Source organism: Bacillus sp. NPDC094106 (assembly GCF_044764345.1).
In the GTDB taxonomy this organism is placed as follows: Bacteria; Bacillota; Bacilli; order Bacillales; family Bacillaceae_G; genus Bacillus_A.
Genome location: NZ_JBIWHY010000005.1, coordinates 115344 through 168624 on the forward strand (window position 1 = coordinate 115344; position 53281 = coordinate 168624).

At 37.4% G+C, this 53281-nt stretch carries 59 protein-coding genes, 1 pseudogene, 1 riboswitch and 2 other annotated features (1 of these 63 running past the window's edge); of the genes and pseudogenes, 28 read left to right on the forward strand and 32 right to left on the reverse strand.

Annotation, left to right across the window (positions count from 1 at the left end):
- The 4 genes in view from ACIQ7L_RS09065 to narI are tightly spaced (at most 18 nt apart) and all read left to right on the forward strand, a layout consistent with a single transcriptional unit that may run on beyond the window.
- On the forward strand, nucleotides 1–1332 hold the end of the coding sequence (locus tag ACIQ7L_RS09065) for a nitrate reductase subunit alpha (RefSeq protein ID WP_400568376.1). 2352 nt of this gene lie to the left of the window's left edge; only the last 1332 of its 3684 coding nucleotides appear in the window; its start codon lies beyond the left edge, outside the window; it ends in the stop codon at nucleotides 1330–1332.
- The gene (narH, locus tag ACIQ7L_RS09070; protein ID WP_400568378.1) at nucleotides 1322–2797 is read left to right on the forward strand and encodes a nitrate reductase subunit beta; all 1476 of its coding nucleotides are present in this window, start codon (nucleotides 1322–1324) and stop codon (nucleotides 2795–2797) included. The genes ACIQ7L_RS09065 and narH overlap by 11 nt, the downstream gene beginning before the upstream one ends.
- Nucleotides 2798–2815: 18 nt before the next feature.
- Complete coding sequence (gene narJ / locus ACIQ7L_RS09075; protein ID WP_400568380.1) at nucleotides 2816–3346, forward strand: nitrate reductase molybdenum cofactor assembly chaperone; 531 nt, start codon at nucleotides 2816–2818, stop codon at nucleotides 3344–3346.
- 17 nt (nucleotides 3347–3363) lie between these two features.
- The gene (narI, locus tag ACIQ7L_RS09080; RefSeq protein WP_400568382.1) at nucleotides 3364–4053 is read left to right on the forward strand and encodes a respiratory nitrate reductase subunit gamma; all 690 of its coding nucleotides are present in this window, start codon (nucleotides 3364–3366) and stop codon (nucleotides 4051–4053) included.
- 44 nt (nucleotides 4054–4097) lie between these two features.
- On the opposite strand, the gene ACIQ7L_RS09085 is transcribed toward narI, so the two are convergent.
- The 3 genes from ACIQ7L_RS09085 to ACIQ7L_RS09095 form a co-directional block, all read right to left on the reverse strand.
- Entirely contained in the window at nucleotides 4098–4439 is a 342-nt protein-coding gene (locus ACIQ7L_RS09085; RefSeq protein ID WP_400568384.1) for a hypothetical protein, read from the reverse strand.
- 18 nt (nucleotides 4440–4457) lie between these two features.
- Nucleotides 4458–4682, reverse strand: a complete 225-nt coding sequence (locus ACIQ7L_RS09090) for a spore germination protein (protein WP_400568386.1) — start codon at nucleotides 4680–4682, stop codon at nucleotides 4458–4460.
- A 76-nt stretch (nucleotides 4683–4758) separates the two neighbouring features.
- Nucleotides 4759–5064 carry a rhodanese-like domain-containing protein gene (locus ACIQ7L_RS09095; protein ID WP_400568388.1) on the reverse strand — a complete coding sequence of 102 codons (306 nt, stop codon included), beginning with the start codon at nucleotides 5062–5064 and terminating at the stop codon, nucleotides 4759–4761.
- 211 nt (nucleotides 5065–5275) lie between these two features.
- Here ACIQ7L_RS09095 and ACIQ7L_RS09100 point away from each other — a divergent pair, with 211 nt between their 5' ends.
- Entirely contained in the window at nucleotides 5276–5458 is a 183-nt protein-coding gene (locus ACIQ7L_RS09100; protein WP_400568616.1) for a hypothetical protein, read from the forward strand.
- A 31-nt stretch (nucleotides 5459–5489) separates the two neighbouring features.
- On the opposite strand, the gene ACIQ7L_RS09105 is transcribed toward ACIQ7L_RS09100, so the two are convergent.
- Entirely contained in the window at nucleotides 5490–6614 is a 1125-nt protein-coding gene (locus ACIQ7L_RS09105) for a homoserine O-acetyltransferase family protein (RefSeq protein WP_400568390.1), read from the reverse strand.
- A 156-nt stretch (nucleotides 6615–6770) separates the two neighbouring features.
- Between ACIQ7L_RS09105 and ACIQ7L_RS09110 the strand changes: the two genes are divergently transcribed.
- The 5 genes from ACIQ7L_RS09110 (at nucleotide 6771) to ACIQ7L_RS09130 (ending at nucleotide 11738) form a co-directional block, all read left to right on the forward strand.
- Nucleotides 6771–8681, forward strand: coding sequence for a spore germination protein (locus ACIQ7L_RS09110; protein WP_400568392.1), 1911 nt, complete (start codon nucleotides 6771–6773; stop codon nucleotides 8679–8681).
- Between the two features lie 16 nt (nucleotides 8682–8697).
- A complete protein-coding gene (locus ACIQ7L_RS09115) occupies nucleotides 8698–9792 on the forward strand; it encodes a spore germination protein (protein ID WP_400568394.1) in 1095 nt (364 codons plus the stop codon).
- Nucleotides 9768–10847, forward strand: coding sequence for a Ger(x)C family spore germination protein (locus tag ACIQ7L_RS09120; RefSeq protein WP_400568395.1), 1080 nt, complete (start codon nucleotides 9768–9770; stop codon nucleotides 10845–10847). The genes ACIQ7L_RS09115 and ACIQ7L_RS09120 overlap by 25 nt, the downstream gene beginning before the upstream one ends.
- Nucleotides 10848–11025: 178 nt before the next feature.
- On the forward strand, nucleotides 11026–11211 hold the full coding sequence (locus ACIQ7L_RS09125) for a hypothetical protein (protein ID WP_400568397.1): 186 nt from the start codon (nucleotides 11026–11028) through the stop codon (nucleotides 11209–11211).
- Between the two features lie 98 nt (nucleotides 11212–11309).
- Nucleotides 11310–11738, forward strand: a complete 429-nt coding sequence (locus ACIQ7L_RS09130; protein ID WP_097898048.1) for a pyrophosphohydrolase domain-containing protein — start codon at nucleotides 11310–11312, stop codon at nucleotides 11736–11738.
- A 305-nt stretch (nucleotides 11739–12043) separates the two neighbouring features.
- Here the strand turns inward: ACIQ7L_RS09130 and ACIQ7L_RS09135 are convergent, their stop codons facing one another.
- From ACIQ7L_RS09135 to ACIQ7L_RS09145, 3 genes are all read right to left on the reverse strand, one after another.
- A complete protein-coding gene (locus ACIQ7L_RS09135) occupies nucleotides 12044–12907 on the reverse strand; it encodes a hypothetical protein (RefSeq protein ID WP_400568399.1) in 864 nt (287 codons plus the stop codon).
- A gap of 150 nt (nucleotides 12908–13057) precedes the next feature.
- Entirely contained in the window at nucleotides 13058–15466 is a 2409-nt protein-coding gene (gene leuS, locus ACIQ7L_RS09140; protein WP_400568401.1) for a leucine--tRNA ligase, read from the reverse strand.
- A 66-nt stretch (nucleotides 15467–15532) separates the two neighbouring features.
- Nucleotides 15533–15819: a binding site (T-box leader), on the reverse strand.
- Nucleotides 15820–15871: 52 nt separating this feature from the next.
- A complete protein-coding gene (locus ACIQ7L_RS09145) occupies nucleotides 15872–17065 on the reverse strand; it encodes an MDR family MFS transporter (RefSeq protein ID WP_400568403.1) in 1194 nt (397 codons plus the stop codon).
- Nucleotides 17066–17646: 581 nt separating this feature from the next.
- On the opposite strand from ACIQ7L_RS09145, the gene ACIQ7L_RS09150 reads away from it, so the two are divergent.
- Entirely contained in the window at nucleotides 17647–18390 is a 744-nt protein-coding gene (locus ACIQ7L_RS09150; protein WP_400568405.1) for a hypothetical protein, read from the forward strand.
- Between the two features lie 71 nt (nucleotides 18391–18461).
- Here the strand turns inward: ACIQ7L_RS09150 and ACIQ7L_RS09155 are convergent, their stop codons facing one another.
- The 8 genes from ACIQ7L_RS09155 to proB form a co-directional block, all read right to left on the reverse strand.
- The gene (locus ACIQ7L_RS09155) at nucleotides 18462–19334 is read right to left on the reverse strand and encodes an ABC transporter permease (RefSeq protein ID WP_400568406.1); all 873 of its coding nucleotides are present in this window, start codon (nucleotides 19332–19334) and stop codon (nucleotides 18462–18464) included.
- Nucleotides 19306–20271 (reverse strand): ABC transporter ATP-binding protein, encoded by a 966-nt coding sequence (locus ACIQ7L_RS09160; RefSeq protein WP_400568408.1) that lies wholly within the window; start codon nucleotides 20269–20271, stop codon nucleotides 19306–19308. The genes ACIQ7L_RS09155 and ACIQ7L_RS09160 overlap by 29 nt, the downstream gene beginning before the upstream one ends.
- Nucleotides 20272–20336: 65 nt before the next feature.
- Nucleotides 20337–21512: an anti-sigma factor family protein gene (locus ACIQ7L_RS09165; RefSeq protein WP_400568410.1), complete on the reverse strand. Its 1176-nt coding sequence runs from the start codon at nucleotides 21510–21512 to the stop codon at nucleotides 20337–20339.
- A gap of 3 nt (nucleotides 21513–21515) precedes the next feature.
- Entirely contained in the window at nucleotides 21516–22043 is a 528-nt protein-coding gene (locus ACIQ7L_RS09170) for an RNA polymerase sigma factor SigX (RefSeq protein WP_400568618.1), read from the reverse strand.
- A 331-nt stretch (nucleotides 22044–22374) separates the two neighbouring features.
- Complete coding sequence (locus tag ACIQ7L_RS09175) at nucleotides 22375–24228, reverse strand: FtsX-like permease family protein (protein WP_400568412.1); 1854 nt, start codon at nucleotides 24226–24228, stop codon at nucleotides 22375–22377.
- Nucleotides 24229–24244: 16 nt separating this feature from the next.
- Nucleotides 24245–25006: an ABC transporter ATP-binding protein gene (locus ACIQ7L_RS09180; RefSeq protein ID WP_400568414.1), complete on the reverse strand. Its 762-nt coding sequence runs from the start codon at nucleotides 25004–25006 to the stop codon at nucleotides 24245–24247.
- 246 nt (nucleotides 25007–25252) lie between these two features.
- Nucleotides 25253–26500 (reverse strand): glutamate-5-semialdehyde dehydrogenase, encoded by a 1248-nt coding sequence (locus ACIQ7L_RS09185; RefSeq protein ID WP_400568416.1) that lies wholly within the window; start codon nucleotides 26498–26500, stop codon nucleotides 25253–25255.
- 198 nt (nucleotides 26501–26698) lie between these two features.
- On the reverse strand, nucleotides 26699–27802 hold the full coding sequence (proB, locus tag ACIQ7L_RS09190) for a glutamate 5-kinase (RefSeq protein WP_400568418.1): 1104 nt from the start codon (nucleotides 27800–27802) through the stop codon (nucleotides 26699–26701).
- Between the two features lie 170 nt (nucleotides 27803–27972).
- Nucleotides 27973–28183, reverse strand: a binding site (T-box leader).
- Between the two features lie 300 nt (nucleotides 28184–28483).
- Between proB and proC the strand changes: the two genes are divergently transcribed.
- Nucleotides 28484–29293, forward strand: a complete 810-nt coding sequence (gene proC / locus ACIQ7L_RS09195) for a pyrroline-5-carboxylate reductase (protein ID WP_097898060.1) — start codon at nucleotides 28484–28486, stop codon at nucleotides 29291–29293.
- A gap of 306 nt (nucleotides 29294–29599) precedes the next feature.
- Here the strand turns inward: proC and ACIQ7L_RS09200 are convergent, their stop codons facing one another.
- Together ACIQ7L_RS09200 and ACIQ7L_RS09205 are read right to left on the reverse strand one after the other, a co-directional pair.
- Nucleotides 29600–29749 carry a glycogen biosynthesis protein GlgD gene (locus ACIQ7L_RS09200; protein ID WP_400568420.1) on the reverse strand — a complete coding sequence of 50 codons (150 nt, stop codon included), beginning with the start codon at nucleotides 29747–29749 and terminating at the stop codon, nucleotides 29600–29602.
- A gap of 15 nt (nucleotides 29750–29764) precedes the next feature.
- Nucleotides 29765–30028, reverse strand: coding sequence for a YtzC family protein (locus tag ACIQ7L_RS09205; protein WP_400568422.1), 264 nt, complete (start codon nucleotides 30026–30028; stop codon nucleotides 29765–29767).
- Between the two features lie 120 nt (nucleotides 30029–30148).
- On the opposite strand from ACIQ7L_RS09205, the gene mnmL reads away from it, so the two are divergent.
- The 7 genes from mnmL to ACIQ7L_RS09240 all read left to right on the forward strand — a co-directional run bounded on the left by mnmL (nucleotide 30149) and on the right by ACIQ7L_RS09240 (nucleotide 35596).
- The gene (gene mnmL / locus ACIQ7L_RS09210; RefSeq protein WP_400568423.1) at nucleotides 30149–31108 is read left to right on the forward strand and encodes a tRNA modification radical SAM protein MnmL/YtqA; all 960 of its coding nucleotides are present in this window, start codon (nucleotides 30149–30151) and stop codon (nucleotides 31106–31108) included.
- Nucleotides 31105–31677: a tRNA 5-(aminomethyl)-2-thiouridylate-methyltransferase MnmM gene (gene mnmM / locus ACIQ7L_RS09215; RefSeq protein ID WP_400568425.1), complete on the forward strand. Its 573-nt coding sequence runs from the start codon at nucleotides 31105–31107 to the stop codon at nucleotides 31675–31677. Before mnmL ends, mnmM begins: the two co-directional genes overlap by 4 nt.
- Nucleotides 31678–31807: 130 nt before the next feature.
- Nucleotides 31808–32701, forward strand: a complete 894-nt coding sequence (locus ACIQ7L_RS09220; protein WP_400568427.1) for an ABC transporter ATP-binding protein — start codon at nucleotides 31808–31810, stop codon at nucleotides 32699–32701.
- A complete protein-coding gene (locus ACIQ7L_RS09225) occupies nucleotides 32670–33359 on the forward strand; it encodes an ABC transporter permease (RefSeq protein WP_400568429.1) in 690 nt (229 codons plus the stop codon). The genes ACIQ7L_RS09220 and ACIQ7L_RS09225 overlap by 32 nt, the downstream gene beginning before the upstream one ends.
- Before the next feature lie 74 nt (nucleotides 33360–33433).
- Nucleotides 33434–34132 carry an aspartate/glutamate racemase family protein gene (locus tag ACIQ7L_RS09230; RefSeq protein ID WP_400568431.1) on the forward strand — a complete coding sequence of 233 codons (699 nt, stop codon included), beginning with the start codon at nucleotides 33434–33436 and terminating at the stop codon, nucleotides 34130–34132.
- Between the two features lie 194 nt (nucleotides 34133–34326).
- Entirely contained in the window at nucleotides 34327–34464 is a 138-nt protein-coding gene (locus ACIQ7L_RS09235) for a hypothetical protein (protein WP_400568629.1), read from the forward strand.
- A gap of 298 nt (nucleotides 34465–34762) precedes the next feature.
- Entirely contained in the window at nucleotides 34763–35596 is an 834-nt protein-coding gene (locus ACIQ7L_RS09240) for a COG4705 family protein (RefSeq protein ID WP_400568433.1), read from the forward strand.
- Between the two features lie 62 nt (nucleotides 35597–35658).
- On the opposite strand, the gene ACIQ7L_RS09245 is transcribed toward ACIQ7L_RS09240, so the two are convergent.
- Nucleotides 35659–35973 carry a hypothetical protein gene (locus ACIQ7L_RS09245; RefSeq protein ID WP_400568435.1) on the reverse strand — a complete coding sequence of 105 codons (315 nt, stop codon included), beginning with the start codon at nucleotides 35971–35973 and terminating at the stop codon, nucleotides 35659–35661.
- 24 nt (nucleotides 35974–35997) lie between these two features.
- Nucleotides 35998–36207, reverse strand: a complete 210-nt coding sequence (locus ACIQ7L_RS09250) for a hypothetical protein (protein WP_400568437.1) — start codon at nucleotides 36205–36207, stop codon at nucleotides 35998–36000.
- 290 nt (nucleotides 36208–36497) lie between these two features.
- Between ACIQ7L_RS09250 and ACIQ7L_RS09255 the strand changes: the two genes are divergently transcribed.
- Nucleotides 36498–36719: a helix-turn-helix transcriptional regulator gene (locus ACIQ7L_RS09255; protein WP_400568439.1), complete on the forward strand. Its 222-nt coding sequence runs from the start codon at nucleotides 36498–36500 to the stop codon at nucleotides 36717–36719.
- 2 nt (nucleotides 36720–36721) lie between these two features.
- On the forward strand, nucleotides 36722–37012 hold the full coding sequence (locus ACIQ7L_RS09260) for a hypothetical protein (RefSeq protein WP_400568441.1): 291 nt from the start codon (nucleotides 36722–36724) through the stop codon (nucleotides 37010–37012).
- Nucleotides 37013–37104: 92 nt separating this feature from the next.
- On the opposite strand, the gene ACIQ7L_RS09265 is transcribed toward ACIQ7L_RS09260, so the two are convergent.
- From ACIQ7L_RS09265 to ACIQ7L_RS09280, 4 genes are all read right to left on the reverse strand, one after another.
- Entirely contained in the window at nucleotides 37105–37491 is a 387-nt protein-coding gene (locus tag ACIQ7L_RS09265; protein ID WP_400568443.1) for a GyrI-like domain-containing protein, read from the reverse strand.
- Between the two features lie 255 nt (nucleotides 37492–37746).
- Nucleotides 37747–38658: a helix-turn-helix transcriptional regulator gene (locus ACIQ7L_RS09270; RefSeq protein WP_400568445.1), complete on the reverse strand. Its 912-nt coding sequence runs from the start codon at nucleotides 38656–38658 to the stop codon at nucleotides 37747–37749.
- Nucleotides 38659–39061: 403 nt separating this feature from the next.
- Complete coding sequence (locus ACIQ7L_RS09275) at nucleotides 39062–40123, reverse strand: tetraprenyl-beta-curcumene synthase family protein (RefSeq protein ID WP_400568446.1); 1062 nt, start codon at nucleotides 40121–40123, stop codon at nucleotides 39062–39064.
- 59 nt (nucleotides 40124–40182) lie between these two features.
- The gene (locus ACIQ7L_RS09280) at nucleotides 40183–40986 is read right to left on the reverse strand and encodes an alpha/beta hydrolase (RefSeq protein ID WP_400568448.1); all 804 of its coding nucleotides are present in this window, start codon (nucleotides 40984–40986) and stop codon (nucleotides 40183–40185) included.
- 74 nt (nucleotides 40987–41060) lie between these two features.
- On the opposite strand from ACIQ7L_RS09280, the gene ACIQ7L_RS09285 reads away from it, so the two are divergent.
- Both ACIQ7L_RS09285 and ACIQ7L_RS09290 read left to right on the forward strand, forming a co-directional pair.
- Nucleotides 41061–41573, forward strand: a complete 513-nt coding sequence (locus tag ACIQ7L_RS09285; RefSeq protein WP_400568450.1) for a gamma carbonic anhydrase — start codon at nucleotides 41061–41063, stop codon at nucleotides 41571–41573.
- Between the two features lie 139 nt (nucleotides 41574–41712).
- Nucleotides 41713–42255, forward strand: coding sequence for a phosphatase PAP2 family protein (locus ACIQ7L_RS09290; protein ID WP_400568452.1), 543 nt, complete (start codon nucleotides 41713–41715; stop codon nucleotides 42253–42255).
- Nucleotides 42256–43458: 1203 nt separating this feature from the next.
- Here the strand turns inward: ACIQ7L_RS09290 and ACIQ7L_RS09295 are convergent.
- The 3 genes from ACIQ7L_RS09295 to ACIQ7L_RS09305 all read right to left on the reverse strand — a co-directional run bounded on the left by ACIQ7L_RS09295 (nucleotide 43459) and on the right by ACIQ7L_RS09305 (nucleotide 45177).
- Entirely contained in the window at nucleotides 43459–43872 is a 414-nt protein-coding gene (locus ACIQ7L_RS09295) for a YjdF family protein (RefSeq protein ID WP_400568454.1), read from the reverse strand.
- Between the two features lie 199 nt (nucleotides 43873–44071).
- Complete coding sequence (locus tag ACIQ7L_RS09300) at nucleotides 44072–44671, reverse strand: molybdenum cofactor guanylyltransferase (RefSeq protein WP_400568456.1); 600 nt, start codon at nucleotides 44669–44671, stop codon at nucleotides 44072–44074.
- Complete coding sequence (locus ACIQ7L_RS09305; RefSeq protein ID WP_400568458.1) at nucleotides 44668–45177, reverse strand: MogA/MoaB family molybdenum cofactor biosynthesis protein; 510 nt, start codon at nucleotides 45175–45177, stop codon at nucleotides 44668–44670. The genes ACIQ7L_RS09300 and ACIQ7L_RS09305 overlap by 4 nt, the downstream gene beginning before the upstream one ends.
- 359 nt (nucleotides 45178–45536) lie before the next feature.
- Here ACIQ7L_RS09305 and ACIQ7L_RS09310 point away from each other — a divergent pair, with 359 nt between their 5' ends.
- Both ACIQ7L_RS09310 and ACIQ7L_RS09315 read left to right on the forward strand, forming a co-directional pair.
- Nucleotides 45537–45716 carry a hypothetical protein gene (locus tag ACIQ7L_RS09310; RefSeq protein ID WP_400568460.1) on the forward strand — a complete coding sequence of 60 codons (180 nt, stop codon included), beginning with the start codon at nucleotides 45537–45539 and terminating at the stop codon, nucleotides 45714–45716.
- Between the two features lie 6 nt (nucleotides 45717–45722).
- Nucleotides 45723–45914, forward strand: coding sequence for a hypothetical protein (locus ACIQ7L_RS09315; RefSeq protein ID WP_400568462.1), 192 nt, complete (start codon nucleotides 45723–45725; stop codon nucleotides 45912–45914).
- 227 nt (nucleotides 45915–46141) lie between these two features.
- Here the strand turns inward: ACIQ7L_RS09315 and metK are convergent, their stop codons facing one another.
- Complete coding sequence (gene metK / locus ACIQ7L_RS09320; protein ID WP_335360190.1) at nucleotides 46142–47341, reverse strand: methionine adenosyltransferase; 1200 nt, start codon at nucleotides 47339–47341, stop codon at nucleotides 46142–46144.
- Between the two features lie 165 nt (nucleotides 47342–47506).
- Nucleotides 47507–47629, reverse strand: a riboswitch (SAM riboswitch).
- Nucleotides 47630–47855: 226 nt separating this feature from the next.
- Here metK and pckA point away from each other — a divergent pair.
- Nucleotides 47856–49442 (forward strand): phosphoenolpyruvate carboxykinase (ATP), encoded by a 1587-nt coding sequence (pckA, locus tag ACIQ7L_RS09325; RefSeq protein WP_400568464.1) that lies wholly within the window; start codon nucleotides 47856–47858, stop codon nucleotides 49440–49442.
- Between the two features lie 333 nt (nucleotides 49443–49775).
- Here pckA and ACIQ7L_RS09330 read toward each other — a convergent pair whose 3' ends face one another.
- The gene (locus ACIQ7L_RS09330; RefSeq protein ID WP_097899389.1) at nucleotides 49776–50147 is read right to left on the reverse strand and encodes an ATP synthase subunit I; all 372 of its coding nucleotides are present in this window, start codon (nucleotides 50145–50147) and stop codon (nucleotides 49776–49778) included.
- A 255-nt stretch (nucleotides 50148–50402) separates the two neighbouring features.
- Here ACIQ7L_RS09330 and ACIQ7L_RS09335 point away from each other — a divergent pair, with 255 nt between their 5' ends.
- Nucleotides 50403–50624: a hypothetical protein gene (locus ACIQ7L_RS09335; RefSeq protein ID WP_400568466.1), complete on the forward strand. Its 222-nt coding sequence runs from the start codon at nucleotides 50403–50405 to the stop codon at nucleotides 50622–50624.
- A 28-nt stretch (nucleotides 50625–50652) separates the two neighbouring features.
- On the opposite strand, the gene ACIQ7L_RS09340 is transcribed toward ACIQ7L_RS09335, so the two are convergent.
- On the reverse strand, nucleotides 50653–51558 hold the full coding sequence (locus tag ACIQ7L_RS09340; protein WP_400568468.1) for a DMT family transporter: 906 nt from the start codon (nucleotides 51556–51558) through the stop codon (nucleotides 50653–50655).
- 113 nt (nucleotides 51559–51671) lie between these two features.
- Nucleotides 51672–51995 (reverse strand): iron-sulfur cluster biosynthesis family protein, encoded by a 324-nt coding sequence (locus ACIQ7L_RS09345; RefSeq protein WP_400568470.1) that lies wholly within the window; start codon nucleotides 51993–51995, stop codon nucleotides 51672–51674.
- A gap of 127 nt (nucleotides 51996–52122) precedes the next feature.
- Between ACIQ7L_RS09345 and ACIQ7L_RS09350 the strand changes: the two are divergent.
- A pseudogene (locus tag ACIQ7L_RS09350) lies at nucleotides 52123–52425 on the forward strand (Nif3-like dinuclear metal center hexameric protein); the annotation flags it as partial.
- Nucleotides 52426–52611: 186 nt separating this feature from the next.
- Here ACIQ7L_RS09350 and ACIQ7L_RS09355 read toward each other — a convergent pair.
- Together ACIQ7L_RS09355 and ACIQ7L_RS09360 are read right to left on the reverse strand one after the other, a co-directional pair.
- Nucleotides 52612–52806 (reverse strand): Cna B-type domain-containing protein, encoded by a 195-nt coding sequence (locus tag ACIQ7L_RS09355; protein WP_400568620.1) that lies wholly within the window; start codon nucleotides 52804–52806, stop codon nucleotides 52612–52614.
- Between the two features lie 216 nt (nucleotides 52807–53022).
- A partial coding sequence (locus tag ACIQ7L_RS09360; RefSeq protein ID WP_400568472.1) for an LPXTG cell wall anchor domain-containing protein occupies nucleotides 53023–53281 on the reverse strand: 259 nt, incomplete at its 5' end.

Genomic DNA, 53281 nt, shown 5'->3' on the forward strand with positions numbered 1-53281 from the left:
AAACACGACTTAAGTAGTACAGATATGCATCCGTTTGTACATCCATTTAATCCAGCCATCGGTTCACCATGGGAAGCACGCTCTGACTGGGATATTTTCTGTTCCCTTTCTAAAGCAGTCTCTGATTTAGCAACAGAACTTGATCTTGAGCCAATGAAAGAAGTTGTGGCAACACCGCTTCTTCACGATACACCGCAAGAATTAGCACAGCCGCTCGGTCAGATTAAAGATTGGAGCAAAGGCGATTGTGAACCGATCCCTGGAAAAACAATGCCACAAATTCATGTTGTAGAGCGGGATTATAAAACGATTTACGACAAAATGACTGCACTTGGGCCAAATGCCGGAAAACAACCAATTGGTACGAAAGGAATTTCCTGGTCAGCAGAAAAAGAATATGAACAATTAAAGAGTCGATTAGGCGTTGTTCGTACTGATTCTATCGCAAAAGGATGCCCTGACATTACAGAGGCAATCAATGCTGCTGAAGCAGTGTTAACTCTTTCTTCTACAACAAACGGTCATATGGCTGTGAAAGCATGGGAAGCTCTTGAGAAACAAACAGATTTAAAATTGCGTGATTTAGCGGAAGAACGCGAAGAAGAATGCTTTACATTCGAGCAGATTACAGCGCAGCCAAAAACGGTAATTACTTCTCCTGCCTTTACGGGTTCTGAAAAAGGCGGACGCCGTTACTCACCATTTACAACAAATGTTGAGCGTCTCATCCCTTGGAGAACGATAACTGGACGACAATCGTTCTATTTAGATCACGATATGATGAAAGAATTTGGTGAAACAATGGCAACATTTAAGCCAATTCTGCAGCATAAACCGTTCCGTAAATCACGTCCTGAAGTAGAAGGAAAAGAAATTACGCTGAACTATTTAACACCGCATAATAAATGGTCGATTCATAGTATGTACTTCGACTCCTTACCAATGTTAACACTGTTCCGCGGTGGTCCAACTGTTTGGATGAACAAAGATGACGCTGCTGAAGCTGGCGTAGCTGATAACGATTGGATCGAATGTTTCAACCGTAACGGTGTTGTTGTAGCACGCGCTGTTGTAACGCACCGTATACCAAGAGGAATGGCCTTTATGCACCACGCACAGGATCGTCATATTAACGTGCCTGGTACAAATTTAACAAGTAACCGCGGCGGAACACATAATAGTCCGACTCGTATTCATGTCAAACCAACACATATGATTGGAGGATACGGTCAATTAAGCTACGGTTTTAACTACTACGGTCCAACTGGAAATCAACGTGACTTAAATGTCGTGATCCGCAAACTGAAGGAGGTAGATTGGCTTGAAGATTAAAGCGCAAGTCGGAATGGTAATGAACTTAGATAAATGCATTGGCTGCCACACTTGTAGCGTAACATGCAAAAACACCTGGACGAATCGTCCAGGTGCTGAATATATGTATTTCAACAACGTGGAAACAAAACCTGGTATTGGTTATCCAAAACAGTGGGAAGATCAAGAAAAATACAAAGGCGGCTGGGAATTAAAGAACGGTGAAATCCAGCTAAAATCCGGATCCAAAATGAAACGTCTCATGAACATTTTTCATAATCCTGATCAACCTACAATTGATGATTACTTTGAACCTTGGAATTATGATTATGAAACATTAACAAACAGCCCGCAGCGAAAGCATCAGCCTGTCGCTCGCCCAAAATCAGCAATTACAGGAGAGTTTATCGACAAAATCGAGTGGGGACCAAACTGGGAAGATGATTTAGCAGGCGGACATATAACAGGCTTACAAGATCCGAACGTTAAGAAAATGGAAGAAGATATTAAAACAGATTTTGAAAACGTCTTTATGATGTATCTACCTCGCATTTGCGAACATTGTATGAACCCATCTTGCGTCTCTTCTTGTCCATCTGGCGCTATGTATAAACGTGAAGAAGATGGGATTGTTCTTGTCGATCAAAACGCATGCCGCGCTTGGCGATTCTGTGTATCTTCTTGTCCTTATAAAAAAGTGTATTTCAACTGGCAAACAAATAAAGCAGAAAAATGCACAATGTGCTTTCCACGTATTGAAGCTGGCATGCCAACGATTTGTTCTGAAACATGCGTAGGGCGCATTCGCTATATCGGCGTTATGTTATATGACGCTGACAAAGTAAAAGAAGCTGCTTCCGTTCAAGATGAAAAAGATTTATATGAATCTCAGCTTACTGTCTTCTTAGATCCAAACGATCCAGAAGTAGCAGCAGAAGCAAAAAAACAAGGTATTCCGGAAGAGTGGATTAAAGCAGCTCAAGAGTCACCTATTTATAAAATGATTATCGATTGGAAAATCGCTCTGCCTCTTCACCCTGAGTACCGGACAATGCCAATGGTTTGGTATATCCCGCCGCTTAGTCCAATTATGAATATGGTAGAAGGAAAAGGGAGTAACTGGAAAACAGAAGAGATCTTCCCTGCTATCGATAATATGCGAATTCCGATTCAATATTTGGCTAACTTACTCACTGCGGGAGATGAATCTCACATTCGTCTTACATTGAAAAAAATGGCTGTTATGCGAACTCATATGAGAGCATTACAAATTAATAAAGAACCAGATGAAACTATATTAAAAAACTTAGGCTTAACGAAAGAAGATGTAGAAGATATGTATCGCCTTCTTGCGATTGCAAAATATAAAGACCGCTTTGTCATTCCTACGTCGCACCGTGAACAAGTCGCAGATTTATATAGTGAACAAGGAAGCTGCGGCCTTTCCTTCGCCGGTGGTCCAGGTTCTTGCACGACACTCTCTTAAACTAAGGAGGTAACAACTATGAAACAACGTTTACAAACTGCTTTTTCTTGTGCTTCCTTCCTTCTCTCCTATCCTGAAACAGGATGGAGAGAAGCTTTATCCGAACTGCAAGAAACAATCGATACCATTACGCATGAAGAAATTCACACGCTGCTTACAACTTTTATTAAACAAGCGCAAGAAAAAACAGACGATCAACTCATCGACTCTTACGTATACACATTCGACTTCGGAAAAAAGACAAATATGTACCTTACTTATATGAACACAGGTGAACAAAGAGAGCGCGGAATTGAATTACTAGAATTAAAACAACACTATCAAAAGGCGGGATTTGCAGTAACAGACAAGGAGCTTCCTGATTACTTACCACTTCTACTCGAATTTCTAGCAAATGCCAATGAAGAAGATAGTGAGCCAATTATGAGTAAATACACACAAAATATACAAGCTTTGCATGGACAGCTAAAAGAAGCAAATTGTATGTATGAACCAATTGTCGCTTCCATCCTACTTGCTATCGATGCATGGGGATTACAAACGGATTAGAAAGGAGTGTTGTAAACATGATGGATCAATTTTTATGGGTGTTGTTCCCCTATATCATTTTCGCAATCTTCATTGGTGGGCACATTTTCAGATACAACTATGATCAATTTGGATGGACATCAAAGTCTAGTGAACTGTTAGAAAAGAAAATGCTCCGAGCCGGGAGTTTGCTCTTTCATTTCGGGATTATGTTTGTCATAGGCGGACATGTTATGGGTATTTTAATCCCAGAATCTGTATATAGCTCACTCGGTATTTCGGAACATACCTATCATATAATGGCCATTGGCTTCGGGCTTCCAGCGGGGATTGCTTCTATCCTTGGATTACTCATTTTAATGTACCGCCGCTTTACAGTAAAACGTATTATTGCAACAAGTACGAAGGGAGATTATGTAGCTCTCATTCTACTATTCATTGTCATGTTAGCCGGACTTTCTTCTACCTTTTTAAATATTGATTCAAAAGGCTTTGATTATCGTACAACAATTGGCCCATGGTTCCGCAGCCTCTTCATTTTCCAGCCGAAAGTGGAATATATGGCGGACGTACCTCTTTGGTTTAAAATTCATATCATTGCAGCGATGGGACTTTTTGCAACGTGGCCATTTACACGACTTGTACATGTTTTTAGCGCCCCTGTAAAATACTTACACCGCAGCTATGTTATTTACCGAAAACGCATGCCAGTGCAAATAAAAAAATAATCCTTCAGGGGATTATTTTTTTATTTATACATACCAAAATACATTTACACACCAGGAACTGAATCCGTACTCATTGTATTCGGCACAGGCTGTTGAATATTAGACGTATTTCCACTTAAAGAAGCATTTATATTTGTTCCTGTTTGTGTTCCTATTTGTGTTCCTGCTTGTGTTGTTCCCCTCGTATACGTCGTTGTGACTGTATCCCCTGGCTGTAAGCAAAGATTCGTGGCTGTTCCAATTACCGTTACAACATCAATGCAAGTCGATCCAACTGCCCCACTATATGTTTTAGATGCAACAAATGAGGTGTCTCTCAAATTATCTCCCGTAAATAGATTTCCGTAATTATTTACAATTACAAATTCTTTAATATTGGCAGGCATACGTACTCAACCTTTCCTTTATCGACCTAATGCTACCTCACCCGTTTCTGCTGGCGGAATGAATTCTGGTGTTCTAGGTGTAACCGGTGGCTGACGTTGTCCATTTAAAAAATGAGCTATACTCGATCCACCAGATCCAGCAAATGTTTTTTGTACAGCTACAGGTGAAACATCGTAATAATCGCCAACATTCACCGCGCCTGTATTATTTATAATTTTTATCTTACGAATTCGCGCACTCAATTCACCTACCTCCTTTTGTACACTGTATGCACAAAAAAAAAACTTGAAACAGACACGTTTCAAGTTTTTAAACAAATTATTTGATTTCCCCTGCATACTGTAGCATACCGCCGACCATATTCACTGTTTTAAATCCTTGTTCATTTAAATAGTGGCATACATTTTCACTGCGCATTCCTGATCGACAAATAAAAATATATTCATTTTCCTTATCAAAGAAATCCACTTTATTTGGGATATCTCCCATTTTAATATGTACAGCTTCTGGAATTTTCCCTTGTGCCACTTCCTCATCTTCACGTACATCTACTAAAAATAACGTTTCTCCATTTTCTAAACGTTCTTGCACTTCTTCTGTTGTAATTGTTTTTACTTCTGTCATATGTCTTTCCTCCTTGTATACATTGAAACTCTAAGTAGTACATTTCTTCTTTACTCACCAATTTTAGCATGCAGACGAAGGAACGCAAAGAATTGAAAAGCTTTCCTTCGTCCCATTCTTTCTCAACCTTGCTGCAAATCTCTCTTCTTTACAAATCATGCTTTCACATTGTATCCTCAATATACTTGTTTGACGAAAGGAGTCGATTGAAATAACACTTTTACTTTTCTTGATAAGCCTTATTTTTGTTATTCTCGCAATCATTACGCTTAGCATGAAGAAAAATTACAAGAAGCTATCTTTTCAAGAAATATCATTCCTATTTCTATTGCTCGGTATAGCTTTCTTCGGAGTATGCATTTCCACATATATTTTCCGTTTAAAAGTTGTATAAAGAAAGGTGCTTGTTGCTGACTTCGCACCTTTTATACAAAACTAGATATCTTCCGATTCAAAAACTTATACACTTTCTTTTCAAATAAATGAACGTCTAGCACTCCAGCCATATGCCCATTTATACTTTCAATTTCATAAACTTCTGCATATTTCCCTTGCGTTTGCAGTATATCTACCATCTTATAGTTATAGCGCGGTGGTTGCAGTAAATCTTGTTTACATGGAATCATTAGTACATTAGCCTCTATTTGCGAAAGAGCCTCATCTAAAGAAGAAAAACCATGTGCAATATCATGTAATAACGTCGCTTTTGCCATATACATCCATGAATTTGCATCCACAAAAGCAATGTTTTGCATTGTCAATTCATTTATATTTTTCTCAAATGATGTCAGTGTAGAAAATTCTTTATAAGGTGCTATTTCTGCATGATTACGCGGAAATGTCCTTTCATAATAATGCGCATCAAAAGCACCCATAAACATCATTTTCCTAGCTAAATACAGCCCCTGCGTTGGTTGCTGATCACCATAGTTTCCATTATTCCAATTTGGATCCAGCTGAATCGAATCAATCGCATTTTGCAATACATTCACCGATGTTATAATCGGATTTTCCGGATTCGTAATCACTCCAATCATCCGCTCCACCATATGTGGATAATGAACAGCCCATTGCTGTGCAATCATCCCACCAGCTGACGGTCCCATTACGGCATGCAGCCTTTCAATTCCCATATCTTTCACTAACTCATATTGTACACGTGCCACATCTAAAAATGTAAATACAGGAAAATCCATTCCATATTCAAAACCTATTATTGGGTTTACTGATTTTGGTCCTGTTGTAATTACGTAAGGATTTTTCACTTGTACATTGCAAAGGTTATCGGTACATATGACAAAATATTGATTTGTATCAATTGCTTTCCCTGGTCCAATTAGCCCATCCCACCAACCTGGTACAGGATCTTCCTCTGTATATGTTCCCGCCGCATGACTTGTTGCACTAAAATAATGACAAACTAAAATTGCATTTGATTTCTCTCTATTTAATCTCCCATATGTTTCATATCCAATTTGGACAGGTATCTTCCTGCCGTTTTCAAAGGTGAATTCTTTCAATTGGAACCTTTCTTTTTTTACATCTTGCACAAGCTTCTCCTCCTCACTATAGTTTTAAAAAATTACCCACTAAAGAGGTTTTTTCCCTAGAAAATCATTCTCCTGCTTCTTTTCTGAAATAAGTGCATAATATACAAAATCGTCCACAAAATAACATTATCTTACATCACCAAAGAGGGAATACATATGATTTGGAAATGGTTACGAAAGAAAAAAAAATCAAAAGAACAAACTGCTAATGTAAAGGCAAAACAAAAAAACAAACTAGAAGATAAAACGAAAGATATGAAACAACCTAAGAATAAACACGAGCCAAAGAAAGATAAGCAACTATCTGTTCAGGATGAAAAACAAGCAGCACAAACCAATGGCAAACAACAACAGTCTGCTTACACTGCGAAACATGAAGCACAAACACAAGACAAACAACAACAATCTGCTTACACTGCGAAACATGAGGCGCAAACACAAGACAAGCAACAGCAATCTGCTTACGCTACGAAACATGAGGCGCAAACACAAGACAAGCAACAACAGTCTACTTACACTACGAAACAAGAGAGGCCGACACAAGACAAGCGACAACAATCTGAGAAAAATACTAGTGGTAACAGCATTTATGACTTTAGTAAACCAGAACAAGAACATGTTCATTCTCTGCAAGATTTACTAGAAAAGCTAAAAGCATCTAGTGATTTTGTGAGTTACCATACGTCAGATGATGAAACGATGCCCTATTGGATTTCCTATTATCGTCCGTCACTTGATGGAGAGAAATTACAGAAGTATTTAATGCCCGCACTATTAGAGCGAACCTGTTCCTCACTTGAAGAATTGAAGGAACATATTCCAATGAGCGGCGTTACCATCACAAATGACCTGCAAAAAATTGAGGATATGGTTCTAAAAGGACACGCCATTGTCCAGCTACATAATCAAGATCAAAAGTGTATATTAGCAAATATTGCTATAGATAATTACCGGGCTCCAACTGTTCCGCTAAACGAATCTACAGTCATTGGTCCTCAAGAGGGATTTGTAGAAGATATTGATACCAATATTAACCTAGTACGTAAACGCCTTCCGGTGTTAGCGTTACAAACAAAGGAAGTTATCATTGGAAAATTCTCTAAAACAAAAGTTGTCATGATGTATTTAGAGAATCTGGCTGAAAAAGAAAATGTTGATTATTTAGAAGAATCGCTTCGTACAATTGAATATGATCAAATTAACGACAGCTCTTATATTCAAGAATTGATGGGAGAAAAATCAATCTTCCCATTATTTATTAATACAGAACGTACAGACCGAGTAACAACCGCATTAATTGATGGGAAAATCGCTATTTTTGTGGATGGTTCACCAAACATCTTACTCACTCCTGTTTCATACTTTGATTTTTTCGTTTCACCAGAGGATTACAACGTATCTTGGCTTTACGCTACGTTTTCAAGATTTTTACGACTTATCGCTGTTCTGTTCTCTATCTGTGCAACACCACTATACGTTGCCGTTTTAAGTTATCATTACGAATTAATTCCAAGCGATCTACTAGAAACATTAATTTTATCAAGGGCACAAGTTCCTTTTCCTCCTTTAATAGAAGCTATCTTTCTAGAACTTGCTATTGATTTGCTTAGAGAGGCCGGGGCCAGACTGCCAATGAAGGTAGGACAAACACTTGGTATTGTAGGTGGTATCGTAATTGGACAAGCATCTGTTCAAGCAGGACTAACAAGTAATATTTTATTAATCATTGTCGCTTTATCCGCATTGGCTTCCTTTATCACGCCGATTTATAAGATGGGGAATGCAGTTCGCTTACTGCGCTTTCCATTCCTTTTATTTGCAGAATTAGGTGGTCTATTAGGAATTTCGTTAGGCTTTACCCTTTTATTTACTCATCTATTCAGACTTTCTTCTTTACGGAAACCATTTGCACTCTTTTATCCAGCAAGGCTACAAGCATTAAAAGATTCTTGGATTAGATTGCCGTTATCTATGATTGATACAAGAGATATTCAAGCACGGCCACAACATGTAAAAAAATCAGCAAAAGGAATCTCAACAAAACATACATCGGATTTTGATGACTAAGAAGAGGGGTGCGTCTATGAGTAAAATTAAAACAGAATATCAAATTTCCCCCATATTCGTCTTCTTCTTAATTCATAGTGCACAATTTGGTGCTGGGGTTCTTGGATTCGCCCGTATCATTGCCAAAGCTGCAGGATACGATGCCTGGATCGGTGTTCTTATTACAGGAATTTTCATCCAAATTCTCATATGGATGATGTATTTCTTATTAAAAGATAGCGAAGGTAACTTAATCGATTTGCACAGGAAAACCTTTGGCAAATGGCTTGGAAATGGAATTAGCGTGATCTTTATAGCTTATTTTTTCTTATTAAGTGTTACCGTTGTTCGAACATACGTTGAAATTATTCAAGTATGGATGTTTCCCACTGCTTCTACTTGGGTGTTAACATTCTTTCTATGTTTAGTAGGCTATTACATCATTTCATCAGGATTCCGTGTCATTACCGGTATTTGTGTCATCTCTATCACTGGAACATTAGGGTATATTTTCCTCAGCCTATTCATCCTAAAATACGCTCATTGGGACAATTTGCTACCTATTTTTTCTCATTCATTTAACGACATTTTAAAAGCAGCTAAATTATCCGTCTACAGTATGACTGGTTTTGAGATTTTTCTTATGATTTATCCATTTGTGAAAGAACCTAGAAAATCTCATAAATTCGCACAATACGGTGCATTATTTTCTACCTTTTTATATTTATTTAGTACAATTTTAGCCTTTGCGTTCTTTAGTGAAAAACAGTTATCAAAAACCATTTGGTCTCAGCTTTCTATGACCCAAGTCATTAAACTTCCATTTATAGAACGGTTAGAATATATTGCAATTTCTGGCTATGCTCTTGTTATTCTTACAAGTGCTATTCTTCCTTTATGGGCAGCTACTAGAGGAACTCACGAAGTCTTTCATGTAAAACAAAGAAAGATTTTGATTACTTTTATGTTCATTACAATTATCATTTCACACTTGTTAACAAATAGGCATGATATTAATGACTTTATTAGCTATATATCTAAAACTAGCTTTTGGCTTATGTATATATACATCCCAATCTTATTTCTTATTGTGTGGGTGAAAAGAAAATGGAAAAAATCAAAAGAAAACTAACGCTCCTTTCTTGTATTTGTCTACTCAGTCTGACTGGCTGCTTACCAAAAAATATTGTCGATGATGTTCAGCTTATTCAAGGAACTGTTTTTGATATAGAAAAAGATAATAAAATAAAAGTGACTTTTGTTTGTCCCGTTCAGAAAAAAGGAAATAAAGTAGAAGTCTTTGAAGGAACAGGGAATGCATCAAAACAAGTAAAAGCTAATACTTCTTTACAGTCTTCTCGCCCGTTTGCAAGCGGACAAATGCGCGTTGCTTTATTCACGACAAAACTTGCTAAAAAGGGATTATCTACTACCTTTGATACGCTGATTCGTGATGTGAATATTGGAAACTCATTGTATATAGGATTATTAGAAGGAAAGGGACTCGATCTGCTAAAAGGAAAGTATTCAACAGCTTCTAATGTGGCTATTTATATAAAAAAAATGTTAGAACATAATATGAAAACCGGCCCTTTACCTACAGACAACTTACATTTAGATGCATTTCGCTATTACCGTACAGGCCAAGATTCTTATTTGCCTATCCTTAAAAAAAGTAAAGATAAGATTAAAATTACTGGTATTGGCCTTTTAAAAAAAGATAAGTATGTTGGAAAAATTGATTACAAAGATATGTTTGTTTTTAAAGGGTTACTAGAAAAACATCGGCTAGACTCACAAGAGTTCAAAGTCGATTCTGGATATACAATTATTAACAATATCCATTCCGCTCCTACTTACCATTTAGATATAAAGAAGGGTAAGCCCTCTTTTTTGATTACAGTAAAACTAGATGCACGCATTCAAGAAATTTCAAAACAAATTAATTTAGAAAACAAAAAAAACACGAAGAAAACCGCGAAATCCGTTGAAAAGCAGTTGGATGCTACGGCTGCAAAACTCATTAAACAATTTAAGTCTTTAGATGTTGATCCTCTTGGACTTGGAGCGAAATTTAGACAAAACTATCGCCCATTCAAATTAAAAGAATGGAAAAAAATGTACAAAGATGTACCTATTACCGTTAAATATAAAGTAGATATTACAAATTCAGGGGTCATTGAATGAAGTGAAAGCAAACATATACATCATCCACAAAATGTAAGATAAAGATTGAACTCCTCTCTCAAGCGTGATACAACGGAGAGAGGAGTTTTTTATTACGTCACCTACCCACCACTTAAACGCTAACACGTTTTGAAGTGGGGGCTTTTAAATAGAAAAAAAGATATTTACGGGGGAGCTTATGTCTACAAAATTAGTAAAGCCTATGTTAAATGGGATTTTATTTCTCGGCGTCTTTTTATTTGCTCATACATACTTAAAAAATGTTTCTTTCACCCGCTATTTACTTATTGTCATACCAACGCTGCTTGTTGGAATGTTTGGTATTGATCTCGCTTTATCATTTTTAATAAAGAAAGAGGAGTAGCGAATGAGCATCTTACATCATATACAATGTTCTTTTTATTAAACAATCTCCTTATGTTACAATGAAACTCGTCACAAAGTAAGAAAGGATGAAACAACATGACTAACGAAAAAGGTTTAGATAAAGGATATGAACTCGTTGCAAAAATGCACGAGGTATTCGGGCACCCTGTTACAGATGTACCAACAAAATTAACGGAAGAGCGCGCAAAAATCCGTGCGAGCTTTATGCAAGAAGAACTGGAAGAATTTTTAGAAGCAACGACTGTGGAAGACCAATATGATGCGTTGATTGATCTTATTTATTTTGCATTTGGAACGTTTGCGGAAATGGGAGTACGTCCAGATAAAGGTTTTGAAATTGTAAACAATGCCAATATGGCAAAACTATTCCCTGATGGAAAACCACGCTTCCGTGAAGGAGACGGCAAAATTCTAAAACCAGAAGGCTGGCAAGCACCAGAACCACAACTTCGAGCTGAAATTGAGCGTCAACGTCAAGAAGCCTTAGCTAAAGCGGAAAAATAATATGACAGCAGCTGCTAGGAGTATTCCAGCAGCTTTTATTTGTACGTCTCATTTTTTCGAAGCGTCGGTATATGATGAAAAAGGAGCTATCTTTCTATATAGATAGCTCCTTTTCCTTATTTTTTCTTCGGTTCTGTCGGTTGACTTTGTTTAGCGAAATTAGATGAATCATTGAAATTCGGTTGTTTTTTACCAGCATTATTACTTCTGCCTTTTCCCATATGTAACACCTCCTTACTCTTACTATTCCCAAATAAAAAATCCCCTTGCGTGCAAGAGAATTTTTTAATATGTTTTTGATTTCATTAATACCCCATATGTCCTGCTCCTGTTGAAGTTCCCATTCCACTATACCAAGTTTGTTGTCCTTGATACTGATGTTGTTGCCCGTGTTGATGTTGATGACCATGATGATGTTGATGGCCATGGTGATGCTGGTGACCATGATGACCGTGGTGTCCGTGTTGATGTGTTTGATATAGAACAGCCTGCGGGTGAATTTGATGGTGTCCATGATGATGTACTTGTTGTTGGCCATGATGATGTCCGTGGTGGTGCTGTTGACCATGGTGATGTGCATGATGTACATGGTGCGGCTGTTGACCATGGTGATGTGCATGATGTACATGGTGTGGCTGTTGACCATAGTGATGCGCATGATGTACATGGTGTGGCTGCTGACCATGGTGATGCGCATGATGTACATGGTGTGGCTGCTGACCATGAACAGCAGGTGCCCCCACTCCGCCTGCTACAACGCCAACTCCTGGTACAGGGAATCCTGTAGGCACTCCTCCCGGTACTCCTGCCTGCATTCCTGTTGGCACACCTGCTACAGATGTAGGGACTGGTGCTCCTCCAGTAAACGAAGGCATTCCCGCTTGCGCTCCTGCTACAGATGTCGGCATTCCTCCTGCTGCCCCTCCAACAAGCGAAGGCATTCCCATTTGTGCCCCTGCTACAGATATAGGCATTCCTCCTGCTCCTCCTCCAGCAAGCGAAGGCATTCCCATTTGTGCTCCTGCTACGGATGTCGGCATTCCTCCTGCTGCCCCTCCCATCCATGTTGGGATCCCGCCGCCATATCCTCCCATCATCATTTGTGCATAGCCGCCTTCCCCACCACCTATCATAAAGCCATGCGGCGCATTATTATCCATCCCTTTCATTTCTTTCACCTCTTCCTCACAATTTAGCCTACCTTTTTTATCATATTTCACATAGAAGAATAGGTGTTTGTCTATGCTTGAATTCCGCTCTTTTTTCAGTTGTCTCTAAAAAAAGAGCAGCCCTCTTCTCGTAAGGACTGCTCTTTCTTATTAATTTGCAACGATATTAACAAGTTTACCAGGAACAACAATTACTTTACGAACTGTTTTCCCTTCAATTTGCTCTTTAACTGCCTCGATAGCAAGTTGTTCCATTTCTTCTTTTGATGCATCTTTTTTCATTTTCAGTTTCGCACGAACTTTACCCATAACTTGAACAACGATTTCAACTTCATCTTCTACAAGTTTAGACTCATCGAATGTTGGCCAACTTGCATATGTGATTGTTTCATTGTAACCAAGCTTGCTCCAAAGTTCTTCCGCAACGTGCGGTGCAACTGGTGCGATCATTTTCACAAAGCCTTCTACATATTCTTTCGGAAGTGTTTCTGCTTTATATGCATCGTTGATGAACATCATCATTTGCGAAATTGCAGTGTTAAAGCGAAGCTCTGCATAGTCTTCTGTAACTTTCTTCACTGTTTGGTGATATGCTTTTTCAAGCTCTTTATTAGGTGCATCTGTGATTTTCTCACTTAGTTCACCGTTATCTTGAACGAATAGGCGCCATACACGGTCTAAGAAACGACGAGCTCCATCAAGACCATTTTCAGACCAAGCGATTGAAGCATCTAATGGTCCCATGAACATTTCGTAAAGACGAAGTGTATCTGCACCATGGCTTGCTACGATATCATCAGGATTTACAACGTTACCTTTTGATTTACTCATTTTCTCGTTGTTTTCACCTAGGATCATACCTTGGTTAAATAATTGTTGGAATGGCTCTTTCGTTGGAACCACACCGATATCATATAATACTTTATGCCAGAAACGAGCATATAGTAAGTGAAGTACAGCGTGTTCTGCACCGCCGATATAAATATCAACTGGAAGCCATTGTTTTACTTTTTCAGGATCTACAAGTGCTTCGCTGTTGTTTGGATCGATGTAGCGTAGGTAGTACCAGCAGCTACCTGCCCATTGCGGCATTGTATTTGTTTCACGACGACCTTTTTTACCAGTCTCAGGATCGACAACATTTATCCACTCTTCAATATTTGCAAGTGGTGATTCACCTGTACCAGATGGACGAATGTTTTCTGTTTTTGGAAGAACTAATGGTAATTCTTCTTCTTTCACAGCTGTCATTGTGCCATCTTCCCAATGGATAACTGGAATTGGCTCACCCCAGTAACGTTGACGGCTGAATAACCAGTCACGAAGACGGTATGTTACTTTTTGATTTCCTGCACTTGTTACTTCAAGCCATTCAATCATTTTTACAATTGCTTCTTCTTTATTTAGACCATCTAGGAATGCTGAATTTACGTGTGCGCCATCACCTGTATGTGCTTCTTTTGTGATGTCTCCGCCTTTTACAACTTCTTTCATTGGAAGGTCAAATGTTTTTGCAAATTCGTAATCGCGCTCATCATGAGCTGGAACTGCCATTACAGCACCTGTTCCGTAAGTAGCAAGTACATAGTCAGCGATCCAGATTGGTAACTTCTCACCGTTTACTGGGTTAACTGCATAAGCACCAGTGAATACGCCTGTTTTTTCTTTTGCAAGTTCTGTACGCTCTAAATCACTTTTCGCTTTTACAGAATCAATGTACGCTTCCACTGCTTCTTTTTGATCCGCAGTTGTAATTTCTGCAACAAGTGTATGCTCTGGAGCAAGTACGCAGTAAGTTGCACCAAATAGTGTATCAGGACGCGTTGTAAAGATTGTAAATTTCTTATCTGTACTGTCGATGTTGAAGTGTACTTCTGCACCTTCAGAGCGACCGATCCAGTTGCGCTGCATATCTTTTAAGCTTTCTGGCCAATCAAGCTCATCTAGATCTTCAAGTAGGCGATCTGCATATGCAGTGATTTTTAGCATCCATTGTTTCATCGGACGACGCTCAACAGGATGTCCACCGCGCTCACTCACGCCATCGATTACTTCTTCGTTCGCAAGTACTGTACCAAGTGCTGGGCACCAGTTTACAGGAATTTCATCTACGTAAGCTAATCCTTTTTCAAATAGCTGTAAGAAGATCCATTGTGTCCATTTGTAGTAGTTTGGATCTGTTGTATTTACTTCACGGTCCCAATCATAAGAGAAGCCTAATGCTTTAATTTGATTACGGAACGTGTTAATGTTTTTCTCTGTAAATTCAGCTGGGCTATTTCCAGTATCAAGTGCATATTGCTCTGCTGGAAGACCGAATGCATCCCATCCCATTGGATGAAGAACATTATATCCTTGCATACGTTTCATACGAGATAAAATATCCGTTGCTGTATATCCTTCTGGATGTCCTACGTGTAGCCCAGCCCCTGATGGATATGGGAACATATCTAGTGCATAAAATTTTGGTTTTTCTGTCTCATCTGGCGTACGGAATGTTTTATTCTCTTCCCAATACGCTTGCCACTTCTTCTCAATTTCTTGATGATTAAAGCTCATGAGATACCCTCCATTCAAATTGTATTTATTTTCACCGCCTAAAATACAAAAAACCTCTCATCCCTAGAAAGGGACGAGAGGTTATAGATTCCCGCGGTACCACCCTAAATTAATGTAATAAAGGATGTTCAAAACGTCCGGTAAAGATCGCTACCCGATTTCTTTATCCTCCTTTTTGAACAAGCACTAATATACATTCGCTTAGATCCGTAACGTGGATAAACGGCAATTGCTACTTCATTTCACAACCGCAACTCAAAGGCGAGTTCATAACGAAACGTGGATTGACTTGCACCAACCGTCAACTCTCTAAACCAGCTTCTATTACTACTACTCCTTCTCACTGTTATTATACATATGAGTTATTTAAAATATATTCTAAAACATGTTACATGTTCCGTCAAACTAAACTGCAATTTTTTCTTCAATTGTTTCTTCAACTTTGACTTGTTTATCATACATACTTGTTGCGATAAGCGCTACTACAAGCATTACCATGATTGCAATAAACAATACTTCCATATTGTATAAGTCAACAATCGCTCCGCCGACAACTGGCCCAAACATTTTCCCAACAGTCGCCGCACTATTTACAATCCCTTGATAAAAACCGAGCTTATCCTTTGGCGCAAGAATGTTCGCAATCGTCGGAACTGCTGGCCATACGAATAATTCACCAATTGTTAATGTCACCATCGCAACAAGGAACATTGTAAATTGCTGCGCTTGGCTTAATACGATAAATGACACTGCAAAAATACCGATTCCAATCATAATTTGTTGTTTTAAAGAACGCTTCATCGCACGAATAATCATACTTATTAATGGCTGCGCACAAACAATCATCGCCCCGTTTATCGTCCATAATAAACTATAGTGACGAAGGCTAATATTTAACTCTTGCATATACGTTGCAATCGCACCTTGCCATTGTACATATGTAACCCAGCATAAAGCATATGCTACACATACGATAAGAAGTGCCTTGAATCCCGGTGTAAGTGACCAACCTTTTTTCGTTTTTTCTTTTACTTCTACACGCTTATCTTCTTTATCTTCCATACCACGGAATCCAATAAAAGCAATTAAAAAGAAAACAAAGTATAAAATAAAGTTCGCTAAGAAAATATAATCAAATCGATAAGAAGCAACTAGACCACCGCATGCCGTCCCAACAGCAATCCCGACGTTTTGCCCAACATACATCGCATTAAATGCTCTTCGGCCACCTTCTGGCCAAACCGTTCCGACCATCGCATACATCGATGGAAATACCATTCCAGAACCAAATCCAATTAACGCAAGCCAAATAACATAAACTGGCCAGCCATGGAAGAATACAAGACCAAAAATCGATAATAGCGTAATGACAATGCCAACTAAAATTGATTTATATCCGCCCCACTTATCAAATAAAACACCACCGAGTAAATTTCCGATTACACCAGTAAGTGAGTTAATCATCAATACCATTCCGGCCACAGATAATGATTTTCCTAAGTGATCATGTAGATAAATTGTATTAAAAGGCCATAAAAAAGAAGCACCCGTGACATTAATAATCATCCCAGCTACTAATAGCCATACTTTTCTTGGCATAGTTTCCCCCTCCTATTCTGTTGTTTTTCGTTCTATCTATAACAGTAAAATTGTAGTCGTTTTTAAATAGGAAGGCAACTGATTAATAGTTGGTGAAATTCAGATAATGAATTGAAATCGTGTTCATATGAATTCTCCATGTATATGTATATAAGTAAAAAAACGACATAAAACCTCTTTCTTTTTTATGGGAGGGCGAGAGCATCCGGCCGCGCATAGAAACGGTCAGGGCCTTTTTCTGCCACATGCAAGGTTTAAAACAAAAGGAGCGCAAGTGCAGGTCATAATGTATTCTGCATAGCAGCGACTTATAAAGAAAAATGAAGCCGACTGTTTAGGCCCATTGACTAAGGTTCTTAGACATGAGGGCTTAGGAGGCAGAGCTAGACAAAGATATCGAAACATTAAATCGAATTTATATAATATCAATATACAAAAGGACAAACATAAAAAAAATAATTGCCGAAGGATTTTCACCTCAAAATACCATTTTATGGAATTTAACTATAAATATAATGTATTATAGAATAAATTAAAGATAATGTAATGATATATACATAATTATATTTAGGAGAAAACTTATGAAAAAAGCTCGTTTTTATTTTATTTTTGCTTTCATCTTACTTGCTCTTTCTTGTATTCCGATGTTTCATATACTAAGAGAGTTATGGATTGTCACAAAAATAGAAAACACTTATGAGATACACAAAGCCTATATAAATAAAGATGGATTTGAAAGTTCATTAGATATTCAAGAATTAAATGTGAATGGTATCAACCTTAAAATAAAAGAAGAAAAAACAAATAAACTAGCACCACGCACTTTTTTTGACGTAGAAGACAACGTTCCTCCTGGTGAAATCGTTAAGATTCATCTTTTTATAAATAATAAAGAGATTTCTACTCCTGATGAGATATGGCTCTCCAATCGTCAAAAAGGTGGCAAGTATTTTTCATGGTTAGATATATTAACCGTAAAAAACAAACGAACTGATGAACAGCAAGTTTATTTTGTGCAGAGATTAACAGATGATAATGCTCCTATGGAAAAAAGAAAATGGAAAATTATTCGTATCAATCAAGATGGTACTTCTTTCGAAGAACGCTTCACTTATAACGAAAGAAGCAATCATAATCTTGGTGTAAAACTTATTAATTTCTCGCATACAGTTTTAATGTCAATGGGGCATCATTCAGACATAATGCAAGGATTTCCAAGCATGTTCTTTCCTCTACTTTATCCAATATTCACATGTTTATTAGGCGTTATGTTGCTAATCATAGCTATTGTATTACGAAAAAACAAACAAAAAACTCATAATTAAAGCTCCTTCTCTACAATTGAAGGAGCTTTAACTATAATATGTGCGTCTTCCGTCAGTATTTTTTCATCCCCTTATAAATCACGTGATTTAAATGTACGAATCGCTATAAAAATAGCTGCTAACACATATAAAACAGCATAAACAATCATCATGTTACTCGGTGTCGAAACACTCCCGAACACGCCTTGTGAGGCTATTGATAAAGGATTATCTGATGAATCAAATAAATAGATTGTCATTTTACGATACATCGTATCAATTGGGAATAAAAGGCTTGCGATTATGCCCATGTTTACAAGTGCTGTTTTTTGTGCCAATGTACCGATTTGTTCAACAAATCCGCCAATAAATCCAGTTCCGTACAAAATAATTAACACAATGCCAGCATTTAATGTCGCCATACGCGTGCTTAGTAATATCGCGATGCTAATTAAAATAACGGGCTGTAACAAGAAAAGAGCCAATGCTTTTATAATCTGCGTCGCCGTGAAATCTAAATGAAACGTACTCCCTCCCATTGTTTGATGAATGAGCACGATACTTATAAATAGAAAGGCTGCGTACGCAATTAGTAAGCAACATAAGCCGATCCATTTTCCCATTAAAAAGGAAAAGCGTGAAATCGGTCTCGTTAGCCACGTATCAATTTGATGACTTTCAATTTCATTTGCAATACTGCCAACACTACTTAAAATAGCTAGCAACGCAGTAATAAATGAAGAAAAGTATAAACCCACTCCAAGCAGCTGTGTAGAAATAAAACTTTTGTTCATGAAATCTTGTGCTGCCGAAATACCACTAGATTCTCCTGGAAGGATTTCACTAACGGCATAATGGATGGCCACTCCATAAAATATTAAAAAGGCAAATGTCATACATAACGTAATGGTAAAAATACGCTTTAACAAAATTTCTTTAAATGATAACTTGGCGATTGTCCACATGCTGCGTCCCCTCTTTCTTATTTACCCAGTACATAAACACATCTTCCAAATGCGGGTGAACCGGATTTAACTGATACACAGGAATATGTAGTGATACAAATGCTTCTAACAATCTAGGAATATCATCTTCTTGTTGTAGCGTGATAATCCACCGTTTACGATTTTGCTGTTCTTCTATCTTCCTTACGTTTTTAATAAACGAAGGCAGTTGTTTAAAAAATAATTCGCTCTTTTCGCCAAGTGTTACTTCAACTTCTGTTTGAATCATCATTAATGAGCGCCAATCTCCTTGTACAATTAACTCTCCCTTATTAATAATCGCAACGTGATCACATACATGTTCAATTTCATTTAATAGATGGCTGTTTAAAAATACTGTCTTCCCTTGTTCACGAAGCTCTTCCATTAGATGACGCACTTCTTTTCGTCCAATTGGATCAAGTGCTGATGTTGGCTCATCTAAAAAAATCAATTCTGGATCAGAAAGCAGGGCACAAGCAAGTCCAATACGCTGCTGCATTCCTTTTGAATAACCGCGAATTTTTTCTTTTTCCCTTCCCTTTAGGCCAACTTTTTCAATAACTTCACTCATTTTTGCTTTCCGCTCCCGAAAAGGAAGATCGCATAATTTCGCATGCGTTTCAAGTAACTGCCAACCAGTCAGCCAATCAGGATAGCGAAACAGTTCAGGTAAATAGCCAATACGCCGTTTTGATTCTATTGTCCCAATCGGCTGTCCTAGCATTTGCGCCGTTCCAGAATCCGGATGAATCAATCCAAGCATCGTTCGCACAAACGTACTTTTTCCTGCACCGTTAGGACCTATAAATCCGAATACAGTACCGCGCGGCACATCTAATGAAATGCTTTTGATACCGCCTTTTCCGTTATATTGTTTTGTTAAGTTCTTTGTTTGTATAATCCAGTCTTCGTTCATGTTTTACCCCCGCCCCATATAGGAACAGAGCCGCCCCTTTTCACGGAGCCGCTCTTGTTCAATCATTATTTTAATTCATTTGCAAGTTTAATAAGATCACTTGCATCCATATCTTTTCCTTGCTCTTTATGTTGCTCAATCATGTGCATTTTCCCGTCTTTCTCCCAAATTAGCACGTTTTCATAATCTGTATTATATAAAACGGCCTTTACTCCTTGAACCTTTGTCTTCGATACTTTTGCACCTTTTGCTACATAAGGAATCGGCAATGTATGTGTCCAATCTTGAATACCTGCAAGTTGTGTTTTCACATTCGCCGGAATAATCGGAAGCTCTAAAACTGTTTTTTGTAATTTCGTAACATCTACACCTTCTGGAACAGAAATTTTTGGTGCATCAATCACATTATAAGAAAAAGCACTTGATGTTCGATTGCCCTCAACTTCTATTTGTGTACGTACTGATTCCGGAACTGTGATCGAAAACTGTTTGCCATTCAAAGCACTCTCAAACTGAGTATTGCTTTGTAGTTGCTTCAACAATTTATTTGCTTTTTCTGTATCAAGTTCAAATTGCATAATAAATGACGGGTTCACATCCACATTCGTTACACGGTATCCATTTGGCACTTTTGGAACAGCATATCCAGCTTCTCTTGCTTGCTGTTCCGACTGAAAATGAGCATCTTTTTTGCTTCCATTATCTTTGATTTCTATTTTCCCAATTCCTTTAATGGATTTTTCTCCTTCTTCCATATTAGAGATCCATCCTTCAATTTCACGTAAGTCCGAATCTGTAAGTTGAACTAACTGCACATCCTTTACTCGAAAAATCGATAACAAGTTGCTTGCTCCTGCCCTTACTTCTGGAACTGTTAAAGACACACACACAACTGCCGCTGCTACCGCTGCAGTAATCCAACGTTTAGATGATTTCTTCATATTATGCCATCTTCCCTTCTTTTTACTTTCTTCACTGTTTGTTTCTTCCGTTTTATGATTTTGTATATTTTGTTCAAAGGTTTTCCAAGCTTTATCAACGTCGATATCCATCTCTTGACTAAAGTTTGCAAATTCGTCATCCAATATCACTTGTTCCCATTGATTAAGTTTGCTTACTTCTTCTAACATCTTTTGGCATGCTTTACATTGATCAAGATGTTGAATATATTGCTTTCTTTCATCGCGGTTTAATTCTCCATCTAAGTACGCCTGAATAAATCCAATATCTTGGCATTTCATTTGTTACCCCTCCTTCATCCCTCTATACATTTTCCGGAATTTTGCTTTTGCTCGTGCCAGCAGTGTTCCAACCGAGGATACTTCAATATGAACAGCATCCGCGATTTCTTTATATTGAAATCCTGAAAACTTCATTAATAGGAGAGTACGTTCACGCTCATCCATTTCTTTTAATGTACTTTGTACGTGAGTAATCTCTTCTTTTTGAATACATTGTTCTTCCGATGACGGACTGCCAATTAAATGTTTATAATTTGCTTCTTTTTCGATTCTTGCTTGATGCCTTTTTTCAGATCGCAAATAGTTATATGCTGCATAAATGGATGCTTTTGCCAGCCATGCCGATACACTTTCAATCTGTTTCCATTCTGTATGATATAATTGCAAAAATACTTCCTGCGCTAAATCTTCAGCAATTGCTTGATCTCGCACAATCCTCATAATTTGTCTAACCACGTGAGCATAATATTGTTTAAATACATCTTGAAACTGTATATTTGAAACTGAATCTTGTTCATATATATTTAACAATGAAGCTTTCACCTCCACTCGTTTCTTCCTCCTTATTAGCTACTGTCACTATAAAGAAACCACAAATTTGCGATTTGTGACAAAAAGATAAAAAATATTTTCTTGTATGGAAACCAATTTTATTCCCTTGTCCTCTAAGAGATTTCCCCTTGAAGTACGTCCAAAGCACAAATCTATAAATAAAAAATCCTCTTTTTTAGTTTAGCAAGGGCATCTGGCCAGATATAGAATCTATCCATGAAATGGTATAAACTACATGTAACCATCTTTAAGGAAAAGCAAATGAATGCTAAAAAATACCGAGCACCCTCTGCTCGGTATTTTCTAACTCTTAGTCTTCTTTCGGAAGAACAATTCCTTTATACAATTGAACTGTAATGAAGTAGTAAATTGCGTAAATGACTACGAAAATCAAGATTGGAAGCCATACACGGAAATACGGATCGATTAAAATAAACGAGAAGATGTTCATACCAACTAATACATGGGCAATCCCCACAATTGCTGGGAATAAGAATACTAAGAATAATTCTTTATAGATAGACTTGGTTAATAATTCACGGCGAACACCGATTTTACGAAGCATTTGGTAACGCGTAATATCGCTTGATGCACCAGATAGAATTTTAAACATTAAACAACTTGCCATCATTGCTAAGAAAGCAATTCCTAGGAAGAAGCCCATAAATACTGTTCCACTAGCGATGCCGTAAAATCCAGTATAAAATTGGTTCTTGCTTTGCAAGGAACTTTCTTTTACATTTTCATATTTAGCTAGTTGCAACTCGTCAATTTTTTCCCACTCTTTTTTATATGATAAGAATTTATCTACTTTTCCAAGGAATGCAACGCCCTCTTTACCTTGCAAACCATCATACATTTTTTGGTCTACAATTTTGATTGTTTGATTAGGGGATACATAAAATGGATGAATCGTTTTTAATGCCTGACCCCACTCCTCTGGAATCACATTATCAGATTTTTCTTGACCAGAACTCGAAATCGCACCTACTGGTAATTCTTCAGAAGCTCGTTTCACTTTACCAATATCTTTCATACCTTTAACATTTTTTAAATCTTGTACTAAAGGACGATTTTTCTCTAAATCTTCTTTTAAATAATACGCATATTTATCGTCTGTTTTGTAGCGATATTCACTTTTTTCTTTAAATGTAATACCATCTAAAATTTTCTTCTCTTCGGCTGTTGGATTATGAATCGCAACATCATAAATTGCGAAGCCATCGACAGTAAGCATAACGTTATTTTTGAACGCCATACCGCCTGAAATTGCACCTGCTCCAAGCGCCACTAACATCGCTACTGTCGCTAGTACTTTTGTTAAGCTATTGATGCGGAAATTTAATTGTGCAAATGTAAAAGCATTAAGTCCTTTTTCAGTACGCTTTTTATTACTCTTTAGCTTTTTAATAATAAGCGGAAGGAATGTTCCAAATAACATGTAAGTTCCGGACGTTACAGTGATTAATGCAATAATAATCCCCATTTGCTGTAGCTTATCCATGTAAATCATAGAAGCATAGCCAATTGCTAACAGAATAATTCCAACGAATGCAGCTATAACAGTCTTTACTCCTGCTTTAGAAACACGGTCCGTTTTAGAGTCTGCATGAACCAGCTGTAGAACCGTAATACGTGATAACTTGATACTATTCATAATTGCTGATAAAACAAATAGTACTAAGAAGAAAATACATGTAACAAGCATAGATGGAACATAAAATGCATGATAGCCACCTGCAGTAAATTCAAGCTGCTGCATAAGTAGTTTACCAATTCCTTGCGCGAGCCCTACACCGACTGCAATACCAACTACAAGAGATGCTGCTCCTAATACAATTGTTTCAATAAACATAAGCATTGTCACCTTATGCTTTTTGGCTCCTAACATCATATACATACCAAATTCTTTTTGACGAAGTGATAGTAAGAAAGAATTAGCATATAAAATATAGAAGAATGTAATGATAGCTAATAGTATGGCACCAGCATGGAAGACGAATTGAATACTGCTGATTACAGAATTCGCTTCAATAAACGCTTTATTTAATGCTAACGTTTGGAACATGTAAAAGATCGAAATGGACATTACAAGACCAACAAGTAAGACAATGTAATCTTTCAGCTTACTTTTTAGTCCTGACATAGAAAGCTTAAATAACATTCTTGAACCTCCTTTCTTATGCTTTTTGTGTGCCTAAGTCTGCAAGCACATCTAAAATTTCTTTATAGAACGCTTCGCGCGTACCACCGCGGTGAATTTCTTTGTATAACTCGCCGTCTTGAATGAATAAAATACGCTGACAGTAACTTGCGCTATATGGATCGTGGGTAACCATCATGATCGATACACCTTGTTCTTCATTTAAGTTTGTCATTGCATCTAAAAGACTCGCTGCATTTTTAGAATCAAGCGCTCCTGTTGGCTCGTCTCCTAAAATGATCGCTGGCTCATGTACAAGCGCACGCGCTGCTGCTGAACGCTGTTTTTGTCCACCAGATACTTCAGATGGGTACTTTTGAAGTATTTCTGAAATTCCTAACATTTCAGCTACCTTTTCTACTTTCGGTCCAATCTTACGTGATGGAACACCTTGCAGAGAAAGTGGCAGAGCAATATTTTCATAGATTGATAAGTTTTCTAATAAGTTAAAGTCTTGGAATATGAATCCTAACTTTTGTGAACGGAAATCAGAAAGCTCACCTTGCTTCATTTTTGTAATATCTGTACCTGCAATTTCAACGACTCCGCCCGTTGCTTTATCCAATGTTGAAATTACATTTAATAACGTTGTTTTTCCTGAACCAGATGGCCCCATGATTCCAACAAATTCACCCTCTTGAATGGAAAACGATACACCTTTTAAGGCGTGTGACTGGCTTTCACCTTTCTTACCATATACTTTTTGAACGTCTTTAACATCTACAACTGGTCTGCTCATATATACCCTCCTGCGTTTGTTTTTTCTTTTTCCATTTTGCGCCTTTTCATGATTATCTGCCATTGTTTTACATGACATTTATCTTACATTTTTGTAAGATAAATAAAACGGCGTCATATGTTACATGTAAACACGTAGCATATGACGCCGTTTGTTATTTTAAGATATCTCCATAATATTAAAGAAGAGGTAGAAACTAAAAGCGAAAATAAAATAAGAGGGGCTTTGCATCTGTCCTTTTGCTTCTTATCCCCGAATCTGCCCATTCCCGCGAATCACATATTTCGTGGAAGTCAATGCAGACAGCCCCATTGGTCCCCGTACGTGCAGCTTTTGCGTGCTGATGCCGATTTCTGCGCCGAAGCCAAATTCAAAGCCGTCAGTAAAGCGGGTCGAAGCATTATGGTAAAGCGCCGCGGCATCAACGGACATGAAAAACTTGCTGACGTTTTCCTCGTTCTCTGTAATGATTGCTTCGGAATGCATAGAGCCATAAGCATTGATGTGTCGAATCGCTTCTTCAACAGATGAAACGATTCTGACTGCTAGCGTAAGAGACAAAAACTCTGTTTCCCAGTCTTCTTCTGAAGCGGGTACAAGAGAAGAATCAATTGCTAATACTTTCTTATCCCCACGCAGCTCCACTCCTCTTTCCTTCAAGAAAGAAAACAGCTCGGTACCGAATCGCTGCGCCCAATTCTCATGAAGTATAATCGTTTCAATAGCATTGCATACAGACGGACGCTGTGTTTTGGCGTTTACGATAATATCGAATGCCATCTGTTTATCCGCTGTTTCATCAATGAAAATGTGACAATTTCCCGCACCTGTTTCCAATACAGGAACAGATGCTTCTCTCACTACAGTATCTATCAACTGCTTGCCACCTCTTGGAATAAGAACATCCAAGTACTCGTTCAATGTAAACAGCTGCTTTGCGCTGTCTCGTGACGTGTCTTCAATGAGCTGTACACTCTCTGGAGGTAAGCTCGTTTGTTTGAGCGCCCGGTGAATGACAGCGACGATGGCTTTGTTGGAATAAATGGCGGAAGAACTACCACGCAAGATCACTGCGTTGCCTGTTTTCAAGCAAATTGTAGCCGCATCCACCGTCACATTCGGACGCGCCTCGTAAATCATCCCCACAACACCGAGCGGCACGCGCATCTCCCGAATAGACAATCCATTCTGCCGTTCCCATGCAGCTACACATTCTCCGACAGGATCGCGCAAATCAATCAGCTGCCGGATGCCCTCTGTCATATCAATGATGCGCTGTTCGTTCAGCATGAGGCGGTCGAGGAGAGAGGCAGGCATTCCTTTCGCTTTACCTTGTTCGATATCCCGTTTGTTCTCCTCCAAAATGTAGGCTGTCTCTTCTATCAATTGCTCAGCGACAGCCTCCAGTGCCTTGTTTTTTTCATTAGTCGATTTGGTCACAAGCTCTCCCGCAATCTTTTTCGCTTTTTGTCCCTTTGCCAACACTTCATTCATTTTCGTTTCCCCCTTTTAAAGATTAACAAGTATAAAATTTGAGACGTGTCCAACTCCGCCAACTAGGCACTACCATCCAGGACTCTCCTCCATAGATGTTAGCTGAGTCAATCGGACGCTTGGAGTGAGAAAAGACAAACAGCACCTTTTGGGACATAGGCCCCTATGCTCTTCACTTGAACGAGCCTCTTGATTTTCTTAAAATGAAACCCAATTATCCCTATGAATGACCTCATAGCTATGCCTTTCGCCTCGCGCTTGAATATCGTGGCTCTGCATACCTTTCAGCTCCCGCAATTCCTCTGCGCTATATCTGCACTGCCCTTTCCCTATCACGCGTCCTTGCTGTGTGATAACCTCCACGACTTCGCCGGCTTGAAAGCTCCCAAACACACCGGTAACACCGGCAGGAAGAAGACTTTTCCCATGCTGAATGATGGCAGCGGCTGCTCCGGCATCCACTTCGATTTGCCCGCTGACAAGCGAATGTAGCGCAATCCATTGTTTGTTCATCTTGATCACTTTTTGAGGCGTATTGCCAATATATGTTCCATCACCTTTACCCTTCAAAACATCTAAAAACTTCTCCCGTCCACGTCCTGTTCCGATGAATACACTCACACCGAGAGATAGTGCCGTCTTTGCCGCATCGATTTTCGATTTCATGCCGCCGGTACCAAGTTTTGAGCCAGCATCTCCAGCAAGAGCAGCAATTTCTTCCGTAACGGCAGGGAGAAAGTAATATTTTTTCGCGTCCGGATTTTTCTGGGGATTCCGGTCATACAAACCGTTCACATCCGTAAAAATCATGAGCATATTTGCCGAGACAAGCCCGCTTACTAAAGCTGACAGCATGTCATTATCACCAAACGTCAGCTCCTCCAAAGAAATAGAATCGTTTTCATTGATTATAGGAAGAGCGGAGCGGCTGAGTAGCTCCGCTAAAGTGGCGTAGGCATTGCTGTATTGTTCTTTTCTGGAAAAATCACTTCTTGTCAGCAGAAGCTGCGCGGTAACAATGCCATATTTGCGGAATTCCTCCGTATACGCCTGCATCAACAGACTTTGCCCGACAGCGGCAGCAGCCTGCTTCCCTTTAATTGTCACGGGGCGGCTGGGATACCCGAGAGCGGAAAAACCTGCGGCGATGGCCCCAGATGTAATCAGCACAATTTCATGTCCTTCTTGCTTCAGTCGCGCCAAGGCGGCAACGTGATCTGAAAGCTGTTCGCCAGAGATGCCTCCATGATTCGCTGCCAAGGAACTGCTTCCGATTTTTACGACAATTCGCTGTTTTTTCACTTTTATACCCCCTAGTCTAAAATAAAAGTTTTTTTATAAATTGTGCTGCTTCTTTTTTTTTAATGGAAACCAAATATTCTTCTACTACGTGCAATTTGCAACAAAAAACACCTCACCAATGATGCCAATCCCGCAATAAAGAGCCAAATAAAAAAGACTGTTTCATCCTTAAAAAGGACGAAACAGTCTTTGTTCCGCGGTACCACCTTCATTGATATAAATCTATATCCGCTTGTCGCCTGTAACGCAGGCATACGCCTAAACTTTCGTTTAAGACTCAGGGATAGGTTCGATAATTTCTATACGAGGAATCTTTCAGCCTACGGATTCCACTCTCTTGCGCAAGAAGATATATGTACTAGTTCCCTTCAGCGATTTTCACTTTAATTTTTATATATTATGCGATATAATGCATTTTTATGTCAAGAGATGTTTTAGAGAATAAAGAAAGCGATAAGTTTAATTTCTGTTAAAAATGTACTTGTTTAGTGCAGAGTAAAAGTGACTTCTATATATATTTGGTATTGCAAAAAGTAACCTACTCTCTTAAAATGTTTTTTTATACTAATCTCGATATAGTTTATAATGTTTATTTCTTCTGTACGGGATATCCTTAATTTTTTTAGAATAATAATTTCAAACCAATAAAATTTATAATAAAAGGAGCAAGAGCGAGTTATTATGAACAAACAAATAGGATTCATCGGATGCGGAAACATGGGTATCGCTATGATAGGTGGAATGATTAACAAAAATATAGTTTCTTCAGATAAAATAATTTGTTCAGATTTAAATGTCATTAATTTAAAAAATGCTAGTGATAAATATGACATAACTACAACTACTGATAATAATGAAGTAGCTAACAATGCTGATATTTTAATTTTATCAATCAAACCAGACCTATACTCATCAGTAATTAACCAAATAAAAGAGCAGATAAAAAACGATGTAATAGTCGTAACTATTGCTGCTGGAAAAAGTATTAAGAGTACTGAGGATGCTTTCGGCAGAAAGTTAAAGGTTGTTAGAGTAATGCCTAATACACCTGCTCTTGTTGGAGAAGGAATGTCTGCATTATGTTCTAATGAAATGGTTACAGAAAAAGATCTAGAAGATATACTAAATATATTTAATAGCTTTGGCCAAACAGAGATAGTAAATGAAAAATTAATGGATGTTGTAACATCTGTAAGTGGTTCTTCTCCAGCATATGTATATATGTTTATAGAAGCCATGGCAGATGCTGCTGTACTAGATGGTATGCCAAGAACTCAAGCATATAAATTCGCAGCTCAAGCTGTATTAGGTTCTGCAAAAATGGTACTTGAAACAGGAATACATCCAGGCACACTTAAAGATATGGTTTGTTCTCCAGGTGGAACGACAATAGAAGCTGTAGCAACATTAGAGGAAAAAGGCTTAAGAACAGCTATCATTTCAGCTATGAAACGTTGTACTCAAAAATCTGTTGAAATATCCAGTTTATAAAAAACTATAATTATATAACAAATAAGAGAGTTACCATGATCTTCGCCTCTCTTCACCAGACTCGACTTCCCTTTGCCCTATTGCTAGGTTACTTTTAACGAGGCGGCAAGGTTTACTTTATGTTACGGTCTGCTGATTTGCTCGCACTTCTACCAGAAATTACTTTGTCACAGGGCTTCAACCTTAGGATTTCTTCACCAATTGCCTGTTAGCTACTAGGCGACTTGGTTGGACTTTCACCAGTAAGCAGTGTCCAGCTTAGCTGGGCACGCCAAAAAGTAAAGCCAGGTCTTACTGCGACCTGGCTTACTCTGATTGCTTCGATTTTTGTGGTTGTCCTTTTTTACGATTACGCTGTTTTGCTTGTACAACTGGGTCGAGTTCATTTGAAAATTCAGCGTTATGCCCATTTTGCGTTTTTTGCTCTGGATTATTTTGATTGGAACGCTTTGCCATTACATTCACTCCTTATTAGTGCGGTGTAATAATCATTTGATGCTGCAGTTGACGGACTGCCATACGAGCACGGTTTAGCTGCTCACGCTGTTCATCATTCGCATGTTGCTGCATAACTTGTAAATCATTATAGGCCTGTTCTAGTTTTAGCTGCGCATCAGAATATTCCATTGTATTGTAATGCTCTTGTCTCATGCCAAGATCTAATTGCTCTTTTGCATATTCGATTGCTTGCTCTGCTTGCATAATGTGTTCTTCAAGTGATTGACGCTCTGCCATAACAAATTCCTCCTTGCCGTTACTTCCCCTTTAGTGTGTCCCTTCCATATCGACCTTATGAGTATGTTATAATGGATTTTGTTTTTACTGTACGCTCTTAGATTTAGGAGGAATATAAGCATGAAGGTTCAAAATCCTTTTCCATATACAAATGACAACAAACGTTACCATACTTGGAACTATCATTTACGAAAAGAATTTGGTGAAAAAATCTTTAAAGTCTCATTAGATGCCGGCTTTGACTGCCCGAACCGTGACGGCACAGTCGCATATGGCGGTTGTACATTTTGCAGTGCTGCTGGTTCTGGCGACTTTGCCGGTGATCGCCGCGATGATGTTATAACGCAGTATCATGAAATGAAAGAAAAAATGCACTCGAAATGGAAAGACGGAAAGTGCATTGCTTATTTCCAAGCATACACAAATACGCACGCTCCAGTAGAAGTGTTAAAAGAAAAATTCGAACCGCTTTTAGCAGAAAAAGATGTTGTTGGTCTTTCTATTGCCACACGCCCAGACTGCTTGCCTGATGATGTGGTTGAATATTTAGCTGATTTAAATAAACGGACATATCTTTGGGTCGAACTCGGACTACAAACCGTTCATGAACGTACAGCGAATCTTATTAACCGTGCCCATGACTATCCATCATACGTGGAAGGTGTAAACAAACTTCGTAAGCACGGCATTAAAGTATGTTCCCATATTATTAACGGGCTTCCTCTTGAAGATTATGACATGATGATGGAAACAGCACGTGAAGTAGCAAAGCTTGATGTACAAGGAATTAAAATTCATTTGCTTCATTTATTAAAAGGAACACCAATGGTGAAGCAATATGAAAAAGGACAATTAGAATTTCTTTCCCTTGAAGATTACGTCAATCTCGTTGTCGACCAACTTGAAATCATTCCCGCAGAAATGATTGTGCACCGCATCACAGGTGACGGTCCACCTGAATTAATGATTGGTCCAATGTGGAGCTTAAATAAATGGGAAGTATTAAATGCCATCGATGCGGAATTCGTACGCCGCGGAAGTTGGCAAGGGAAATATGCAAACGAGGTGAAGCAAGTATGAAATTAGAACGGGTACTACCGTTTGCGCGCACACTTTTGCAAACAGCTGTTAAAGAAGGCGATTATGCCGTAGATGCAACGCTTGGCAATGGTCATGATACTTGTTTTTTAGCAGGGATTGTTGGAGAAAATGGGAAAATATTTGGATTTGATATTCAAAAAGAAGCCATTGAAAGTTCGACTACTCATCTAAAAGAAAAAGGATTAGAAGAACGAACCGTTTTAATTCATGATAGCCATGATACGCTATTATCCGTCTTGCCAGCAGAAGCAAAAGGTAAAGTAACGGGAGCAATTTTCAATCTAGGTTACCTTCCTGGCGGCGACAAGCATATCGTCACAAAACCAAACTCGACAATTGCTGCTATCGAGCAATTATTAGAAGTCATGGCACCAGAAGGAATCATCGTTCTTGTCATTTATCACGGGCATCCAGAAGGACAAGTAGAACGCGATGCTGTCTTACAATTCGCCGAGGAGCTTGATCAAAAACAAGCTCACGTACTGCGATACGGATTCATTAACCAGCAAAACAACCCACCATTTATTGTGGCAATTGAAAAGCGCTAAATATATCGGTGATTCGACAAGAAGCGTTTTAAGAAAAACGTGCACGTGCTGCACGTTTTTTTTATTGTTCCAAGAATAAAATATACCATATAATGGATATATAAAACCTATAAAAAAGGAGGCAATCATTTTGTTATTAGAACTAAAGGAAATACAGAAGGCCTATGGCAAACAACTGATACTAAAAGACATTCATTTATCTATTCCAAAAGGACAAGCGGTTGCCATTATCGGTGGCAATGGTACTGGAAAAAGTACTTTACTCAAAATGATTGCTGGATTTATTGCACCAACGACAGGCACAATCCACAAAGCATCAAATATGAAAATCGGATATGTACCCGAACATTTTCCAGAAGACATTCGTTTTACACTAGAAGATTATTTGTACCATCTCGGCCGTATTCATGGTTTATCGAAAGAGTATTTACAAAACAAAATTCCTTCGCTACTAGAAACTTTTCATTTACAACACGCCAATCATTCCGTTATAAGAAATTTTTCAAAAGGAATGAAACAAAAAACAGGTATTATGCAGGCGCTCCTTAGTGATGTTGATGTATTAATTTTAGATGAACCACTTTCTGGCCTTGATCCACAGTCCCAAAAAGAACTTGAACATATACTACTTACATTAAAAGAACAAGGTCTTACTATTCTCTTCACATGCCATGAAAAGCAACTATTAGAAAACTTTGCTGACCGAGTCGTGACATTAGCGAACCATACCATTACAGCGGATAAACCTTTAACATCTGATACAATCCCGAAAGAACATATCTATATAGAAGCAACGGTACCGCACACTTTTTCTATCCCAGAATTACAGAAACAATCTGGCTGCATACATGTTACATACACCGAAAGCAAAAACCTTATTCAATTACAAATTGAAAAGACATATACAAATGACATACTTCAATATTTATTACATCACAATGCATTCATTACACTATTACAACCTAAATTCCTAAACAGAAAGAAGGATGGCTATGATTGCACTCATTCGTTACAATTTTCTTGATTATACAAAGTCATATAAATATGTTCCGCCCATCGCGATGTATATCGTCAGTTTACTCTTTGTCTATTCCTACACACCAAATCCAATTGTTGCAACATATTTAGAAACAGCACTTGCGCTCTACTTACTTTCAGCTTGGATTACAATTACACTATTTCATACAGAAGACCCTGTTCAAGAACAAATGACCCTTTCTCATACAAAAAACATATGGACTCTATACCTCGGTAAGTATGTAACGGTACTTCTCATTTGCAGCATTCTATCCCTTATATCTGTTATATATCCAATTGCCTTTCATATGTTTAACGAAAAAATGACAGTTTCATTATTTATCACTGGTCTCCTTTCGCATTTTTCTTTATCCATACTCGGTATTTCAATCGCAACATTATTCACACGAAATATTATTAAAAAAGCAAGTACGGCTTGGCTTAGTCTTTCTTTTGTACTACTTATCACAATTGCTTCCATTCGTCTCAAAAAAGAAATGCCGGAACTATTATGGGTTTTCCCGCCTATCAATAGTTTTCTGATGCTTGGACAATATGAACATCATTTGCTTGTTCACGTGCTTTGGCTTACTGCATGGGCACTTATCTACTCGCTCTTGTTAATTACTCTATTCCTTTTTCTCGTTCGAAAAAAACGCTTCTAAAAAAGGAATATACGATAAAAATCAAGAACTTTAAATTTATATATCAGAATTCATTCACATAAGGAGAACTAACAATGATTGGAATATTAGCAGGGATGGGGCCAAAGTCAACAGGCCCATTCGTTGATACAGTAGTCGAGCAATGTCAAAACATATACGGTGCGAAACATGATATGGACTTTCCACATATGATGATTTATTCTTGTCCAACACCTTTTTACATGGATAGACCGATTGATCATCAAGCTATGGAAAAGGCTATTATAAGTGGTGCACAAAAACTTGAAAGTACAGGTGTCGATTTTATCGCTATGCCATGTAATACAGCGCACTTGTATTTTAATCAGTTACAAGATTCGGTTTCTGTTCCCATTTTAAATATGGTAGATGAAACAATAAAAGAAATACCAAATCATATAAAAAAAATAGCTCTCTTAGCAACCGATGCGACTGTTCAATCTGGCATATATCAAGATGGTATTTCAAAACGTGGTATGAACTATATCCATAAAGACAACTGGCAAAAGGATACCACTCAAATTATCTCGAAAATAAAAGTAGGAAACATAATGGAAGCAAGTGAATTATGGTGTACACTTTGCACAGAATTAGCTGAAGCAGTAGATGCCGTTATTATAGCTTGTACAGACTTGAATGTTGTATCAGGAGCAAATCCACATAACCTTTACTTTGTGGATTCATCTGTCTGCCTTGCTAAGGCTGTTGTCCATAGATACTTATCTATATATACATCAATTAAAAAACCAACATAAAAACCCCTCTTTTTAGATGGAAGAGAGCATCTGGCCATGTATAGAAGCGGTCAGTGCCTTTTTCTGCTATATGCGATGTAAAAACAGAAAGAGCAAACGAGTGTAAATTACGTTTTATTCTGCATAGCAGGGAATTTAGATGCCGAAAAATTAACATGGATTTATATAATCAAAAAAGATAGAAGGAGAATTTTATGAAAATCGAAAATATCCCTTTCGAAATGAGCTATACATTTAATGAAAAACTCCGTGAAAAGCCTGTATCCCTTGCTCAAATGAAGCAAGGGATTACATTTCTAAAATCCCTAAAAATAAAGGCGAACACATATTAGTCATGGAAAATATGCGTTCGCCTTTTTTCATTTTCTCACACCTAAGTCTCCTTTAGTAAAGAAAGACTCGATGTATTAGATAAATTTCATTGTATTTTCATGTTCTTCTCATATTGAGAAGATATAGTTTGAATTGTAGTTCAACAAAATTCTTGTTCTTGTGAACAATTCCCCATATATGAATAGCCATATAGCCAGGTGAACATATTTGGTTAGTAATATCACGCAAAAAAAGATAGTGCTGTTTATCTCAATACTTATCGTGTAGTTCCAAAGAGAAAATAAGGAGGGTTCATAAATGACATATAACGGACAGGATTATACTAAAGATAAACCATCCATTTCAAATGAAGTCGGGTCCGCCCCATCAAGAGCTCGGCAGATGTTGAACAAAGTTCCAGAAGTAACGATTTTCTTCTGGATTATTAAGATCATGGCAACAACGGTGGGCGAGACAGCGGCAGACTTTCTGAATTTCAATATGAAATGGGGCTTGGCTAACACGACTTTTTTCATGAGTGTTTTGCTTCTCATCACATTGTTCTTTCAATTTAGATCGAAGAAGTACGTGCCAAGTATATACTGGCTTGTTGTAGTGCTGATTAGTGTTGTCGGTACGTTGGTTACCGACAATCTCACGGACAACTTAGGGGTTGCTCTCGAGACAACTACCATCCTCTTCACCCTCGCGCTGTTGGCGACCTTTGCAGCATGGTACGCGAGTGAGAAGACATTGTCCATTCACTCCATCTATACAACCAAGCGAGAAGTGTTCTACTGGTTAACTATCCTGTTCACCTTTGCCTTGGGCACCGCAGCTGGTGATCTTATATCAGAAGGACTCCAATTAGGTTATTGGAAGTCAGCGCTCATGTTCGCTACAGTGATTGCGGTGGTAACCATCGCGTACTACCGTTTCAAGTTGAACCCAGTGCTTTCTTTCTGGATCGCCTACATTTTGACCCGTCCTTTTGGAGCTTCTCTTGGTGACTACCTGTCACAGCCTAGCAAAGAGGGTGGGCTTGGCCTAGGTACTACAGGAACAAGTATACTCTTCCTTATAACAATTTTTGCCCTGGTCATCTACCTGACTAAGTCGAGAAGAGACGAGGTCCCGAGTTCAGTCAATTAAAGAACGTGCTAATATCTAATAAAAAAAGACGTGCATATGCACGTCTTTCTCCATTCTAAAACTCACAATACACCATTCGATATTTTCTTTAAAACCTTATTTAATAGCTTTAAACAACAAGATAGAACAGTAATGATAATAATGATTGAAGCAACAAATTTCAATGGCTCAAACGGAATATAACTTACAAGCCAATTCCTACCGTAGTATATGAGAAGAACGGCAACGAAAAGTGCTACGGTATAAGAAATAATAACACTGAATAATTGTGTCATGGTTAATTTTTTATACGTCTCTTTTATCTCTTTTCTATGCTCCCATGACACATATATCAACGCTAATATAGAAAGAATCGAAAATATATTCCCCATACTCACAGTCAGCTTTTCCCCTCCTCTACGTTAACTGATTTTCTTCTGTTTATCGTTAGTCAAAAAGATAATATCGCCAATAATAATAGCTCCTATAATAGCCTGCGCTACATAATCCATTGTTGTTGGGCCACCAACTTTAGTCATCATTATGTATATTCCAGTAATGAATGAGATAGAAAGGCAAACCAATAATGTAATTTCTATATGTTCATATAGTTTTTGGAAGAAACGTTTCATTATTATCACTCCTTCACGTCTAATTTACCATAAAGTGAAACTTTAATCAGTGGGGGATTTTCTTCATCCCCCACTGATTATTAGCCCTCACCAATCGGGCTTTTACCAGCAGTTTATCTCCCACCTAACTTCTTTGCTTTCACCCAATTTTGAGGTGGGAGTATTACTGCTCGTTAATGCGGGATAAAATTCATATATTAGTTGACACTTACAGATATACGTAATATATTCTTTACATAAGTTAAAAATATATTACATAAGTAATTTATTTTATTCATCTGGAGGTGCGTATGGGTAGTAAAAAAGGAAAGTTAGAAAACAATTTATATGTATTGCGTGCTGAACGACGTTGGTCACAAAAGTATGTTGCGGAAATGCTCGGAGTTAGCAGGCAGACCATCCACTCTTTAGAAAGTAACAAATATAATCCATCACTTATGCTTGCTTTTCAAATTGCAAAACTATTCGAGGTCGAGATTACAGACATTTTTCAATACTTAGAGGAGGAATAATAATGCTAGGGAATACAATTTTCATCATCGCAACAATCATTTTTGTTATTGCAACTGGAATCTTTATAGGTTTTGTCTTTTCAGAAGGTAAAGACGAACGAGGACAACAAATTCTCGGAAAATCTTTCAATGTAGCTTTTATTTTCCTTCTCGTTGGTTTTGTCGTTCAAAGTCTTCTGTTTAGGTATGGAAATGTAGATTTAGAATTTATGAAAGTATATGTTACAGCGTGGATTGCTATTGTTATGGCTAGCAATACTATTACCATTGCTGTATTAAAAAGACGAGTATAATCCAAAACATTTAGACATAAAACAACCGGTTCCTTGTACGCTAAGGAACCGGTTCGTAGTTTAAAAAATTGGTTAATACGAATTACGCTTACTTATTCAACCGACAGAAATATTTTTATACTACCATCTTTAGAATAAAATTCAAAATCAGTTTTATATGCTCTTTTTATATCACTTTTCCAAATATCCACCCAAGCGTTAAACACACCTTTTGGATCAGTATGATCTACTTCTACAACATGGTAGTTACCTGCTGGAATGATGACACTACTTTCATCAATAAATTTCTCTTCCGTGCCAATATGCAAATCATAATCCCCTGTAAAATCACTTGCATAATTGTTATAAACACCATATATATCACCTTTTAAATTTAAACGAAGAAATTCTTCCCACAAATTCAATATGGCATCTGTACTTTGATTATTTGTTCTTATTTTCTTTCCGTAAATATGTTTTTCAGTAATTGCTTTATTCATCTATACTTCCCCCTACTATATAAATTCATTTTAATTTTTCGACATCTAAATCCCTGCTATGCAGAATACAAAGTAACCTACACTCGTTTGCTCTTTCTGTTTTTACTTCGCATGTGGCAAAAAAAAGGTCCTGACCGCTTCTATGCATGGCCAGATGCTCTCTCCCACCTAAAAAGAGGGATTTTATGTCGGTTTTTTAATTGATGTATATAATTAATATAGAAAGTATAGCATTCATAGTATGACAACAGTCTGTCAGCTTTTATAAATAAATTCAATTTCATTCTTATATGCATTTTCAAGCCATAGTGGCGCTAATATTTTTACATGCCTACCAAACATCAATAAAAATGGCAATAAGTTTTTATTGGTATCATAATGGAAGGTTACTTTTAAACTCCCGTCTTCAAGTGCCGTTATTTCATCCTCAGTAAAAAAATCGTATAATTTCCCAAGTTCACTTTTTGAAAACAACAATATAATCTTCTCTACTTTAACTGCCTTATTCGTTACGCATTCGCTTTTCCCCGTATAGGCTGTTCTAGTATTGTCATGTATTACTTCCATATCTCTGATCCTAGTCAATTTAAATACTCTCAAAGCTTTTCTGGATTCGCAAAAGGCTTCTAAATACCAGCTACCATTCATAAAATTTAATTTTAAAGGTTGAATCATTCGACTAGATCTATTCCCTGTTTGTGACACATAAGAAATACGGATTTTATTCCCTTCATCAATTATAGAAAGTACTTTTTTGATCTTTCGTTTTGTTTCTTCTTCTATCGTTTCTCGATGCAATGTAGATGATGATATTGTGATATTGGAATGATACTCCTCTTTATTTTCTTTCAACAGTTCTATTTTTTTTTGTAAAATTGATAATTGATTACTATCAAACAGTTCATTTTTTAATGTTAAACCTTCTAATAAAAACTTCTTTTCTTCTTCATTAAATGTAAATTTATCTAGTCGATAGTTATCAATTAAAGTAAAACCACCATTCTTTCCTAAATAAGAAATTACAGGAATACCAATTGATGATAAAGCATCTATATCTCGATAGATCGTTCTTTTACTTACTTCAAATGTATTGGCTAATTCTTCAGCAGAAACAATATCTTTCTTCAATAAATAGATAAGTATGGAAAACATTCTCTCTGTTTTCATGGCGTACCGGGCCTCCTATGGGGGATATGTGAACGATTAACAGATCGACTTTCAATGAGCCTTTTATCTTCCAAGATCGTTATTGCATACAAAAAGAACCGGATGTTGGCCAGTTCACTCCCATTTCCTTTCATTATTTTACAAAATACTTTTTTCTTCAACTCTAAGTAAACCAAACCTATATTTTCAACATATAAGTTGCTGCTATGCAGAACAAAACATGACCTGCTCTCGCATTCTCCCTTTGTTTTCACCCTTGCATGTGGCAGAAAAAGACCCTGACGCTTCTATGCATGGCCAGATGCTCTCTCCCACCCAAAAAGAGGGGTTTTGTTTTATGTCGGTTTTTAACTTATATTTATATAATAAAGAAGACCACTCCTAAAAAGAGCGGTCTCCTTTATCACTGCGCCATTTTCTTTCGGTATATCTTCCCGTTCCAATAGAAGAACCGTGAAGTAAAGCCGCCATATTTCACAATGCGCCGTGCCATATGTTGCATATTCTTTTTCTCTGATACTTTTTGATCTGACAAATAAATTCCTAGTAGCCCGCGGCTAATTAAACGATGAAACTTTGCATGAGGTAAGTCTCCAATACTTCTTTCTGCTTCTTTCACAAAATGCTTCATTCGCTCTAATATGGCCTGCTCATTCTCATAATAACTACAGAAATTTAAATCCCCGCCAATGCGATCTTCTTCTTGATCGATGAAATAATCAAGTAAAATATGAAGACCTTGGACGTAAGGGAAATACCCTTGTTTAATCTTCGCAATATCTTCATCAAGTAATTCATCATGAAATGCATATGCCACGAGACAAAAGATTCCAAGTGTCGATCCCGCACATGCTGAAAATTCAAACCAACTCATTGGCGGTACATTTTCCTTATGAGCTTCAAACCATGTTTGCAAACGTGGTTCTCGCTCTTCTAATTTCACATGCTTATGAATTTGCAAGTCACAGTAATAACAAGCAAGTTCATGAAGGATTGGGGCAATCTTATTATAGTGCTTTGTTTTTCTTAGCACATCTTGGCATGTTGCAACAAGTTCATCTAAATAACCACCATCATCTTGATCATCTCGATAACGATAGTAATTCGCTCCTTCACTTTCAGGCGTTAATGCTGCTAACATCGATTCATGTAATGCAGCAAAATCATTCGGATCAAGCGATGTACTGCGATCACATAAGTTGTCTAAGTAATCACTAATCGTCTGATACGCCACAATAAAACGAATACATTCCTCACGGTGTTCATTTGCAAGCAACGCTAAAATACCACCGCCTTCACAATGAAACGTTTTATGTTCAATACTTGCAATAGCTTGACTATGAAGCTCATCATTCGGAATATGGTAGGCACGCTCTTTCCACATCGCTAGCTCATGGTGTACTACCGGAAACACATCACGGTATACTTTCGCCATGAGCGTTATGGGATTACTCGGTACGTTCACTTCTTCCTTCATCTCCTCTATTGAATGTACAAATAATAAAGAAGAAAACTTTCTCTTCATTATTTATTTGTTTCTATTATGTTATTGACATGTATTTCAGTAAATGCTTTGATATAGTTCAAAATTTCGTCTTGCTCATACTCATTTAATAACTCATGATAACAATTCGGCCATTCTTTATATGTCTTGTCACTAACCTTTAAGTTATCAAACCATTTACGGACACGTGTTTTATCTACAAGTTTATCCTCACAAGCCTGCATTAGCAAGAGCGGGACGTCTGGGAACTCATCGATTTTGTCATGAGCAATCTGGATAGATTTTATCAATTCACTATACCAACGAACTGACACCTTGCGCAAGAACAATGAATCATTTTCCATCGCATCGCGAATTTCTTTATTTCTTGTTGACATTTCGACTGTAAGATTTGTTGGGAATTGTAATTTCGGCATGAAAATATTTAACAACTTTGAAGCAGCCCGAAGCGGTGCGGCAGGTACAGTTAAAACTCCTAAACATGGCGAACTTAATATAATTCCATCTATATCGTCCCTCTTCGTTTCTTCCATCATCCGAATAACGATAAGACCGCCCATGCTATGTCCAAATAAAAAAATAGGCACTCGATATTTTCTTGCTTCCTTCACCCATAATTTTATTTCTTCTATGTATTCATCAAATGAGTCAATATGTCCTCTATTTCTTGAAGTTGTTCCATGAGCTGGAAGATCCCCCATAACAACATGATAACCGAAATGATTCCACATTTCTGCAATCCCTTCATAACGCCCGTGATATTCCATCGCACCGTGTACAATTACGATTACAGCTTTTGCCGCTTCCGCTTCATAATTCCACATACGAAACTCCTCCATTTCACTCTTTTTCATAATTTGATACACTAAAACTAGTTTCTAGGAAAGGAAGGCTTTACATGATATATCCTTATAAAGATAAAAATCCGAAAATTGCAAGTAGTGCTTTTATCGCTGACTACGTTACGATTACAGGTGATGTCACAATTGGTGAAGAATCAAGCATTTGGTTTAATACTATCATTCGTGGCGATGTGTCTCCAACAATCATTGGAAACAGAGTAAATGTACAAGATCAATGTACACTTCACCAAAGTCCACAGTACCCTCTTCTTCTAGAAGATGATGTTACAGTTGGGCATCAAGTTATTTTACATAGCTGCACAATAAAAAAAGATGCTTTAATTGGGATGGGATCTATTATTTTAGATGGTGCTGAAATTGGCGAAGGTGCATTCATTGGTGCCGGTAGTCTCGTTTCACAAGGTAAGAAAATTCCGCCTAATACATTAGCATTCGGTCGTCCTGCGAAAGTGATTCGCGAATTAACAGACGAAGACCGAGAAGATATGGAGCGTATTCGCAGACAGTATGTTGAAAAAGGACAATACTATAAATCCTTGCAAAAATAATTCCACTCGCTGCCGTTATATTGGCAGCTTTTTTTAACCCTAACGTTTTCTTTACAAAATCTTATTATTCACTCAATAAAATCTTATTAAAATAGAAAATAATACCTCAATATATATGTAAACGAGGAGGAGAGATTTTATGAAAGCTAAATCCATCAGCTCCTTATATAAAATAGAATGTTACATTTTTAAAGGAATTAACCGTTACTTTGATCAAAAAACATTAAATATCTTTTTCCGTACCATTACACATATTGGTGGTGCAACCTTTTCTATCTCACTAGCGCTGTGCTTTCTTATTTTTTCAAAAGGGCTCCTCCATCATGCAGCAATTGCGGCCAGCTTGTCATTAGCGATTAGCCATATTCCTGTGCAAATATTAAAAAGATGGTATCCACGGAAACGGCCGTATTTAGCCATCCAAGATGCAAAATACCCATTGCATCCGTTAACAGATCATTCCTTTCCATCTGGTCACACAACAGCTGTTTTTTCTGTTTTCGTTCCACTTATTTGCTATCATCCAAACTTAATAGTCATTTTACTTCCAGTAGCGCTATGTGTTGGAATTTCTCGTATTTATCTTGGGCTTCATTATCCATCAGATGTATTTGTAGGTATGTGCCTAGGCACATGTTCTGGCATCATCTCTTTTTATCAATTCATACCACTTTTCATGTGAATAATGAAAAAATGCGTAAGCAAATGGAAAATGCCACCTCTATCTGAATGCCCGTCCAATCATGCTCGACGTCTTTTAGAGTATTATCAGGAACATTGGCAGTTCTTACAAATCAGTTAGGCTATGCCTAACTGAAATTCATCCCCATCTTACCGCTGTGCTCTTGCCCGTCACGCGTTTGAAGATGGGGATGAATTTCGGAAATACGTTACATAAAAAAGAATCCCTTATTCCTTTTGGGACTCTTTTTTAAGTTTACTCACACAAATGATCTGTACATCAATAATTCGTCTTTGAAATACAGATCATTTGTATGATAATTTTTATAAATAATTGCTGAATAATAAACTTACATAAATGCTTTTAAAAGCTCTTGTACTAATGGAATTACTCCACCTATAAATTTTAAAACTGCCATTGCGATTTCCATATTATTCCCTCCTTTATTATAATATTAAGTTTTATAAATCTTTATACCCCTATTATAGTAAGCGCTTACAAAAATAGCAATACTTTTTTATACATAATATTTTATATAATACATCTCACTGTTTTATATAGGGGGGATGACCGAGATACATGTAATTTCGGGTCATATTCTGTATTTTTTTCAAAAAACTATATTTTGTTGGAACAAAAAAGTTTGAAATCAATAATGCTATGCGCATCATCACAGTCGAGAACCGTTGGGGTAGTTGGTATTACAGACAGATTCAGTTCTCAGGCATGATGACAAGAACAAATCCTGTCATATGTTCATAATTTCGTAAAAAACTTATATAACGTTTTTATAATTTACGTGTTAAACTTGTAACATCTAAGGAAGTCATTCTCTACCATTTGTCTTTTTTATTTCCCTGTTAGTAGCTCTAGAGTCCCCCTCTAGGGCTTTTTTTTATCCTTATTTAGCTGGAATTATAAATACAAAGTCATGTGCACCAATTCCTCTCTCTCAGTTTTTAGGACAGGGGTTTACCCACCATAAAGAATTCCGTACTTGGCTATCTATCATTACTAATCAGTATAGAAAGGATTCAGCTGTATTAAATCCCTTTTCATGTAAGGGATGTGAGTGCAAAATCATGGATATTTTTAGGCGAAATCAACTGGCTCTCTTTCAAGTTTTCCTTTAAATCATGAACATATAAATATTATCGCCGTTTTCGAAGATAAAAAACATCCGCTAAATTAGCGGATGTTCTTTTATTTCCCTCGGTGTTTTGCTTTCCGTTTTTGGATTTTCATTTGTCTCTTTTGTTCTTTTAATTCTTCTTTCATTTGACGTGTAATACATTTATTCATTTTCTTTTTTTGTTCTAATTCTATTCTCAATGCTTCATAAGATTTGTTAGAAACTCCATGATTTTTCATTTCTTTGGCTGCTAATCTTATTAATCTTTTAGGATTGATAGCCTTATTTTTTCTTTTATCAATAGAGTTTTTAACACCTGATGTACAATTTAATAACGGAATCATATCATGAAAAATGAAATCCAGTATTTCACTATCTTTTGGTTCTGATCTAAAAGTATGTTTACATACCTTCAACTTATTATTTTCCATCATTTCAACTATTCCAATCCAAAATTGTCCATCAAAGTAAATCGTAAGTTTCATTGAAAATCCCCCTTTTTATTACATGAGTGATGGACATCCCAGGGGGGAAGGTTATTGACAATAATTATTAAATTATTGCGTCCGGACTACCAACCGAACTGTATTTTTTCACTCTAAACTTATTATATTTCAAAATTTAGATTTGTAAACATTTAGCTGATATCACACTTTTAATCTTTACAACAGCATATTGATGGAACTACTCAGCCCCTTTTTTATACAACTGTATATATTCTTCCTTCGTATTCACATTCACAAACCATTCTTTTGGCATATTTATTTCTTCTCCTACTACATACTTTACGTTACACTGTGATAAAAGTTGTCCCATGCTTCGTTTGTCTTCCTCTAGTAGCGGATAAATTTTCTTTTTCACACTCCAGTGATACGCTGCTAATAATGGCTGTTTCCTTCCATCTATAATCGGAACAACTGCTTCACATTCATCACTCATTAGCCTTACTAATTCCGTAATCCACTCACTTGAAACATTTGGCGTATCACAAGGAGAAACGATATACCACTCCGCCTTACTATGCTCCATTCCTGATACAATTCCAGCAAGTGGACCCTTCCCACGGTAAGAAGGAATATCTTCTATAACAGGAACTTCAACTAAAGTAACAATTCTTTCTTTTATATCCGGATGAGTAATCACAACTACATCTTGGATGGTCGTCTTCATCACCTTAAGGATCTGCTCAATAAAAGTACGCCCTTGCCAATTTACCAATGCTTTCGGCTCCCCAAAACGTCTCGACATACCACCTGCTAATACAATGCCAGCTATTTTTTTCATTGACGGTACAACTCAAATGTAATGTGCCCTAGCTCTGGTAAAATCAATTTATTCATCGCAAGACGAACGGCTCCGCTAGAACCCGGCATTGAAAAAACAACTTTTCTGCCAATTGTTCCTCCAATTGCTCGACTTAACATCGCTGCGCTTCCGATATCCTCTAAGTAACTAATCATGCGGAACAGCTCACCAAAACCAACGATTTCTTTATCTAATAATGCCGAAACAGCTTCAATCGTCACATCACGCTTTGTAATACCTGTTCCTCCGTTTGTTAATACAATATCAACATCCTCTTGATGATAGCCAGATAATACAGCTTGCTGAATACTTTCTTTATCATCTTTCACAATTTCATAAGCTGTCACCTTATGCCCTGCTTCTATTAATAGTTCTTTTAGTAACTTACCACTCTTATCTGTTTCTTCTGTACGTGTATCAGAGACTGTGATAATTTTACAGCGCACTTCTTTTGGCGCTTGTTTTTTATGTTCTGTTACGCTCATTTCTCTTCTCTCCTTCTGATAAACTATTCTTCATTTTATCATATCGTATAGAAATGCCATTCAATATGAAGTACATCACATTTACATAATTATCTAGTGAATAACGAAAACACCATGATACAATATCAGTATATATATCCATAAAAAGGGAGTTTTTTTCACCTCAGATTCTATTTCTAATCCTGTTAACCTTATTCCAGTTGATTACCTGTAGCTATTTTAAAATGATACATCTTAACGCCGGACTGTTCTAACAAGTGCAGCAATCCCTCTCACACTTGCTTATTTCGTGAATTGGATTTGGAGACGTACAAAAATAATTGATACTGAATCATATTTTATGATTAGGAGGCTTACATATGGGACTCTACCAAAAACTAACAACAACATTTATTCTTCTAGTTGTCGCTTCTATAAGTGCCGGATTTGCCTTAAAAGACGCTGTGCCAAATGCTGCAATTGGCGGAATTGGATTTGCAACGCTATTTTTGCTATGCAGTGCTTTTTGTGCTGGAAAAGCTCGCCAGAAGAAAGGATGATGACCAATGTTCCGGAAAAAGCCAACACTTTGTAAATCATGTGGTAAAGAGATTGAAACGTATGAAAAAGCGTGGATTCATATGCCCTTGCCTGCAAGCGGGATGACAAATATAAAGAAGTACATTGAACTCGAAGGTGAAGTATATTGTAGTTCATGTGTTGAAGTATTAAAAAGAAGTAATTATGAGGTGAAGTAAAATCCAATGACAACAAGCGATAGGGTTATTTCAATTTTAAAAGATTATAGACAAGACAATTTTATGGAAATCCCGTCACGACAGCTGGGCAAGAATAGGCCGTGAAAATGTAATGTATGTATTACATACATTACAACGTTATTTACAATCTGCTAATAAAGAGAGCTTTATGTATTTTTACAAATAAAAAAGCTTTGCGCCTTCGCGCAAAGCTTTTTCTTCCTATATTATAGACCAGCTTGCTCTTTTAAAGCTGCTGCTTTGTCTGTACGTTCCCATGAAAGATCTACATCAGTACGTCCGAAGTGGCCGTAAGCTGCTGTTTGTTTGTAAATTGGGCGACGTAAGTCTAACATTTTGATGATACCAGCTGGGCGAAGATCGAAGTTATTACGAACTAGTTCTACTAGTACTTCTTCAGATACTTTGCCAGTGCCAAATGTATCAACTGAAATTGATACCGGTTGTGCTACGCCGATTGCGTATGCAAGTTGTACTTCTGCTTTGTCAGCAAGACCAGCTGCTACGATGTTTTTCGCAACATAACGAGCTGCGTATGCTGCAGAACGGTCAACTTTTGTTGCATCCTTACCAGAGAATGCACCGCCGCCGTGACGAGCGTATCCACCGTAAGTATCAACGATAATTTTACGTCCTGTTAAACCAGCATCCCCTTGTGGTCCACCGATTACAAAGCGGCCAGTTGGGTTAATGAAGAATTTCGTTTCTTCATCCATTAATTCTGCTGGTACTACAGCTTTAATCACGTGCTCTTTTAAGTCACGATCGATTTGTTCCCATGTAGCTTCTGGATGGTGCTGTGTAGAAATTACAATTGTATCGATGCGTACTGGCTTACCATTTTCATCATACTCAACTGTAACTTGCGTTTTACCGTCTGGACGTAAATATTCTAATGTTTCATCTTTACGAACTTCCGTTAAACGACGAGCTAATTTGTGAGCAAGTGAGATTGGAAGTGGCATTAATTCTTTTGTTTCATTACATGCGAAACCAAACATTAAACCTTGGTCTCCTGCACCAATTGCCTCAATCTCAGCGTCAGTCATTTGACCTTCACGTGCTTCTAGCGCTTGGTCAACACCCATAGCGATGTCAGCAGATTGCTCATCGATAGATGTTAAAACTGCACAAGTTTCTGCATCGAATCCGTATTTTGCACGAGTATAACCGATACCTTGGATTGTTTCACGAACGATTTTTGGAATATCTACATAAGTAGAAGTCGTAATTTCCCCCGCTACCAATACTAAACCAGTTGTTACTGTTGTTTCACAAGCTACACGTGCGTTTGCGTCTTTTTCTAAGATCGCATCTAAAATTGAATCAGAAATTTGGTCACAAATTTTATCTGGATGTCCTTCAGTTACAGACTCAGATGTGAACAGATGACGTTGTTTTGTCATGTGGTAAACCTCCCTACAGTAATTGTATATATTGTACGGAACTCATCCTTAATTTGCCACAAACTGCGACATTCATATATTCCCACACAAGTATAAAGAAAAACCTTTCCTATTATATAGAGGAAAGGTTTAATTTGCTACTTGCATACTGCTTTTTGCCCTTCGCTCTTATCGTTCGAGACCTTTAGCCTCGCACAGGTTTTAGCACCTATTCACCTGTTTATTACCATTACAAGTGAGGTTGCTGGGCTTCATCGGGCCTGTCCCTCCGCCAGCTCGGGATAAGAGAGTATCCGTCCCAACCTATACTAAAGAAATGACATTCATTTGTCAATTAATATTCACATATTCCTACAAGTTTTTCGCAGTGTATTTCGAGCAAAATTTAATAGGAAAATATTGCATTCGCACAAACAAAAATAAATAAATAGTATACATTATTTATATGATTGTGTTATACTCTTAGTGGGATTGCGAGAAACATTTCATAAAATGAAAAGGATGGTATATAAATATGAGTACTGTGAATGTCCAAATTGGATTACATGAATTACTGAACGGAAGCAATGCACAGGTTCAACTAAGCGTTCCACAGTTAGTGGAAAAAGTATTAATGAGAAACGAAGGAAAATTAACTTCTACTGGCGCTGTTTCTGCTTCAACAGGTAAATATACAGGACGTTCTCCTAAAGACAAATTTATTGTGAAAGAAGCATCGGTTGCAGACAAAATTGCTTGGGGATCTGTAAACCAACCGATTTCTGAAGAACATTTTAATAAATTATATACAAAAGTGTTAGAATACTTAAAAGAAAAAGATGAACTATTCGTATTTAAAGGATTTGCTGGTGCTGACCGTAACTATCGTCTTCCAATGCAAGTTATTAACGAATATGCATGGCACAATTTATTCGTACATCAATTATTTATTCGTCCAACTGAAGAAGAAGAAAAAAATCATGAAGCACAGTTTACAATTGTTTCTGCACCAAGCTTTAAAGCAGATCCAGCAATTGACGGTACAAACTCTGAAGCATTTATTATGATTTCATTTGAGAAACGTATCGTATTAATTGGTGGTACAGAATACGCTGGAGAAATGAAAAAATCTATCTTCTCTATTATGAACTTCTTACTTCCAGAACAAGATATCTTTTCTATGCACTGCTCTGCAAACGTAGGTGAAGAAGGTGACGTAGCCTTATTCTTCGGTTTATCTGGAACAGGTAAAACAACATTATCAGCTGATCCACAACGTAAATTAATTGGTGATGATGAGCACGGCTGGTCTGATAATGGTGTATTCAATATTGAAGGCGGTTGCTACGCAAAATGTATTAACCTTTCTCACGAAAAAGAGCCACAAATCTTTGATGCAATTAAGTTTGGATCAGTATTAGAAAACGTTGTAATTGACAACCAAACACGCGTTGCAGATTATAACGATACAGCATTAACAGAAAACACACGTGCTGCATACCCAATCCATGCGATTGACAATATCGTATTACCAAGTGTTGCAGGACATCCAAATACAATTATTTTCTTAACTGCTGATGCATCTGGCGTATTGCCTCCAATCAGTAAGTTAACGAAAGAACAAGCTATGTACCATTTCTTAAGTGGTTACACTAGTAAACTAGCAGGAACTGAGCGCGGTGTTACATCTCCGCAAGCTACATTCTCAACTTGCTTCGGTTCACCATTCTTACCGCTTGATGCATCTCGCTATGCGGAAATGCTTGGTGAAAAAATCGAGAAACACGATGCAAAAGTATTCTTAGTAAACACTGGCTGGACTGGTGGCGAATACGGCGTTGGAAAACGTATGAACTTAGGTTACACTCGCGCAATGGTGCAAGCTGCACTAAATGGTGAACTTGATAAAGTGGAAACAGCAAAACATGACATTTTCGGTCTTGAAGTTCCACTTCATGTACCTGGTGTACCAGATGAAGTATTAATGCCTGAACAAACATGGGCTGATAAAGCTGCTTACAAAGCAAAAGCACTTGAACTTGCTAGCAAATTCAAAGAAAACTTCAAGAAATTCGGTAGCGTTTCTGAAGACATTATCAACCTTGGCGGTCCAATCGCTTAATTTACCTTTTACTGTATGAATGACCCTTTACTCATATGAATAAGTTTGTTGTAACCTAAAAAGCACGCGTACTCACCGACAAAACCCAATGCGGCTTTGCAGGTTACACATACTTACAATAAAAAAGAGGCTTACGATTTTGTCGTAAGCCTCTTTCTTTATATCCACTTGGATTTTTCAACATATAAATCGCAGCTTTGGAAACAAAAACAAATTCCCTACTCTCTTTCTCCTTTTGTTTTCACATGGCATGGGGCGGAAAAAGGCACTAACCGCTCCTATCCATCGCTGGACGCTCTTTTCCACCCAAAAAGAAAGGTTTTATGTCGTTATCTATTTCTTCTCATCTTTCATGCTGTAATATCCTAAATTTATTACGATTAAGAAATAACCACCCATAATACCAACAGCAAATGCCCACATGACCATATGGTGTTCGATCTCATACATAATAATTGCACCAAGTATTGCTGCCGCAAATCGATTAATCATACCGAGCGTTGGCGCCTTCGTCTTTTTTACAACACTATCTCCAAGCTTTTCAATGCGTCTTCCTAAAATCCAAACGCAATACATACTAACAATGAGTCCAATTCCCATACCTAAAAAGTGAGCAGAAAAAGGGGTTATTGCCCACCCTAATAACATTATGCCTAACAAATAATACATTTGGATTTTAAACGCCCTTAGTGACATATTAATCATGCTGTACTCCTTTTATCATCTTATTTACATATCATCAGATCTTGTCTGTTACATTCCTAGAAAAACAATATAAACACTATCTCTATGTTGTTAAAATATTTTTCGAAAATAATATTATACAAGATTTATAATGTCGGTTCAGGATATTTTGTGACGTTTTTGCAAACATTTTTTCATCCATTTACGAAAAAGTTGATATCAATCTATGAACATATGGATATGATGTAGTAAGTACACAAATAAAGGGGGCGACTAATGGTTTATTCTTTAATGGCTCTCATTCATTTCATTATCCCTGCACTTATTGGGCTCTCATTATATTGGTACACCAAAAATTATAGTATCTTCTATGCTGTCCTCGGTGTCCTTCTTCCTGGTATCATTCTCATTGCACTGTTTCGCATACCTTTTCTCAACTTAATCCCACTTATTACCGCTATTTTATTTCTTATATTTTTACCAAAAATAAAAAAATAGGAAAGCAGATCATGAATGATCTACTTTCCTATTTTGATATATGTTCTGATATAGCAGGCCGTGCTTCTAGCTTTTCAGACTTCACAAACCACAAACCAAGAAAAATAATCCCACCGCCAATCATTTGCTGCAATGAAATATGTTCCTTCGCCCATACTGCTGCAAATAAAACCGCCACAAGCGGTGTAATATACATATACACCATCGTATGAGATGCACCAATTTTTTGAACTCCGATATACCACATAACTAAACCGAATACCGTTACAAAGAAAATAGAATATAATAGCGCAAACCATGTCATTCCTTGTTCAATCTGAAACGGCAACGAAAAAATATGCCAACCACTCAATATGACAAGCGGAATCACTCCAACAACTGCTGACCACGCCGTCACACGAAGTGCTGAATATTTTTTGATAAGCGGTCCCGCTAGTACTGGATATAGCCCCCAGCACATCGATGTAATGAGTCCAACTCCATTTCCATAAACAGACCCCGCAAGTGAATGCCCTGCTAATAAAACAAGAGCTGCGCCAGTGCAAGCTATAATAGAGCCAACTAACTTTCGAGAAGAAAATTTCTCTTGTTTAAGTAAAATTGCAAACATCGTGGTAAAAATAGGTGAAATGGAAATAAGTAACGAAGCGTTTGTTGCAGATGTATATTTGACAGTTTCCATAAATAAAGTTTGATACAAGGCAATGCCAACAATACTGACAATAACAAGCCTTGGTATATCTCTTCGCTCCATGTGCAGTGACTTTTCAATATAAAATGTAAGTACTAATAATAGCGGTGCGGCTGCTATCATACGAAGTGCCGTAAACTCAAGTGCTGTAAATTCTTCCAGCCCATATTTCGCAATTGTATAATTAACACCCCAAATAATCACAACACTTAAAAGTAATAATTCAATCCCCCATCTTCTCATACGCACACCCCTCCGCAAAGAAAATTATACAGAAAATTCAATCTAATGTACATTTTATTAGCTAAAGAATGTCATCAGAAAAAGGAGCGCACAATTCGCTCCTTCTTAATTAGTTATACTCGAATATGAAGTTTCATGTTTGGATTATAAAATTGACTCGGGCTTTTCAGCTGAAAATGTCCCCCTGATTCGTGCAAATCAACAATTAACTTATCATCCATAAACACAAGCTTCGTGCGATCTGCAATAAACTGAAATTTATTAGATTCAATGTCTACATCACGTTCATCTTTCTCTGATACAGCTACTAAATCAATAATCCCACTCATCACACAGCCGCATCCTTCATTATCATAAAATAACTTTATATAATTCGTTTCACTTGGAATCGTATCCATAATCCTTTTATATGCTGCATCTGTTACAGTAACATACATATTGTGTTCCTCCCTATTTCTATACGTAATTTTTATATTGTACCATTCTTTTCATACATTTTACCTGTTTGTTATATGCAGAAAATTAAGACTAATATATAATATCAAAGATAAAGGAGGATGTATTATGCCAGCCTTACAAGAAGTACAACATGCACTAGATCATTTATTCCAAATCAAAAAATACGGAAAAGATAGTGCCTTTAGTCGCTTTATTCCAGCTGTATACGATTCAATCGAATTCCCTTGGCAACAATTTTTTGAAACAGATTTTGTAAACATCTTTAACGGGCTTATGATAAAAGGCGCCGAAACTGTCAACACAGTCTTTTTAGCTGTATTCCCAACTGATGATGTTCTCGAAAAATTCATCTCACAATCTCAGCCGGGTGATTTACTTTTTATGCATCATCCCCTTGTAGTTGATTGTTTGAAAAAACTCGCAGTATGAAAAAGAAATAACTTGATTTACAAAACCAATTTTACCAAAACCTTACTTTTTATAACTTTATATCTTGTTATTTGGATGTAATGTTGTTACAATAACATCAAGATATATATATACCTACATTCAAAAAGAAGAATTTTAATAGCAAGGTTTGAATTTTTATTTTCTCTAATGATTCTTATACAGCTTACCTTCGGCGTCGCATGCCACTACCTTTGTAAGCGTATACTTCAAACTGCTTACTTCTGTTACTTCTTGCGTTCTAATGACTTGACCATTTTGTAGTAAGTCTACTTTGACCTTTTTCAGACGGTTTGTCGCATTATCGTCTTTCCATGTCTTTGTTCCTTCTACTACTGTTATCTAGGACACTTTTGTATTTGTAATGTATATATATATCTTGTCACGTAAAAATATTCATCTCCCGCCAATTTGTTGGTTCTATAATCCTTTACACAAATTGAGAAGGGAGAATTTTAATAAAAAACATGCCAAGCGCTTTTTTAGCACTTGGCATGTTTTTTTACTTAATGACTACAATACTAGCATCGTAGTACTATGAATGATCTAATTTTATTATTAACCTCGTTGACGACGGAATAAGATTCCCCCAAAGACTAACAACAACACACCTACAAACATTGAAATAAGTTCCGTTGGTGTTCCTCCTGTTTTAGGAAGTAATACTGATTGCTTATTACTTTCTTTAGCAGATGAAACTTTCGAATTGTGATCTGTGCTTGTATTTGTAGTTGTACCTGTTTCTGTATGTGTTCCCGTCTCTGTACCGGTATTTGTAGTTGTACCTGTTTCTGTACCTGTTCCCGTTTCTGTACCG

Bases quoted from the DNA above. Each gene is read 5' to 3' on its own strand.
- ACIQ7L_RS09200 (WP_400568420.1), bottom strand. From the start codon at position 29,749: ATGGCAAAGCGTTCCAATCAAAATAATCCAGAGCAAAAAACGCAAAAT.
- ACIQ7L_RS09180 (WP_400568414.1), bottom strand. From the start codon at position 25,006: ATGAGCAGACCAGTTGTAGATGTTAAAGACGTTCAAAAAGTATATGGT.
- ACIQ7L_RS09115 (WP_400568394.1), top strand. From the start codon at position 8,698: ATGAGTAAAATTAAAACAGAATATCAAATTTCCCCCATATTCGTCTTC.
- narI (WP_400568382.1), top strand. From the start codon at position 3,364: ATGATGGATCAATTTTTATGGGTGTTGTTCCCCTATATCATTTTCGCA.
- ACIQ7L_RS09280 (WP_400568448.1), bottom strand. From the start codon at position 40,986: ATGTGGAATTATGAAGCGGAAGCGGCAAAAGCTGTAATCGTAATTGTA.
- ACIQ7L_RS09095 (WP_400568388.1), bottom strand. From the start codon at position 5,064: ATGACAGAAGTAAAAACAATTACAACAGAAGAAGTGCAAGAACGTTTA.
- mnmL (WP_400568423.1), top strand. From the start codon at position 30,149: ATGAAGGTTCAAAATCCTTTTCCATATACAAATGACAACAAACGTTAC.
- mnmM (WP_400568425.1), top strand. From the start codon at position 31,105: ATGAAATTAGAACGGGTACTACCGTTTGCGCGCACACTTTTGCAAACA.
- ACIQ7L_RS09160 (WP_400568408.1), bottom strand. From the start codon at position 20,271: ATGAACGAAGACTGGATTATACAAACAAAGAACTTAACAAAACAATAT.
- ACIQ7L_RS09250 (WP_400568437.1), bottom strand. From the start codon at position 36,207: ATGAAACGTTTCTTCCAAAAACTATATGAACATATAGAAATTACATTA.
- ACIQ7L_RS09125 (WP_400568397.1), top strand. From the start codon at position 11,026: ATGTCTACAAAATTAGTAAAGCCTATGTTAAATGGGATTTTATTTCTC.
- ACIQ7L_RS09240 (WP_400568433.1), top strand. From the start codon at position 34,763: ATGACATATAACGGACAGGATTATACTAAAGATAAACCATCCATTTCA.
- ACIQ7L_RS09345 (WP_400568470.1), bottom strand. From the start codon at position 51,995: ATGTATGTTACTGTAACAGATGCAGCATATAAAAGGATTATGGATACG.
- ACIQ7L_RS09285 (WP_400568450.1), top strand. From the start codon at position 41,061: ATGATATATCCTTATAAAGATAAAAATCCGAAAATTGCAAGTAGTGCT.
- ACIQ7L_RS09335 (WP_400568466.1), top strand. From the start codon at position 50,403: ATGGTTTATTCTTTAATGGCTCTCATTCATTTCATTATCCCTGCACTT.
- ACIQ7L_RS09165 (WP_400568410.1), bottom strand. From the start codon at position 21,512: ATGAAATGCCAAGATATTGGATTTATTCAGGCGTACTTAGATGGAGAA.
- ACIQ7L_RS09340 (WP_400568468.1), bottom strand. From the start codon at position 51,558: ATGAGAAGATGGGGGATTGAATTATTACTTTTAAGTGTTGTGATTATT.
- ACIQ7L_RS09310 (WP_400568460.1), top strand. From the start codon at position 45,537: ATGGGACTCTACCAAAAACTAACAACAACATTTATTCTTCTAGTTGTC.
- pckA (WP_400568464.1), top strand. From the start codon at position 47,856: ATGAGTACTGTGAATGTCCAAATTGGATTACATGAATTACTGAACGGA.
- ACIQ7L_RS09205 (WP_400568422.1), bottom strand. From the start codon at position 30,028: ATGGCAGAGCGTCAATCACTTGAAGAACACATTATGCAAGCAGAGCAA.
- ACIQ7L_RS09120 (WP_400568395.1), top strand. From the start codon at position 9,768: ATGGAAAAAATCAAAAGAAAACTAACGCTCCTTTCTTGTATTTGTCTA.
- leuS (WP_400568401.1), bottom strand. From the start codon at position 15,466: ATGAGCTTTAATCATCAAGAAATTGAGAAGAAGTGGCAAGCGTATTGG.
- ACIQ7L_RS09265 (WP_400568443.1), bottom strand. From the start codon at position 37,491: ATGAATAAAGCAATTACTGAAAAACATATTTACGGAAAGAAAATAAGA.
- ACIQ7L_RS09235 (WP_400568629.1), top strand. From the start codon at position 34,327: ATGAAAATCGAAAATATCCCTTTCGAAATGAGCTATACATTTAATGAA.
- ACIQ7L_RS09330 (WP_097899389.1), bottom strand. From the start codon at position 50,147: ATGATTAATATGTCACTAAGGGCGTTTAAAATCCAAATGTATTATTTG.
- ACIQ7L_RS09270 (WP_400568445.1), bottom strand. From the start codon at position 38,658: ATGAAAACAGAGAGAATGTTTTCCATACTTATCTATTTATTGAAGAAA.
- ACIQ7L_RS09150 (WP_400568405.1), top strand. From the start codon at position 17,647: ATGAAAAAAGCTCGTTTTTATTTTATTTTTGCTTTCATCTTACTTGCT.
- ACIQ7L_RS09230 (WP_400568431.1), top strand. From the start codon at position 33,434: ATGATTGGAATATTAGCAGGGATGGGGCCAAAGTCAACAGGCCCATTC.
- ACIQ7L_RS09315 (WP_400568462.1), top strand. From the start codon at position 45,723: ATGTTCCGGAAAAAGCCAACACTTTGTAAATCATGTGGTAAAGAGATT.
- ACIQ7L_RS09145 (WP_400568403.1), bottom strand. From the start codon at position 17,065: ATGCCAAGAAAAGTATGGCTATTAGTAGCTGGGATGATTATTAATGTC.
- ACIQ7L_RS09295 (WP_400568454.1), bottom strand. From the start codon at position 43,872: ATGAAACTTACGATTTACTTTGATGGACAATTTTGGATTGGAATAGTT.
- ACIQ7L_RS09175 (WP_400568412.1), bottom strand. From the start codon at position 24,228: ATGTTATTTAAGCTTTCTATGTCAGGACTAAAAAGTAAGCTGAAAGAT.
- ACIQ7L_RS09085 (WP_400568384.1), bottom strand. From the start codon at position 4,439: ATGCCTGCCAATATTAAAGAATTTGTAATTGTAAATAATTACGGAAAT.
- ACIQ7L_RS09135 (WP_400568399.1), bottom strand. From the start codon at position 12,907: ATGAAAGGGATGGATAATAATGCGCCGCATGGCTTTATGATAGGTGGT.
- ACIQ7L_RS09225 (WP_400568429.1), top strand. From the start codon at position 32,670: ATGATTGCACTCATTCGTTACAATTTTCTTGATTATACAAAGTCATAT.
- ACIQ7L_RS09110 (WP_400568392.1), top strand. From the start codon at position 6,771: ATGATTTGGAAATGGTTACGAAAGAAAAAAAAATCAAAAGAACAAACT.
- metK (WP_335360190.1), bottom strand. From the start codon at position 47,341: ATGACAAAACAACGTCATCTGTTCACATCTGAGTCTGTAACTGAAGGA.
- proC (WP_097898060.1), top strand. From the start codon at position 28,484: ATGAACAAACAAATAGGATTCATCGGATGCGGAAACATGGGTATCGCT.
- ACIQ7L_RS09155 (WP_400568406.1), bottom strand. From the start codon at position 19,334: ATGTGGACAATCGCCAAGTTATCATTTAAAGAAATTTTGTTAAAGCGT.
- ACIQ7L_RS09300 (WP_400568456.1), bottom strand. From the start codon at position 44,671: ATGAAAAAAATAGCTGGCATTGTATTAGCAGGTGGTATGTCGAGACGT.
- ACIQ7L_RS09255 (WP_400568439.1), top strand. From the start codon at position 36,498: ATGGGTAGTAAAAAAGGAAAGTTAGAAAACAATTTATATGTATTGCGT.
- ACIQ7L_RS09130 (WP_097898048.1), top strand. From the start codon at position 11,310: ATGACTAACGAAAAAGGTTTAGATAAAGGATATGAACTCGTTGCAAAA.
- ACIQ7L_RS09305 (WP_400568458.1), bottom strand. From the start codon at position 45,177: ATGAGCGTAACAGAACATAAAAAACAAGCGCCAAAAGAAGTGCGCTGT.
- ACIQ7L_RS09260 (WP_400568441.1), top strand. From the start codon at position 36,722: ATGCTAGGGAATACAATTTTCATCATCGCAACAATCATTTTTGTTATT.
- ACIQ7L_RS09290 (WP_400568452.1), top strand. From the start codon at position 41,713: ATGAAAGCTAAATCCATCAGCTCCTTATATAAAATAGAATGTTACATT.
- narJ (WP_400568380.1), top strand. From the start codon at position 2,816: ATGAAACAACGTTTACAAACTGCTTTTTCTTGTGCTTCCTTCCTTCTC.
- ACIQ7L_RS09185 (WP_400568416.1), bottom strand. From the start codon at position 26,500: ATGAATGAAGTGTTGGCAAAGGGACAAAAAGCGAAAAAGATTGCGGGA.